Here is a 48,860-nt window from a genome sequence, read left to right on the forward strand (position 1 = left end):
GGTTAGTGGTTAGTGGTTAGTGGTTAGTGGTTAGTGGTTAGTGGTTAGTGGTTAGTGGTTAGTGGTTAGTGGTTGGTAGTTAATTACCAATAACTCTTGACTCTTGACTCTTGACTCTTGACTATTGACCCAACTGTGCCCGAACTCTTTTTAAAAGTTCGCTGAAACTAAAGGGCTTAGTAATGTAGTCATTTGCACCAGCTGCTAGAGCGGCTGCCTTATCTCGCTCATCATTGTTAGCAGTCACAATAATAATTGGTCGCTTTTCTCCTCGGCGTCGCAGTTCGCGCAATACTGTCCAACCATCTATTACTGGCAATCCTAAGTCAAGCAGTAATAAGTCAAAATCGCCACTTTGAGCCATAAAAATTGCCTGCTCGCCGTCTGCTGCCACTTCAGTAGTAAAACCATTTTTGCGGAGTCCTTTTTCGACAAAGGCAGCGACGCGAACTTCATCTTCTACAATTAAAATTTGGCTCATCTAAATTAAGATATCTCAGATGTGTCTCAAAATTTAGCCAAAGTCTCAGACGATTTGGCCACCACCAATATATAGCCTTATGACTAAAACTGGATCTGATTATCAAAATAGATGATAGATATATATATATATTATTTTTATGTTCGCAGTCGATAGCCCATGCCTCTAACAGTTTCAATGAGGTCATTACCTAACTTTTTACGCAGATAACCTACATATACATCCACAATGTTAGAACCAGGGTTGTAATCAAAACCCCAGACTCTGTCCAGTAGTTGCTCTCGACTCAAAACTTGTCCTGGATGACGGAAAAATGTTTCTGCGAGAGTAAATTCTCGTGCTGGTAGGTCAATCATGCGATCGCCTACTTTAATTTTACGAGTGCGTAAGTCCAGAGCGATGTTCCCAACTGTAAGGATCGTATCTTCTTTAGGCGAGCATAAATTCAGATTGCGTAACCTTACCCGCACTCTTGCTAAGAGTTCTTCAAAGCGAAAAGGTTTAGTGACATAGTCGTCAGCACCAGCTTCTAATCCTGTTACCTTATCTTTAATGTCATCACGGGCAGTCAAAATAATAATTGGCAATCGTTGACCCTGTCCGCGTAACTCTTCCAATACCTCTAAACCATCTTTTCCAGGTAATCCTAAATCCAAGATCAGCAGGTCAAATTCACCACTTTGAGTCATAAGTATCGTCTCATCCCCATCCGCAGTAATTGCAGTCGTATAGCCATGTGCGCGCAAGCCTTTTTCTAAAAAGGAGGCTATACGAGGTTCATCTTCAGCGATGAGAATGCGATGCATCAGACAATCCCTCTTGTGGTGGTTCCACAGGTAAGATAATAGTAAAGGTTGAGCCAACTTGGCGTCGGCTGTATAGCTCTACCGATCCATGATGAGCTTCAGCGATCGCCTTAACAATTGATAATCCCAAACCAGCACCTTCCGAACGACGACGGCTATTTGCTGCACGAGCAAAGCGTGCAAATATTCGTTGCTGGTCAGCTTCAACAATACCCTCTCCCGTATCTCGAACCCAGAAACGGATTTTATCTTTACGTATCACAGCTCCGATAGCTATGGTATCATTTTGTTCTGTGTACTGGGTAGCATTTTGTGCCAGATTCATCACTGCCTGAGTAAGCCGTTGGCGATCTACTACAATCTTTCCTTTAGGAATGGCATCTAAGCGCCAGTTACGATTTGCCAACGCTTGTGCCTTGGCAAATAACTCTTGTGTCAGCGAGCCTGCATCAATAGTTTCTAACAGTAAAAAGTCTGGACGTTCCGCTTTCGCCAGTAAAATCAAATCTTCCACAAATCGACTCATGCGGCCTAACTCGTCCATTACCAGTGCTACCGTTTCCCGCACTTCTTCTGGGTCATCATCACTCATTAATTCCAAGTGTCCCCGAATGATAGTGATTGGCGTACGCAGTTCGTGTCCAGCATCGTTGATAAAGTTACGTTGACTTGTAAATGCAGCTTGCAGGCGATCCATCATTTCGTTAAAGGTAGTCGCTAATTCTGCTATCTCGCCCTTTCCTCGAACTGGTAAGCGCTGATTCAAGTCGGATTCGCTAATGGAACGAGCGGTTACTGACAGCAAGCGCAAGGGAGCTAGAATCCGTCCTGAGGCTATCCAAACCAGTATCAGAGCTAGTAGCAGAAGAACACTACTTACCTGAATGCTGACGATAACCGCTTCTAGAGCTTCTCCACGCTCACCAGCCGTGGTATGGGCAACTACAAATACCCCCAGAATTTCTCCATCCCTTTTGACAGGTTGCGTTACATAAATTATGGTATCTATGGTGCTATCATTTGCAACACGTTTCTCATCTTGTTCGGGTTGAGTTTGTCTTGCCCAACGCCGCATTAACTTTGAATCTTTCGCCAGTGGATCTGGTCTAGCACTGGGACTTGATTTATAAAATTTTCCATCTACAAAGGCAATCAGGTGGGTATCATCTTCTGGTAACTGGCGAGATAGAAAAACATCAAAAAAGTCTTTCAGTTCTTCCTTAGAGGATGGTGGTTTGAGCTGCTCATCTATTTCGATATTTCCAAACTCTTCTGTCTGGTTCCTGAGTTTGGCGTTTTCTTCAGCATCAATTAATTGCTTAAATGTACCCATCTTTTCCGCCAGTTCCCGGCGGACTCGTTCATCCACCCGTGCATACAGAACGTGACGAAACGCTGGGATAGAGACTAAAAAGATGAAGGTCATAATCAGGACGTACCAGAAGAGGATGCGGGTACGAGCTTCCCAGAAGAATCCCCTACTATAAAGAGAAGACTTGCTTGTCTCTGTATTTGCCTCTTTACTTCTGTTCAAAGTCCTTTGCATTACCCGATAACAAAGCAATACTTATGATCCTGTTATGCCAAAATTGAAAAAAATACCTGAAACGCTTATTCAATTGAGCTTTGAGCCTATTTGCCAATTTTATAGAGTTATAGAATAGTTCAATACCTTCAACCTATGTAGGATTAGTTGCTCTTCATTCTGTCATAACAAAAGTGACAAAACAGGGTTAAAGTTGATTATTGTTTGATGGTTATTAGGTCACGCTAAAGGAAATTGTTAAAAAATACTTAGATAAGTTTCATACCTTAGATAGAGACAATTTTCAGAAGTTTTTGTAAAAACACAAACTAAATTTACAAATCTTGCCAATATCCTTAATATTATTAAATATAAGGTATAACACAAATTATCTTCACCAATCCAAGTCAACTTTGCAAACCCATACTAAATATTTGCTTATGAATATCTCGTCAGCGCGGCAATATTTTTACCAGGAAGTCCAGCAGCCTGATGAGCAGATAGATTTAGCAAGAACAGCTTTATATATAGCCCAAGAAGAATATCCCGACCTTGACCCAGAAGAATATCTCAATGCCTTTGATACAATGGCAGCGGAGTTAGAAGAACGCTTACCAGTAGAACGGTATCCGCTGCGGGTGATTCAGAATATTAATAAATATCTCTACACTGATTTGGGATTTACAGGAAATAAGCAAGAGTATTACGACCCCCGCAACAGCTTTTTAAACGATGTGATTGACCGCCGCCTTGGAATTCCCATTTCTTTGGCACTAGTATATATTGAGATCGCGCGACGAGTTGATTTTCCGATGGTGGGAATAGGAATGCCTGGACATTTCCTCATTCGTCCTGATGTTTCAGATATAGAGATTTTTGTTGATGCCTTCAATGACGGTGAGATATTGTTCCCCCAAGATTGTCAAGAAAAGCTGACTCAAATCTATCAGCACCCTGTGACACTACAACCAGAATTTTTAGCAGCAGTGACAAACAAGCAAATTTTGGCAAGGATGCTAACGAATCTCAAATACATTTACCTAAACCAAAAGGAATTGGAAAAAGCCCTAGCAGCAGTAGAAAGGATTTTACTGTTATTTCCTGGGTTTGCGTTAGAAGTGCGCGATCGCGGTCTTTTGTGCTATCAACTCGGTCGTTTTTCCCAAGCCGCCACCGACTTAGAAACTTATCTAACCCAGACTCCAGAAGCACAAGATGCCTACATAATTCGGCGGTTGCTAACTCAGTTGGGTAGGAACTAGGGAATTGTTGGTAGTTAGTGGTGAGTGGTTAGTAGTTAGTGGTGAGTGGTTAGTGGTTAGTAGTTAGTGGTTGTTAACTATGCCCTATGCCCTATGCCCTATGCCCACTCCCCCCTCATTCCTGCTGTATCTCCTCTGCTACGCGCTTAAGACGGCGCAGTTGGGCTTGCATATCTTCTTTTGTCCAGTTTTCGGCAAAGGTTTTGAAACCCCAGCTTACTAGAGGGTTGGGAATTTCAAATTCAAAGCGGTTGAGTAGGCGAGTTTTCTTTTCTATGGGTTGGCACTCCCAGCGATCGCGGCCTTTAAAAAAACCATCGAATTCCCAAACTACCAACCCCGGTTGTCTTTCTACAACGGTGCTATTCAATGTTGGTTTGATTATGGGTATTTGAATAACAAAGCGACTTTTACTGCCTTTGTCGGTACTCCATTCGCCTACAGGTTCACACCGCAATGCAGGGTTGAGCCAACGGTGCATTAAAATGCGATCGGTAATACAGCGCTCAACTACCGCAGCCGAGGCATTAATATCAATTGACTGTTCAAAAAATTGCATCGCAGAAATTTCGCGTTTTTGATGTCATATCTGCACTCAGACTAACTCAAAATTGACATTCCCCGCGCATGATGTAAAACCTAGCAATTATTATATAGAACTTGTGTGTGTGACTAGATGGCTTTTATGCTTCCGCGATTCTTTGCAAAATTACAGTCAATCTTACAAAATTACATGTATATGTAAATACTAGTCAAGACCTAATAGATAGATATTTTAATTTGTTTTTTCCAACAATAAAAAATAAAAATTTTAAAAATAATTATTGATATCAATTCCCTGTAAAATTTACTGGTAAATTCCAATGCAAAACACTGCGAAGTTATCGGGGTGTAGCATTGTTTAGGGCAATCTACTCCGGAAGCATCTACAGTGTTTTCTGCGATAGAACTCAACTTTTAATACCGGAAAACCATGAATACAACTTGGCAAAACATAACCCAAGTGATGGGAGCTGGTTTGTGGGTTAGGATGGAGAAGTTTGTAGCACAATCACCTACATTACCACCGCAGCAAGGTGCCAATTTTGATACTTACGTGCAGAACACTTTCCAACAGGTGATTGCTTTTATGCCCCGCTTGCTGGGAGCAGTATTGATTTTGTTGGTTGGTTGGATTATTGCTGCGATCGCTGCGGCTGTGACGCGAGGAATTCTCAATCGCACCCAGATAGATAATCGCATTGCCACCGGAGTGATGGGGCGTGAAGATAGTAGGGAACTTCCCCAAGTAGAGAATGTCATCGCCAATTTGGTGTTTTGGGGTATTCTACTGCTGACGATAGTCGCCGTGTTGGATACGCTTCAGTTGCGGGTAGCTTCTCAGCCACTCAATGCTTTTCTCAATCAAATTGGTGACTTCTTACCAAGATTAGTAGGTGCAGCAATTTTTTTGGCAGTGGCTTGGTTAGTGGCTACTATTGTCAAACTTCTGACAATACGGGGATTGCAAGCGTTAAGAATAGATGAGCGTTTAAATCAACCGCGAGACAATACCACTACTCAAAATCAGTTGCCTCTGAGCGATACAATTGGCAATGCTCTGTATTGGTTTATATTTTTACTGTTTCTGATTCCGATCCTAGATACTCTGGGGCTACAACAAGCATTACAACCAGTAGAAGCGCTGGTAACAGAGATTATTGCGATTCTACCGAATATTATCGGTGCGATCGTCATTGCCGTTGTTGGCTGGTTTTTAGCGAATATTGTGCGGCGAATTGTGACGAACTTACTAACCAGCACAGGAATTGACAATTTAGGAACTCGGCTAGGACTCTCACGCGCAACAGGAGCGCAATCTCTTTCGGCAATTATCGGTACAATTGTCTACGTCTTGATTCTGATTCCTGTGGCGATCGCAGCACTCAATACCCTACAAATTGCTGCGATTTCAGTGCCGGCGATCGCCATGCTACAGCAGATTCTCAATGCACTCCCTGCCATCTTTACAGCGATCGCGATTTTAATTGTTGCTTACTTTGTGGGACGGTTCGTTGCGGATCTTGTTACCAGCATTCTTACAAGCATCGGTTTTAACAATATTTTCTCTGTTTTGGGTTTGACACCACCCCCTAGACGCATTGTTATTCCCCCAGAAGAACCAGCAGCACCGACTCCACCAAGCCGTACTCCCTCGGAGATTGTCGGTATAATTGTATTAGTTGGCATTATGCTGTTTGCGACTGTGGCGGCAGTGAATATCCTCAATATTCCAGCGCTAACAGTACTAGTGAGTGGTATTGTCATCGTACTGGGGCGGATTTTGGCTGGATTGATCGTATTTGCGATTGGTCTATATCTGGCAAATCTAGCTTTTAGCATTATTAGCAGTTCCGGCAATCCTCAAGCCAGGATTTTAGGTCAGTTAGCGCGAATAGCGATTATTACATTAGTCGCGGCAATGGCGCTGCAACAAATCGGCGTTGCCCCTGATATTGTGAATTTGGCCTTTGGATTGCTACTGGGTGCGATCGCAGTTGCTATTGCCCTTTCCTTTGGTTTGGGAACCCGCGATATTGCCCGAGAACAAGTCCAACAATGGCTGGAATCTTTCAAAAATAGAGGCTAAGCTAAAGCACATTTAAATTGCATATTAGATTTTCTCAATTTCTTGTGGGGTGGGCATCCTGCCCGCCCAAGTTATGCAAATTAGATGTGGAACAGCTTAGTAAAGCCGCCTTGAAAGTCAAAAGTCAAAAACACTTTGGTGTTGCACAATCAAGAGATGATTTCTTGTGGGGTGGACATCTTGTCCGTCCCGAAAATCCAACAGACAGCTTGTGTCGCCCATTCCACAAAACTATCAAATCATCCCGCAAATATGCAACGCCACACTTTTGTTCTTGGCTTTTGACTTCCTTTCATGTTATCGGTTTATTTTCGTCTCTTCACAAGTTGTTACAGTATACAAGTACGTATGCAACTTTGAATAAAGAATTGTATTTGTTTAAGGACTGACACCTGTCTGTCTTCATATACTGGATACATTAACACCATCATCGTTTGCACGTTGCACGAGGAGGTCCCAAAATGGTTCACACCTATGAGGTATTGGTTGATATCAAAGAATTTGCCGACCAAATGAACAATACCTGTCAAAACGGGACAACACGATACGAAATCGACGCAGAATCAAAAGAAAAAGCGGATGGCATGGCTCTTGTCCAGGCTAGAAATGACCATCCAAAAGGTACTGAGTATGATGTCAGGGTAACAAGGCTACTCAGATAAAGCCAACACGAATTTAACGATAGATGTCTTAATTATTCATCTTGAGCTGCTCTGTTGTGTCGGAAAAGAGTAATTTTTGATTGTGCAGTGCTCCAAGAAATGAATAAAAAACATTTGTTGTTCAGATAAATAGACAGTACGAATGCAGAGATGGCTGTTAGCAAAGTTTAAGCCATCACCAAAAATGGCAACAAGCTGTTCATCTTGGGACAGCTTGTTGTTTATCAAAGCGAGGGTCTCAATTTCGCCCGCAATTCATCCTTAATCCGATTGAGAATCGACGTTTCATCTAGCGTGGCCAAAATCTTATTAACCACTGCTTTTGGGCCTTCGGGCCCCCAGGTAGCCCCGTTGGCTAAATAAGCTTTGGTGACTTGTCCGATACCATAGGAAGAAACACCAGCTACTCCTGCTTGTGTCAGCGCTACTGATAGATAGGGTGCAAGGGATGCACCGCCAGTAGCTGGTGCAGAGATGCCAAGTAAGGTTTTCAATGAACTTAAGCCTAAGTTTGCCAGCAGTTCGCTAGCACTGATGCCGCCCATACTTAAGGCGATTCTTTGCAGTAATTTTACAGCTCCAGGTTCCGTCATGGGAATGCCATAGACTTTAGATAAACCGAGAATGAGGACAACATCAATCACCGCGCCGCTGAGAATATCAACTACCGTCAGAGGATTAAGAGCGATCGCCGCTGCTTTGGTCATCACTACCTTCCAAATCAACTGATTAGCTGCATTCTCCCGAATCATCAGTTTGCGCTGCACTAAATGCTCATTCACGTTGTCAGCATAAAGCATCGTATTCAGGGCAACCAAGGCTTTACCTTCACGGTGCAAGATTTCCAAAATTTTCAGCTTCAATTCCTCGACTTGGGCATTACCTTGACGCATCTGCACGCCTCTTGTACCATCGGGGCGTTGAACCAGCGTCCTCACTAGTGGTGATGCTGCTGCCATGACAATTTCATCCGGTGAGAGCAACTCTCGCACCCGTTCATCGCGGATTTTGTGGTAAATTGCCATCCGATCTGCTTGTGGATACTGATCTACTTTGTTAAACACCAGCAAGATGGGTTTACCCGCTTCTCGCAACTGAGAAAGGGCTTCGTGTTCAACTTTCGTCATATCACCAGAAATCACAAACAGAATTAAATCTGCCTGTTTTGCTACTTGTTCTGCTAAAGCAGCACGGGTTTCACCGTCTACTTCGTCCAAACCCGGTGTGTCAATCAATTCCACTTGCGATTGACCAATTCCGGGTAGGGTGACTCGCAAAGCATGATCCGTCTCCCCAACAGCTTCCTCTGTGATACTCCAATTTACTCGTTGTGCAGTGCGGGTAACACCGTGCAAAGGCCCTGTTTCAAACACCGCTTGCCCAACTAAAGCATTCAGCAACGAAGACTTGCCTCGTCCTACCATGCCAAAAGCAGCAATATGCACTACCATGCTCTCTAATTTACTCAGCATGGCTTCTAAATCGGCAATTTTTGTCTCCAATCCAGCTTTTTCCTCAACAGTGAGGTCAAGATTAGCTACTAAATTTCGCAGTGCTGTTTGTGCCTGTTTATAGTTGAGTTCCGCCTGAATATCCTCAAAGCTGAAAATGGCGTTATCCAGTTCTTTCTCCCAGTTAAGGGCATTATCATCAGTGCGGCTCGCATTGTTGTAAGGAGGTTCAGGAGAGGGTAATTTGGAATCCATATTTATAAACATTTGTTAGGAATGCGAGATTACCGATTTGCAAGGGATGCTATGTTTCGATTCTAGTCCAGGTTGGCAACAGTCACCGTCACTCCTCGGAGAAGGTTTCCACATGCCAATGAAATTTTAGTTTAATGATTTTAATATGCAAAAATTTTAATCAATTTAATTGATAAAAAATAGTAAATATGGTGGCTATTGCTCAGAGCTACAGTCAAGAAAGTCGATAACTAACCTAGTTGAAGATGAAGTAAATTCAATTGTATTATATTGTTAACATCAGAGGCTTACTCACAATTTCTTCACATTTAATTTTTACTATATTAATAGCTCTAAAACATAAGACTTTTTAGGCGAATAAATAACGCATAAAACCTAAAAATTAATCATGTTTTAGACAGAAGGGAGTTGAACTCTCTGGAGGTAAGTATGAAAAATATAGTTTTATACAAAGTTGCTGCTGTGGCGATGGGATCTCTCCTTACTTTCTCAGGTACAGCATTTGCAAGTACATATAAGATTGTAGAAATAACCCGTACAAATAGATTGGGTAATGCCGAGATCCTTGTTGCTCAAGTTCCTCGTCACCTTGCTCTCAGAGACATAAAAGCGTACGCAAAATCGGTTGCTGTCGCAGAAACTACATTGGGAGACGCTTTATCTGTTGCTCAATCACAAGCGATCGGTGGGCCTAAGAAAGGTGCTTTAGCTGAGTCGATTGCTCGGGCTAAAACTTTGATTGGAAATGCTACTGCTATTTCTGGTTCAACCGCAATCAGCGACAAAAGAGCAGTTGCCAAATCGCTATCTGAAGCAACGACAGTCCTTGGTGATGCGTTGGCTATAGCACAATCGGATGCTATTAGCGGGCCTGGCAAACCAGCTCTTGCTAAATCATTAGCCAGTGCCCAAACATCTGTGGGTAACGCGGCTGCTATTGCTCAAAGCAGTGCTCAATAAGGTTCATAAGTGACCTAGTTGCAGATGTAGAAAGCTTGATCTTCACGGAAGGCTTTGAGAGGGCGCGCAGAATCCCTGATTTCAGCGAGGATGGGTGCACCCTCTCGTTTTTTGAATCAGGAGATGAGCGGGATGAAAAACAATCACTTTAGTCAAGTAACTGCTTTAGTGATGGGCTTGCTGATAATTTTCTCAGGTCAGGCATTATCATTCTCATCTAATCACAAAGACTTAAGTAATGGTAATGCATTGGCTAACTCCGAGTTCGTTGTTGCTCAAGAGAACGTATCGGTAGGGGTTGCTGTTGCCGTTGCAGTGAAGGTATTGAATCAGGCAGTAAGTGTAGTTCAAACTGTGGCACGGACTGTACCAGTCAACGTCCCATCAAAGCACAGAGATATTATCTTACCGAAGCTTATACAGGCACAAAAATCGATGGCTAAAGCTCAAAGTTCAGCTCAGAAGGGGGATAACTTTCAAGTTGCTACGGCGGTATCTCAAGCAGTAGCCTTTATGGGTGAGGCACAAGCTGAAGCTAAAGGGGATGCTGGCTCTGTACAGGCAATAACTAAAGCTATTGTTAAAGCCAATGAAGCTCTAGCGGCGGCCCAAGCTCAAACTCGGAATTAACCTCTATAGCTCAATGTCAACTACCGCGCTGGCTGGGGAATGAGGCTCAAACAGAGGTGATGAGTATGAAAAAATTGGCTGATTCTTTGAGTGTCTCATTCATCTTACTTGCAGGAATTTTAGGTCTAGTTCAACCTGCTATTTCATATCAATTTTTTGGAGACTACAATCTTCGTTCTCCTCTAGGAAAAATTGATGTACGTCTGAATAATGACAATATTGTTCAAGACCTAATAGTTGTACGCAAAGATACAAGCAGACAGCACTTTAGTAGTTCATCGGATTACCAAGAAAGTGCTATCACTCTCCGCGCAGTTAATCTGAGAAAACCACACATCCTCAGAATTAATACTTCAGGATCTCAATTACAAGGTAAAATCACCTTCAATGGCAAAGTTATTAAACAGATTCGCAACAAAAGAGTCTATATTGATCTATCACGCTATCTCTCAGTGGGAAAACACGTAGTGGAAATTTCTGCCCGTTATTCTCCCGCATCATCTTCAGTAAATGTGGAATTTAGCGGTCCCGGTGTCAAAACAACTCAGCAAACTAGTGGTAGTGGAGTATTAAACTACACTCTCAATGTGAGTGTTTACTAGTTGAATTGATCGGGCAGAAACCCACCCTTCTGACTTGCTAACTAGGCTTTAACCTAATTGAATTTAAGAGTAACTTTCAGAAAATCCCGCACAAGGATGTCATATCTACGAAGGCAATAACCACGGATGCTTGTGCGATCGCTCGTTCGCTAGCCCAAGCAGAATCGGTTTTGGGTAACGCAACAGCTGTAGCTGAATCTAAAACCCGTTGTTGAATCTAGCTTTCCTTCCTTTTACCAACTAGTTAGGGTTTTTGGTTCTCAAAATGTACTAGAGTGAAAAATGCATCTAGTAGCGTTAAGAACTTGACTGAATTACCTGTGCGGAAAATAGTAATTGCCGGAAACTGGAAAATGTATAAAACCCAGGCAGAATCCCAAGAGTTTTTAAAAGGATTTCTGCCCAGCTTGGAGGAAACTCCCCAAGATAGAGAAGTGGTATTGTGTGTCCCCTTCACTGATTTAAACCTTTTGTCCAAGAGTTTGCATGGTAGCCGCGTACAACTGGGGGCGCAAAATGTCCACTGGGAAGATTGTGGAGCCTATACAGGTGAAATTTCCGGGCTGATGTTAACAGAAATTGGGGTGCGCTATGTAGTTATCGGTCATAGCGAACGACGACAATACTTTGGGGAAACGGATGAAACCGTAAATTTGCGCCTCAAAGCTGCTCAAAAAAATGGTTTAACCCCAATTTTGTGTGTAGGCGAAACTAAATTCCAACGAGATGCGGGAGAAACAGAATCACTGATTATCAGTCAGTTGGAAAAAGACTTAGTGGATGTCGATCAGGAGAATTTGGTAATTGCTTACGAACCGATTTGGGCGATTGGTACTGGTGATACCTGTGAAGCCACCGAAGCCAATCGAGTCATCGGCTTAATTCGCAGTCAACTCAACAACCCTGGTGTGACGATTCAATACGGTGGTTCAGTGAAACCGAACAATATTGATGAAATCATGGCTCAACCTGAAATTGATGGTGTTCTGGTGGGAGGAGCAAGTTTAGAACCTGCGAGTTTTGCCCGGATTGTGAATTACAAGTAGAATTGGAACCACGAAGACACGAAGACATGAAGAGTAAACACAAAGATAGTGCTTGCAGGTGTTTGTTGCTTTGAGTCTTAGTGTCTTTGTGTTTTTCTATGACTTAGAATTTTCAACTCATGTCAAGGTCAAGCAACTTAATTATTCGCGATCGCACCTTTGAATGGGGACAGCGGACTTATTTAATGGGCGTTTTGAATGTTACACCCGATAGTTTTAGTGATGGTGGTGAATTCAATGCGATCGCTCCTGCTTTGGCACAAGCGCAAGCAATGCAAGCTGCTGGAGCAGATATTATTGATATCGGTGGTCAATCGACACGACCGGGAGCAGAGCCAATCTCACCTGCTGAAGAACTTGACCGCGTTTTGCCAGTCTTGCACGTGTTACGCAAAGAAATTTCCGTACCAATTTCTGTAGATACAACACGCGCAGAAGTAGCAACAGCGGCAGTGACAGCAGGTGCAGATATAATTAATGATATTTCTGGAGGCACATTTGACCCGGAAATGTTGTCATCTGTAGCGAAACTAAATGTGCCAATTATTTTAATGCATATCCGTGGTACTCCACAGAACATGCAACAAATGACTAATTATCAAGATTTGCTGGAAGAGATTTCTAATTTTTTGTTTAAGCAAATTGCGGCAGCAACAGCTGCGGGTATCAATCAGGATAAAATTATCATTGACCCTGGAATTGGCTTTGCCAAAAATTACGAGCAAAATATAGAAATTTTTCGCCGCTTGCCAGAATTGCGAAAACTCAACTGCCCTATTTTGGTGGGGCCATCCCGTAAAAGCTTCATTGGTCGGATTCTAAATCAACCAGACCCAAAAGCACGAGTCTGGGGAACGGCAGCGGCTTGTTGTGCTGCTATTTTTACAGGTGCTGATATCCTCCGGATTCACGATGTCAAAGAAATGCGGGATGTTTGTTTGGTTGCAGATGCAATTTTCCGCAAGTCTTCATCAGTTTTGCCTGTGGACTAGGCAGAACCATTTTCCGGTGTCTTGCTATTTTCTTGGGCTGCTGACTCAGCTATTACTTGTCTCACCATCTCACTTGTTTTACCTGGATCTACAAATATTACCTTGGCATTTTTGCTCTCACCCAATCTGTAGCTGGCATTGATATAATCTTGTGCCACTAGATATCGTAGGATTTCCTTGGTGTCAGAATCGGCACGTAAGGCGTCAGAAATTAACTGCATTGAAGTCTTAGTTGCCTCTGCTTTTTTAATTGCAGCTTCCCGTTCTCCCTCCGCTTCTAGAATAACAGCGCGGCTTTTAATTTCAGCAGCCCGCTGTTCTTCCATTGATTTCCGCACGCTTTCCGGCGGTGTAATACTTTGAATATCTACCCGAAGAATCTCTACTCCCCATTTTTCTGTAGTTTCATTCAAACTATCTAGTATGGCTTTATCCATTTCAGCGCGGGAGAGATTAGTCTCTTCTACAGTGTTTTGGGCAATTTCTTCCCGAATAGTCGTTGTAGTCAATTGTGTCAGTGCACCTTCGAGGTCATCTATTTCGTAATAGCTTTTCTTTATATCTCGGATACGCCAGAACACGACTGCATCAACTTCTAAGTAGATATTATCTTTGGTGATGATGTTCTGAGGCTTGATATCTAAAAACCGTTCTCTAGTTGTATCCTCCATGACGATCTGATCTAACAAGGGAATAATAAAGTTCAGCCCTGGGTCAAGTTTGCGATGATACCGACCTAAACGTTCTACAAGGGCTTCATTCCCTTGATTAATAAGTTTTGCAGATCCTATGGCATAGCCTATAAGCACTAAAACTATGGCAATGATTGGCTCCATACATGCTCCTAATTAAGCTGTTGGGGATTTACTTTAAGGACTTAATTCTACCTTGTCTTACCTTTTAGTCTAATATTATTGAATGTGTTAAGTTGTTATCACAAGTAGCGCGTTTGGGCAAGATACTTTAGTAGTAGGCAAAGCTATTAAAACATCTGGGCAGTTGTACTCGCAAGGGTGGGTTTGGTAATAAACTTTATTGCTGTTGACAATTGGAGTTTTGCCAGTAGTTAAATGATTGTGCGTTACGGACTGTCGTCCTAACGCACGCTACTGGCGTGACCGTATTCAAATAGTGCAATAAAATTTTGTGGTGTGGGTCGCTCTGCACAGGACGGGCGAGACGCCCATCCCACAAGACATCATATTGCATTAAATTAGTCTTGCCATGCCACGACAATATGGATTTGATTATTTTTCTACTAAGTCCAGCCAAGATTTGAGGTTTGCTGGTAACTCCCAAACAAGACTCAAGGGCAGTTGGGATGTCGAGAAAGTTTGAGCGTAAGCTGGGGTGAGAAACTGTCGGTAAATATTTGCTTCTGGTGTCTGTTGTTTAATAAACGCTAAGCTGACACCTTGAAGCAGTTGGCGCAAGGCTTGTGTTTGTTCACCCCGCCGTTCTTTGACAATCGTAGTAGCAGCACTTATTTGATAAGTCGGATCGCTAATACTCAAGTGAGTACCACCGATCGCACTTAACAAGTACTTTTGACCTCTGAGTTGACTAAAAGGTACTATTTGATGCTTAACTGCTGGAGTGAGGGCATCTTCGGTACTAGTTAAGATTAAGACTGGTTTATTAACTTGAGCTAAGCCGTTTTTGCCAAAGAGGTCGCCAATTAGGGGGTTAAGAGCGATCGCACTTTTGACTCTTTCATCTTTTAGCTGTAATTTTTGCTCTGGTAAGGAAGTTGCTGTACATTGCAACCAGTCACCGGGGGCTTGACCAATATTTAAGGAGTCTTTACAGAATTGCCGCAATTGTTTTAAATTAACCTCTGCTCCTACCAAAGCTAGGGCGTCATAACCTCCCAATGAGTGACCAATAACAGTTACTTGCCTCGTATTTAATTTTCCTTGCAGCCGTCCTGGTTCAGCATTCAGTTTTGCTAACTCATTGAGCAAAACGCTGATATCTTTCGGTCGGTCTATGAATTCAGAAGCTGGTAGCAATTTTGCGAGGTTGGCCGTATTTGAGGCTCTTGTCACAGCAATACTGTTGCTACCTGGATGTTCAATGGCGGCGACACTCAAGCCGTGGGAAGCAAGATGACGCGCTAAATAACTAAAAAATTTGCGGTTGGCTCCAAATCCATGAGAAATCACAACCAGTGGTTCTTGAGCATTACCGCTACTCCAATATATGTCTACAGGAAAAGTACGATTTCGCTGTAGATCTCGCACTATGAATGTCTGCTGCTGCACTGTTTGTTTACCAATAGCAGCTGGATCGAAGCTAGCTGGAAAATTTGTGTTAATTTTGGCAGGTGGAGATAACTCTCGTGCTAGCAAGGTTCCGAAAATTTGGCTTTGCCAATAGCTAGGGTTAAATTCAACTGCCAGAGAAACTGCTTGAGAAGCGTCTACTGTAATATTCTCCTGTGGGTATGCCCGCAAAAAACCCAGTGGACTTAAGCCGTTGAATTGCCGCAGCGCTAGATTGAGGGTTGCTTGCAGGCTTTCGGCGGTGCTACCTGGTATTATTGCTGCTAAAGATGATATAAATTGTTTGCCTGCTGGATTTCGCTTCAACTCGTCAATGAATTTGTCAGCAACAGCCGGGTCTACTTCCAGACGCTTTGTTAATAATTCTCGGATTTGGGGCGTCAGTATTGATGAAAATATTTGCAGATTTTCTGGTAGCTTTCCGGTTTTGGCAAATTTTTCTAAGTCGGCGATCGCTACTGACTGCTGAAAGGGGCCCAAGCGGATAGTAACTGTTTCTGCTGCTAAAGTTGCAGGCATTGCCGCACCCCAACTTAATGCCAGAGTCAGACTGCACAGTAATGACTGCTTCCAGGATATCTTATGCTTCCGTCTGCCAAGCTGAAGTTGCATATTAGTCATTTAGTTATTAGTAACCGATATGACTTATGACACTAACAGTTGAGAAGCAGTTTCGTATCAGGCAACATTTGGGGAGCCTTGACAGACGCCCCAATTTCTGCACATCCTAAAATCCGGTGAATATAGTTCTTAAAATACCAAAGACAGCACCGATAGGATTAAAGATAGCGCCTAAAGAATCACCAGTTTTAGCTACGCCAGAGCGGTAAACTACCACCACATCATTGTTGCGGAGTATGGGATTGGTTTTTTCGTTAATTCCTGCGGAAAAGTCCATTTTTACTTTACGCTTGGTAACAGAACCATTGGGATTGAGACGAATCAAATCTACAGTTGAACTGCTGGCTCTAGCATTATTGAATCCACCAGCCGCAAGTATAGCCTGGTTCAAACTACTATTAGGCTGAACTTCTACTCTTCCTGGATTTTTCACTTCCCCTACCACACCCACTTGAATACGTGAAGGAGATAAAGTAGTGTTAGCTAATTGTGTAGCTTCTGCTGGACTCAACTCGGTAGCAGTGGGAATAACAATAGTATCTCCGTCTTGTACAATCACGTCTTGATTGACATCACCGCTTTGCAGTAGCTGCCAGAGATTGACTCTGATAGTTTGTTCTGTGCCTGTTCGAGTTGGGCGACGAACGATGATATCGCGAATATTAGCTTGTGGTGTAATTCCACCTGCAAGTTGAACTGCTCGTGTCAGAGTTGGCTGAGCGGAGATAGCTGGTGCACCAGTACCAGTCTCTCCAGCAGTACTTCCACCGCCTGCTGCTTCTCCTTGGGTGACAAGATAGGAGCCTGGACGGTTAACTTCGCCGACTACTGCTACTGTACGAGGTCTGGTAATGTCGGCACCAAAGCTGGCTGCGGCCAAGTTACGTGCATTTGCCAAGTCTAAGGTTGTAGCTGTTGGCACAAAGATGGTGTCACCATCACGTAAGGTTACATCCTGCCCAATATTACCTGTTTGTAGGTATTGCTTCAAATCGATATTGACTATTTGCTCTGGGCCGCGTCCTAGCTTACGCCGTAATTGTACTTTAGTGACATCTGCTGCCTGAGTCACACCTTGAGCTGTTGTCAGTGCCGACATTACCGTTGGGTATTGCACACCAGGATCTTGACCTGCACCTCCCGTCAAGCTGAGACTGTAGGCTCCAGGACGTGTCACTTCCCCAGCAACGGTAACATTGATCGGACGAGGAGCTAAAAGATTCACTGAGATGAGGGGACGCTTAAGAAAGCGAGAATATCTTTGAGCAATTTCGTCAGCAGCCTGTTCCGTTGTTAGCCCTTGTACTGTGACGCTACCAATCAACGGTAAGTTAATTGCTCCACCAGGAGGAACTGTATACTCACCTGTATACTCAGGTACTTCAAACACATTTACACGGACGCGATCGCCTCCTCCCAATGTGTATCCAGTGTCTATTTGTTGCGTGGCTTGGGGTACAGGTTGTCCCTGGCCAGGCGGCACTGTTTGAGGTACAGGTTGTCCCTGACCAAACGGCGCTGTTTGGGGTGCGGGTTGTACGGGACTAAATTGTGAGTTTTGGGGTACGGGTTGTCCCTGACCAAATTGCGAGGTTCGGGGTACGGATTGTCCCTGAGCAAAACTGGAGTTTGGAAAAGCTACAAGGAAATTAGTTAAAAATACTATACCCACAACAGGGTGGCTACTAAGCCTAAGCATTTTCCACAAATTTGTATTAAGCATATTGACCTGATAATACCATGAGTAAAGGCAGCGTCTTATCAATTTATTGTTGACTATACTTAAGTATGCGAGTTCCCCGACATTAATTATTTTCCGAAAAAACCTTGTTTTTCAGAAGAGAAAATATATACGTAATTTGAATTTTTGGTGAAGTTAATTTAAAGTTCTACCATAAAGTTACACGAAAGTCACAAAAATAATTGTGGCAAAAATTACATTATTTATTATAAACAACTTAGTAAAGATAACGATGCATTAATTCGATTTTTATCATCAAAAAGTAAATTGATTGATTTTCAAAAGCAATGTGGTGATTCTAAACTTGAAATTTGACTTTTACCTAATATTGGCAGCTTTACGACTTTTTGATTAGCTCTCAAAAAATATATAAAATGATATCTATTTCCTTAAATAATTGAGCTTTTTTGTTTTTGAATTTCTTGCATAAAAAACTCTTCTAGGGAAAGACGAAAAAGTTTCATTGTAATAATCTTTCCACCCATAAGATGAAGACTGGCAAAAAAATCATAGGCATCGCCTTGCAATTCACCTTGCCAAGAACCGTCAGACTGAAATTCTAAATGAAGAAGCCATTTTTTGAGGATTTCGCAATCGCCACCTTGACCTTGAACATGATATGTGTTACTTGTTCCGAGGAGATCGTTAAGGGAGCCAGAACAAATTAATTCGCCTTGAGCAAGGATAGCTACGCGATCGCAAATTTGCTCAACTTCACTAAGAATATGGCTGTTGAAAAAAATTGTTTTGCCAGCGGCTTTGAGCGACAGGATAATTTCTCGCATTTGGCAGCGTCCTATCGGATCTAAACCGGACATAGGTTCATCTAAAAACACCACTTCTGGATCGTTAATCAGCGCTTGTGCCATACCCACACGCTGAAGCATACCTTTAGAGTAACGGCGCATTTGCTTTTTGCGAGCATCAGCTTGAGATAAACCAACCAATTCCAACAGTTCGGGAATGCGTTGGCGTTGCACCCTTTTGGGAATTTGGAATAATCCTGCTGCTAGCTGTAAAAATTCCCAACCAGTCAGATAGTCGTAAAAATAGGGATTTTCTGGCAAGTAACCAATCCGTTGCTTGATCGTGCGATCGCCAAGTGGTTTGCCTAACAACAATCCTCGCCCAGAAGTAGAACGGATAATTCCCAGTAAAAGTTTTAACAGTGTAGTTTTACCCGCACCATTTGGCCCAAGCAATCCAAAGGTTTCTCCCTTGTAAACAGTTAAAGAACAGCTTTTGAGGGATACGACTTTTTGATTCAAGAAGAAGCCAGTGCGATAAACTTTTCGCAACTCGGAAGTGAGAATCACTGGCGGTCGTTCTTGCGTATTCGGTTGAAAATCGGCAGCGTCTGTAACAGACTTCATTTTATTTTAAATTGTGCTAAATGCTACACTAAAAACTCTTATTCTATTACAAGTTACCCAATTATGTGACAAGACTATCAAAGTAAAGGGCAGGGGGAGAGGGGGAGAGTGGGAGAAATAACTATTGACTAATGACCAATGACTAATGACTAATGACTAATGACTAAAAAAATCGCCCCCTGAATTCAGGAGGCGCGTCGCCAAGAGCGATAAGTAAGCATTAGCTAGCTATATACTCTTTGACGTTGGCGCGGCGGCGACGCAGGTGCGCCAGGGCTTGATGCTCCAACTGGCGGACGCGCTCACGACTGAGGTTCAAGCGTTCACCTACTTTAGCCAAAGACATTTCGTTTCCATCTTCTAGGCCAAAGCGTAGGGCTAACACTTCTCGCTGTTGAGGGGTAAGTTCTGCAAGCAGGTTATTCAAGTCTTGGCGCAAGAATTCCTGAGTCATGTAAGATTCTGGCGAAGGGCCTTCATCTTCTAGCATTTCTTGCAGTTCGGTATCTTGGTTGTCACCAACTTTCACATCCAAAGAAACTGGCTGACGTGCCATGTTTAGATATTCGCGAATCTGGGCGGGTTCTAATTCCAGTTCTTTGCCAATTTCCGCTGGAGATGGCGATCGCCCTAATTGTTGAGCCAGTTCTCGCTGCACTTTTTTGATTTTGTTCAGCTTTTCGGTGATGTGAATAGGTAAGCGAATCGTACGGCCTTGTTGGGCGATCGCGCGAGTAATTGCTTGGCGAATCCACCAGTAAGCGTATGTCGAGAATTTATAACCCCGTGTCGGGTCGAATTTCTCTACACCCCGCTCTAATCCAAGTGTTCCTTCTTGGATCAGATCCAGAAACTCCATGTTCCGCTTCTGGTACTTTTTAGCAATAGCAACAACTAAGCGCAAGTTCGCTTCAATCATCTTTTGCTTTGCCCGCTTCCCTTGCTGGACAGTCTGCTTCACGTCAGACTCCGATTTTTTCACGTGAGCAGCCCATTCTTGCATGCTCGGTTCGCGGCGCAGTTTCTTTGCCAAAGCCTCTTTGGCATCCAGCAGCGTCATCATTTGCTGTACCTGCTTCCCATAGACAATCTCTTGTTCGCGGGTTAGCAAGGGTACACGACCAATCTCGCGCAGATAGGTTCGCACCATATCAGCCGTGAATTTGGCGTTAGTATTTTCAAGTTCGGTGTTAACAGTGGGCATTGGTGCGTTTTCCTCTACTCCAATCACAAAAGAATACTTAATAGTTATGGCGGATTAGGAAAGGTGGTGCATATATCACTAGACATTAGGGAACTACCACAAAAGAACGAGTTTTCAGTTTTTTTAGAACCTGTCAAGACGGTTAGTTCCTCAGATAGGTTCCCCTACCTTCCCTAGATTTTGAAACCTCTACAAGCACACACTCTTTGTCTTCAAGAATTCTTCTCTTTCTTAAGTCGCTGACGGCGACAGTTTTAATATGAAGTCAGTATGAGTTCTACTTAATTCAATATTACGATAAATTTATTCAAGAGTAAAGTGGTTCGGACAAATCTTTCTATTATAGTCTAAGATGCACTGTTTGCCAAAAAAAATAGCAAAAATTCTTTTACACCCCAGTCACTACATATATAGTGACGTTAAAAAGCCCCAATCAGGTTGCCAAAAGTAGCGAGATAACCGAACTAATCGGATGTATTCATGGACGGATGTCACGAAGTGTAAAATTTTGGCTAGTACCGCTGCCGAGTAAGTCAACAGTCCAAAGTCAAGAGTCAAAAAGCTTGTATTTCGAGCTTTTGAACTATTTTTTATTTACGCCGCGCTGTGCTGGTGACTAAAGCGTGTTTTCAAACTACAACCGTGTTGTGGTCATCCCAAAAGCTTAAGAGTTCGCGTTTTTAAGGATATAACGAGTTTGAAAATCCGCCTTAGCGCTCGTTTGGGTTCAATTAGTAACCGTAGCTCTATAAGGAATGCGGTGAGAACATTGAGCATGGCATCTTCTCTAATTTTACCCCAACTAACAACCTCTAAGCATCTTGAGGATTGAGGCGTTCCATTACTTTAGTAGTATAAGTACCGATTGGGCTCCACAATAAATAAGGTACAAGTAACAGTGTTGCCCAACCAGAAATTGGTAAAACTGCGATCGCCAATATCACCGCTATGACAAAACCCGTCCCACCAAGAATTGTACCTACCCTCAATCTGCGAGTCCTGAACATCACAGGAGTATAGGCAACAGTAACAATTTCTAAAAGTAGATATAATCCCATTAATAACCAGGTTGTTGTACTTCCTGGGTTATTTTCCCAAACAATATAAGCTGACCAAGCACCGCAAATAAATACTGTAGTCCAAATAATCGGAATTGCAGCCTCAAACGTGAGCCACCTGGGTCTTTGTAAGCGGTTAAACCATTTGCGATCGCCAGGAGTGATGAAGTTAGCGCCTAAGGCAACTAATAAAGTTACGCCTCCAATCACCATCCAAGATTTAATCTGCATTTCCTCACCCTTTACGATCTAGTCAGATTTTGTCAGTTTACGGTCTGATTGCTCATCGGTCATTGGTTTGAACAGTTCAAAAATCCGATCTAGCGGCAGATATAAGACTTTAGTGGGTAGTAGTTAGTGGTTAGTGGTTAGTAGTTAGTGGTAAACGACTAACTACTATCTACTAACTACTAACAATTGTGTCTTTTCACCCAATCAGGTGATATCAGCCAGGTGAGGTGCGATCGCTGCTGCCAGTTCTACATTAGAGATTCTGCGGAATTTAGGGCAAACTAGCATGTTCTTGTTAATTTTCAACACTGGCAGCAAAGACTGGATTCCACGAAATTCTCATCCGGAATCAGAATCTCATCTCAACACTATTACAAAACGTCGCCGCACTGCTTGCCAAATAGCAGAAGATTTGCGGCGCATTCGAGACAACTACTACTTGGAACGGCGCAATATCTTCTAAACTAATCCAGAACGTAAGGCAGTAACTGCTGCTTGTACGCGATCGTCAACAGATAATTTATTCATAATTCCTCGGACGTGAGTTTTCACTGTGTTGGGGCTGAGATAAAGTTTTTCAGCAATTTGTGGATTGCTATAGCCTTCTACCATCAGTTTCAACACTTCTAACTCGCGTTCGGAGAGATTAGCAACATTTGCTTTGGGGGAAGGTGGCTTGAGATTTTCAATTACTCGTCTAGCAATTTGGGGATCTAGATAGGTTGCACCTTCAACAGCAGCAGCGATCGCACTCAAAAGTCGGTCTACATTCGCTCCTTTAATACAGTATGCATCTGCACCACTAGATAGGGCAGCAATAATTTCTGTCTCTGTTTTGTGGGATGTCAGCATCACCACATGAGTTTCTGGCAATGCTGCTTTTATTTGCTGTGTCGCTGCAATACCGTCCAGTCGCGGTAAGCCGATATCCATGACTACTACATCTGGTTTTAATTGCAGTGCTGCTTGTACACCCAAATAGCCATCTTCAGCTTGTCCGACAATTTCTAATTGAGGGTGTGCCATCAGTGACTGTTCTAAACCCAGCTGCATCATAGGGTCATCTTCAATAATTAGCACCCGCAACGGTAGAGCATCTGGAGGCAGATTTATGGAAGTATTGAGAGACATTTTTTCTCAGTTCTTGGCTGTGAGTTCAAAATTATGAATGATGAACGACAAGTAATTGTATAATTCATAATTCATAATTCTTTTCTATTCTTCCACGTGATAACCAAACTCTGCTAAACGGACGCGAGACTGACGCCATTTTGGTTGCACTTTCACAAACAATTCTAGATAGACTTTGCCTGCTATTAACTTTTGAATTTGTTCACGAGCTGCACTACCAATGGCTTTGAGCATCGATCCGCCTTTGCCAATGAGAATTCCTTTTTGAGAATCACGTTCGACGTGGATCGTAGCCAATACGCGAGTAACGGTTGGTGTTTCTTCTACTTGATCGATAGATATTGCTACAGAATGGGGGATTTCTTCACGTGTCAACAGTAAAATCTGTTCTCGAATCAATTCGCCCATAATAAAGCGTTCTGGCTGATCTGTTACCAAGTCGGGAGGATAGTAGTATGGCCCCGGTTCTAAATGTTGAATCAATACTTGTTGCAGTTCAGATAATCCCGCACCGGTTTTGGCAGAAAATTTCACTGTTTGCCATTGATGCGGCTGTGCTAACTGGGCGTAACTTTCATCTATTTCCTGAGAATCTAGGGGCTGTTGGTCGATTTTGTTCAAACCCAAGATTACTGGCGTGCTACTGCGATTCAGCAATTCGGCAATATAGCGATCGCCTGCACCACAAAAGGTCGTCGCATCCACCACAAAAAGCACTACATCTACCGACTCAATTGCGATTTTGGCATTTTGCACCAGCACTTCCCCTAATTGATGATGGGGTTTATGAATTCCTGGGGTGTCTACAAAAATTAGTTGTGCTGCTTTTGTAGTTAAAATGCCCCGCAAGCGATTGCGTGTAGTTTGTGCTACTGGTGAGGTTATGGCAATTTTTTGTCCTACTAATTGATTCATTAACGTAGATTTACCGACATTAGGGCGACCGATAATGCCAATAAAACCTGACTTAAACTCAGGAGGAGCCTGGGGAATCATCACTTCTCCTGATACAGAGAAGATGTCGTTATTAATACTACTCACCTATGACTCCATTTACTCTACGTTTGCGATTAGTAATTTGATTTGTAGAGACAAAAGCAACATAGAATCACCCTGGAATTTTTAACAATTGTCTTTGTTTTAGTTTAATCTACTACTAAATATCTTTAATTACTTAATAGTTAAATATATTTCACATAACCTGTCAAAAAATCTATACGCCCATTTACTTACATTGTATTGTTTGATTTGAGATAGCTGGATAACTTTCAACAGCGATCGGCATAATGTTACAAATTACTAACAACAGCGATCGCTTTTGCTTGGTAATGGTAGATGGTGGGTAAAAGGAACTGGTGACTAGGGCATGGGGCATCGCGCATAAAAATTATGAATTATGAATTATGAATTATGAATTATGAAATTTTCAGCCCAATCGCATTCACCATTCATAGTTCTCACCGATTCCCAATGCCCAATGCCCAATCCCCAATTCCCAATCCCCAATCCCCCTTAAATTACGCCTAGTACAAACTCCCCCTCATTCACGGCTTGATTGGTTGAAACATCGTAAACTAATCCATCCTGTTCAGCAAAAACATCAATCACCTTTGGTAACTTACCTTCTTTATTAAAATTTAGAATTTGATAAAGTCTTTTTCCAGCTTTAACTTCTCTACCCAATTCGACTCTTAATTGAATCATCCCGCCTACAGGAGCGTAATATTTCTTAACTTTACTCCTTGCACTAAAAGTCATTTCATGCTTATCGCTATTTCCCAAAGGGAAATTAGCAATTTGCAAAACTCCTTTGTGGGCTAAATAATTTTTCATCCCTAGGAGACCTTTAGCAATAGAATCAGGATTCATCTGCATACCCGTACCTAATTCTAGTGTCCAAGCTTCTACATCAAATTTTATTTCTCTGCCTAAATTTTTAAAACATTCTTCCAGTGCTAACCAAGGTTTGATAAACGCTTCATCAAAAGCATCACCATCATATTCATCCAACACAATTCCTAAATTGAGTAAAAAATATTTGGCACTTTCTTCTCGATTTCGGAAGTAATAAAGGTAATTTAAACCCTGATTAGTGGAACTATGTAAGTCAATCAAGTAGTCAGCATCTAAACTCAGAGATTGTAGCTTGTAGCGAAACCGTTCAGTGTAGGGTACACCACTGGGAGAATTAATTTTTTCTAAAAGTTGGGTAAATTTTTGCTGAATTGAGGCATGATAATTTTGTTTGACGGCCTCCAAATCAAGATGAAGTTGAGATTTAGCAAAGGCTGCTAAATCTTCAGCTTCTTTTTCATAATCCCAAAAGATACGGTTCCAGTCTTTGGCTTCGTAAATACAGTATCTGCCAGGGGAAAAATTTTGGGCGCGTGCATTAGTCCCAATTGGATTACAAACAGGAACTAACCAAATTTCTCCAGTTAAATCGGTATCATTGACTGTCAGTAAGAACTCGATAAATTGGTGAATAACTGCATTACCAGCTATTTCTGCACCATGCAGATTAGATTGAATGTAAACCTTTTTTCCTGGATAAGCGCCGATAAATTTATATACTTGCAGTGATAAAACATCACCGGAAGCCATCTGGCGAAGGGGAATAGTAGAAATAGTGGGAAGCATTTTAATTAAGAGGTAATCGGGAGTGGAGAGGAAAGGGAAGGGAAAGAGGACAAGGCAGAAAACAAACCACTAACAACTAACAACAAACAACTAACAACCTTTCATCACCTGATATTTTCTTTGTGATAACTTTGTGCTTTATTGTGTTTGTGGTTTTTTATCTCCTCACAGTTGATGACTGCTTCTCCCAAATCATTAAAATTACTTTTTGTCTCCACTTCCGTTGGGCCTCTCGGCACTGGACTGGGTGGTGGTGTGGAGTTAACCTTGTACAATGTCGCTCAACAAATGATACAGCGGGGTCATCAACTGCAAATAGTCGCCCCAGCAGCTTCCACATGGGATTTTTTTCCTTTGGTACAAATTCCTGGCAATTTACAAATCATAGCCCAAAGCCTAGAACGTACAGCCCCGATTACCATGCCAGAGAATTCTGTATTGGCAAATATGTGGGACTATGCGCGTCAAGTTCAGGCTGACTACGACTTAATTGTAAATTTTGCTTACGATTGGTTGCCTTTCTACTTGACACCTTTTTTCAGGTGTCCCATTGCTCATTTGGTGAGTATGGGTTCTTTGAATAATGCTCAAGACCAAATTATTACTCAAGTAGCAAAGCAGTTTCGTGGTACCCTTGGCTTTCATAGTCTTACACAAGCAGCTACTTTCCCTGAACTAACACCACCAATTGTTTGTTTAAGCAATGGTATTGATTTATCACTCTATCAGTTTTGTAGTGAACCAAAGCAACAATTAGCTTGGATAGGTCGCATTTCCCCAGAAAAAGGCTTGGAAGATGCGGTAGCTGTAGCAGAAATTACTAATATTCCCTTAAAGATTATGGGTAAAATCCAAGATGAATCATATTGGCAGCAGATTTGCCAGGATTTTCCCAATGCACCTTTTGAATATCTGGGATTTTTATCAACTACAGAATTGCAGCAGGTAGTCCGTGAGTGTCAAGCGTTATTAATGACACAGCGTTGGGTAGAAGCATTTGGAAATGTGGCAATAGAAGCACTTGCCTGTGGAGTACCCGTGATTTCCTATCGTCGCGGCGGGCCAGCAGAAATTGTTCAACATGGTAAAACAGGATTTTTGGTAGAACCTGATAGTGTTGATGGGTTGGTAGATGCAACGCAGCGTATAAATGAAATCAACCGTCACTCCTGTCGCCAACAAGCCGAAGCAGAATTTTCTCTGGAAGCGTTAGGCGATCGCTTTGAAAAATGGTTTAAGGAGATTATTTGATTGATGCAATCCAAAATCATTATCCCGCCACCGCTGAAACCAGGAGACTTACTGAGAGTCATTGCCCCTAGCGGTGCTTTGCGAGAATTTGGGGCTTTTGAGCGTGGAGTAGAAATTTGGCGATCGCGTGGCTATCGAGTAGAAATCATTCCAGAGATAGATGACCAATGGGGATATTTAGCTGGTAAAGACGAATACCGCCGCCACAGCCTGGCAGCAGCATGGCAAGATCCAGAATGTCGTGGCATTCTCTGTGCCAGAGGCGGTTTCGGCAGCACCCGCATTTTGGAGAATTGGGATTGGGAAGAGATAGGAGAGGGAGAGAGGGACAGAGATGTAGAGACGCGCCATGGCGCGTCTGGGAGAGGGGAGAAAATTCCCATTCCCCATTCCCCATTCCCAAAGTGGCTAATTGGCTTTTCTGATATCACCGCCTTATTGTGGAGTCTTTACCAAGCAGGGATTTCTGGCGTTCACGCGCCCGTACTGACGACTATAGCCGATGAACCAGATTGGGCAATTCAACGCTTATTCGATTGGGTGGAAGGCCGTACCCTTGCTCCCTTAAAAGGTTGCGGTTGGGGAGGTGGTGTAGTTACTGGTATCCTGCTACCAGCTAATCTCACCGTAGCTACCCATCTTCTTGGTACACCCATCCAGCCAAATATGGATGGTGTAATACTTGCTTTTGAAGATGTGACAGAAGCTCCCTACCGCATCGACAGAATGCTAACACAGTGGCGGATGAGCGGTCTTGTCTCTAAAGTTCGTGGTATTGCCTTGGGCAGTTTTAGTAAGTGTGAAGCACCACCAAATGTTCCTAGCTTTAACGTTGAGGAAGTTTTGCGCGATCGCTTAGGCGATTTGGGTATTCCTGTTGTCTCTGGTTTACCCTTTGGTCACGAAGCACCTAATGCAGCGTTACCAGTAGGTGTAAAAGTAACTTTAGACGGAGAACAGGGAATATTAGACGTTACGGAATGAGGTGCAACGGATTGATGTTTTTCTGATGCTTGACATATCGTTGTCATTAAGCTTAGTGACACTTCTTGTTGATCTGGTTCAAAGCCAATGAAGCTAAAATTTGGTAAGTTTAATAATTTTTTCTACCCGTTTATCACTTCTAGATGGCAGATTTCACTTCTGGGAATTTTTCTAAGTATTTGTTTACTCTTATCTAGTTGTCAGAGTACAACCAATAAAGACAACGGAGTTATTCATCTAACACTTTGGCAGGGAATTAATCCCCCTGTAAATCGAGATGTATTTCAAAAATTGGTAGATAAATTTAATCAAACTCATCCTAACATTCAAGTAGAATCTATCTACGCAGGTCAACTTGACCAACAATTGCCCAAAATTCTAACAGCATTTGTGGGTAATGTACCTCCAGATATCCTGGCATTTTACCCTCAAGTTACAGGTCAGTTCGTCGAACTAGGGGCAGTTAAACCATTAGAAGACTGGCTGGAAAAATTGCCAATTAAGTCAGAAATCATCCCTAACCTATTTGATGAATTAAAGTTAGACGGTCACATTTGGTCAGTCCCATTTTACACTGGAAATCTTGGTATTTTTTACAGGCCAAAACTTTTCCAAGCAGCGGGCATTACACAAACGCCCAAGACTTGGGAAGAATTGCGGCAAGCTGCCAAAAAACTAACTATAGACCGCAATGGCGATCATCGCCCCGAACAATATGGTATGTTACTGCCTTTGGGTAAGGGAGAATGGACTGTTTTTTGTTGGTTCCCTTTTTTATTTAGTGCTGGGGGAGAGGTCATAACAAATAACCAACCGAATTTGGTGGATAAAGGGGCGCTCGCTGCTTTGCAATTTTGGCAAGACCTTTTAAAAGATGGTTCAGCCAAGCTTTCTGCTCCAGAACGGGGCTATGAGGAGGATGATTTTGTTAAGGGTCGAGTTGCCATGCAGATTACCGGGCCCTGGACTTATATCATGAAATCTGACGTTGATTTTGATGTATTCCCCATACCTGCGGATATTGAGCAAGCTACGGTGACAGGCGGTGGAAATATGTATGTGATGAAGACTACCCCAGAAAGAGAACTAGCTGCACTCAAGTTTTTAGAGTATATGTTGAGTGCAGAATTTCAAACAGAGTGGAGTGTCGGGACTGGTTTTTTGCCAGTAAACATCAAAGCCGCCCAAAGTGATGCTTTTGGGGAATTTATCAACCAAAAACCAGTGTTAAAAGTGTTTTTGGAGCAAATGTCTCATGCACGCGCTAGACCAGTTATTGCTGGATATAGCCGTTTGTCTGACAGTCTTGGTCGAGCGATCGAGGCAACATTATTGGGAGAATCTGCTGAAAAAGCTCTCAAAAAAGCTCAAGAGCGTGTAGATCTAATTTGGGACAGTAAATGAATCCTAAATTTTGCTGATTTAGTGTAACGATAAATTTAAACATTTGGGATGCTCCCTTGCTTGCTACTTGCTTGCTACTTTAGATATTTATTGATGAGGTGGGCAATACCCACCCATTAAATTAAGTATTTACAACCTCAGCAAAGCGAATCTTCAGATAGTCTTCATCCATCTTGGCTCCTACTGGTTGCAGTGCTGCCAATGCTTGTGGCAAAACTAAGTTGCGGCGATGATTACCAATAGTAATGTTTAATTCATCGCCTGATTTACTCAGTTGAATTTGGTTTTTCGGAATGCCAGGTAAGTACAATTCCAAGCTGTATTGATTTTTATCTTGCACAACTCTGATTGTGGTTTCTTTATAATAAACCTGAGTCGGATCTTCATCTTTGTAGAGCGTTTCTTTAAGGTGTTCTAAGGCTGTTAAACCGCACATTTCTTCAGAAAAAAGAGGTACTTCCTTCACAGGTAAAGGGTGAAAGTTCTCATGAATTTCCTGACGATATTGCTGCTGGTTATCTTTCCAGCGCTGAAAGAAAGGGTCTTGAACTTCCTCAGGAATGATGCGATTTGCTACAACTAAATCTGTCGCAACATTATACAAACTCAGATAAGCATGGGCACGCAAAGATTCTTTAATGACCATCTTTTCTGGATTAGTAATGAGACGCACTGAAGTTTGACTGTTGTCAGTCAATACTTTTTCTAGTGCTTCAATTTGTTGATAAAACTCGTAAGGCGCATCCATCACTTCTTTATCTGGCAAAGAAAAACCAGCGATGGGTTTAAAAAGAGGCTCAACCAGGGGTCTAAGGGCAACTGAAATATTTTGAAACGGTTTGTAAAAACGCCGCATATACCAACCGCTGACTTCTGGTAAACTCAATAGTCGCAATGCTGTACCAGTAGGAGCAGAATCAATGATCAAAACATCAAAATCGCCTTCATCGTAGTGGCGTTTCATCCTTACCAAGCCAAAAATCTCATCCATGCCCGGTAATATTGCCAATTCTTCCGCTTGTACTCCGTCCAAACCCCGTGCCTGCAAAACTTGGGTAATGTAGCGTTTGACAGCACCCCAGTTTCCCTCTAATTCTTGCAGCGCATCTAATTCTGCACCCCACAAATTTGAGCGAATTTTTCGGGGTGTGTGTTCCAATTCTAGGTCGAAACTGTCTGCCAAAGAGTGAGCAGGATCTGTACTCAACACTAATGTCCGATAGCCAAGTTCCGCACAACGAAGTCCCGTGGCGGCTGCTACGGAAGTTTTACCTACACCGCCTTTCCCTGTCGTCAAAATTACGCGCATGTATGATTCTGTTTTGTCTGAGAAGAATTTACATTTATTTACATTATCGATTGTTTAGTCAGAAAATGCTGCTTTAACACGTCGAGGCGGGAACAGTTCCAGTAATCGATGTGAGATACAATCAAGCCATCGGAGTTCAGGCGTAATTCACTCCAGCCAGGGATAGAGATGCGCGGTTTCCAGGGAAGAGGGGTATTCCAGCTAAGTGTCCACTGAGTTTTAATGGTATCTCCCTCTTTTTGGATGTCGTGCAAGTTCATCTTGGGGTTTAAAAAGAAAGTCTCGATGAATTTAATCATTTGCTTGTATCGCCGAATACCCCAAAATTTGTTCAGCGGATCTTGAAAATAAACGTCTTTAGCGTAGATGCTGTAAGTTTGATTGACTGGAAATCTTTGATAATCTTCTTTGAGGATTTGAATAATATCCATAGTTAGTATGGAACTGTATTTTATTATCTCTTTATTTTGAGATTATCGCAAAATATACAGTTTGGGGTTTTGATTTTTGGTTGCAATTTAAATTAGCCTATTTACATTTTGCACTATATATTTTGTTTTTACTAGTTAACGTTAACTTTTATCCTTTTTGATAGCATCTTTGATTTTACGCTTTTGCTAGAAACTAGACATGAACGGACGTTCAAAGACTAAGTAGAATAGATAGGCGACTAGCAAGGACAGTGGCATTGGTTAACCCTTTAATATTGAAGTAGATAAAAAACAACACATACCTTGAATCTTTATACAAACATCTATTTTCTATGACTATTGAACGATTACCCCCACCACAATATCCTAGAGTTGAATTTGTGCGACGAGGTTTGGCATTTGGAATTGATTTCTTGATTGTCTGGTTGCTGAGTTCTCTATTAGGAACCAGTGCGCTTGGTATCCAAATTCTCCAGATCCTAGTTTTTGCGATCGCTTGGCTAGTGTTGCGAGTAGTGGTTGTATATAATAATCAAGGACAGAGTTTAGGGCGTTATGCTCTAGACATGAGAGTGCTGGAAGTCGAACGGGGCAGAGTTCCAGATTTGCAGAGTTTATTGAAGCGAGAGGCAATAGTTGGTGTCGGTGCGCTTTTACTTTCTATTGCCTTGAACAACATCATCCGCAATCCCACTGCTATACTGCTAATACTTCCCCTAGCAATTGACTGTGGTGCTGCCGTATCTGATACTCAGCTACGGCAAACTTGGCATGACCGTTATGCTAGGACTATGATCGTTTCGTCGCGTCGAGGTTATTCGCTAGATATAAAAGTCAAGCGAATGCTTGAAAGTGTGCGGCGAAATGTGAGAAAATAGAAATTTGTGTTAATTATTTTCAGGCTCAACTGTTTGTAAGATTATGGCTAAGGCTAAAGGTGTCCGGATAATAGTGACACTGGAATGTACAGAGTGTCGTACAAATCCAGACAAGCGTTCTCCAGGTGTTTCGCGTTATACCTCGACTAAGAATCGTCGCAACACCACCAATCGCTTAGAACTGAAAAAGTTCTGCACCCACTGCAACAAGCATACTGTTCACAAGGAAATAAAGTAAGTCAACAACCATGAGTTATTACCGTCGCCGCCTGTCTCCAATTAAACCAGGAGAACCAATCGATTACAAAGACGTAGATTTGTTGCGTAAGTTTGTCACCGAACGCGGTAAGATATTGCCGCGTCGGATTACTGGACTTACGTCTCAGCAACAACGGGCATTAACATTAGCGATTAAACGTGCTCGAATTTTGGCTTTGTTGCCGTTTATCAACGCAGAAGGTTAAATTGATTTTGGATTTTGCGAAAAGTTTGAGCGGAGGTTTCCTCCGATCAAAGCTTTTCAAGACGGATTTTTTGGATTTAAGACAATCCAAAAACGCATCAGGTAGATAGTGACTTGGTGTTTGTGAGTCCAAAATCTAAAATCTTTAAAATAAGGGAGTGTAAAATAGACTCCTAAATTCAAAAACTTTAGATTTCGGATTAAATACCAGTTATTTAAATCTAAAATCTAAAATCTAAAACCTAAAATTTGAATTAATTGCGAGGCTTGTGGAGAAGGGGACGCTAGTTGAATTTAGACTTCAAGGCGATCGCCGTCTGGGTGTAGTAGATAAACCAGACGGCAAAACCCGTTGGTTCGTGATCGATGAACGGGGTCAATCTCATAGTCTCGCGCCTCGACAAATTACTTATACAGTCAACGGGCAGACCTACAAGCCTTCCCAAGTTTCCAATTTTCTGGAACAAATCAAGTCCTACCTAGATCCATCGAGTTTAGAAGTTGCTTGGGAATTACTGGTAGAGGGCGGGGAAACAGTGACGCCAGCAGAAATGGCGACTTTGTTATTTTCCGAATCAGAACCACCTCAATGCTATGCAGCCCATTGCTTGTTGTCAGAAGACAAAATCTATTTCAAGCAAAAGGGAGACTCTTACGAACCGCGAACGGCAGCTCAAGTAGCGGAACGCAAACACCAACTAGAAGTAGAAGCGCTCAAAGCGAAAGGACAGCAGGAATTTTTGGCTCGTGTAGAACAAGCACTCAAGGGTGAAGCGGTTGAGTGGCAAAGACATGATCGCCACCGTTTGGAAGCCCTGGAAAAATATGCAGCGCTGCTTGCTGACACTGTGCGTGTGGGGCTAAATTATGACTCTCTAGCTCGCGCTTACCCACCGCCAGCACCAGTCCAAGAAACGATGAGCATGCTGGGACGTTCTGCTACTCCCCAAGGGGCCTTTCAACTATTAGTGGATTTGGGCTGGTGGAGTCCTCATGAAAACTTATTTTTGCGTCGTTCGTCAATTCCAGTTCAATTCCCAACAAAGGTATTAGAAGTGGCCCAACAGCGATTGGAATCACCACCCACTGACCCAGATACAAACCGCCTGGATCTCACCCATCTCAAGGTTTACACAATTGATGATGAAAGTACCACCGAAATAGACGATGGTTTGAGTTGGGAGTTGCTTGGTGATGGGCGAGAAAGGCTATGGGTACATATCGCTGACCCCACACGTTTTCTCATGCCTGAAGATGAGTTAGACTTAGAAGCCAGAAAGCGGGGTAGTACAGTTTATTTACCCACGGGAATGGTTCCCATGTTCCCGGAATTGTTGGCTACTGGGCCAATGAGTTTGGTACAGGGGAAAGTTTGTTGTGCCCTCAGCTTTGGGATAATTTTAGATGCATCCGGGGCAGTAGAAGATTACAGTATTTATGCCAGTTTCATAAAACCCACTTATCGCCTCACCTATGAAGATGTAGACGAAATGCTGGATTTAGGCGTGGAGGCAGAACCAGAAATTGCTGCGATCGCCAAATGGGCAACTAAGCGTAAAACTTGGCGATATGCCCAAGGAGCCATTAGTATTAACATGCCAGAGGCGATGATTAAAGTCAAAAATGACGATATCAGCATTAATGTTTTAGATGACTCCACCTCCAGGCAACTAGTAGCCGAGATGATGATCTTAGCCGGTGAAGTTGCTGCCCGTTACGGTCAAATTCATAACATTCCCCTACCCTTTCGCGGTCAGCCACAACCTGAGTTACCCCCTGAACAGGAGTTAATTCAGCTACCAGCAGGCTTTGTGCGTGCTTGTGCGATGCGCCGTTGTATGCCTAAAAGCGAAATGAGCATTACACCTGTGCGTCATGCTGGTTTGGGTTTGGATACCTACACTCAAGCCACTTCTCCCATTCGCCGCTACAGTGACTTGCTAACTCACTTTCAACTGAAAGCGCACTTACGGGGCGATGTTTTACCGTTCTCAGCCGAACAACTCAAAGAAGTGATGATGAGTGTCAGCACCGTTACCCAAGAAGTGACAATGGTAGAACGGCAAACTAATAGATATTGGGCGTTAGAATATCTGCGCCGCAGCCCAGAGAAAATTTGGCATGCAACAGTCCTGATGTGGTTGAGAGAAGATAGCGGCTTAGCACTAATTCTTTTAGAAGATTTGGGCTTGCAGTTACCGATGTCTTTCCGGCGTTCCGTGAATCTAGGGGAACAGGTTTTGGTGAAAGTTTCCCACGCCGATCCGCAAAAGGATGTGATTCAGTTTCAGGAAGTAATTTATCAAGAAGCGCAGGCAGCAGCGAATTAAAATAGAATCAAGAGTCCAGGGTCAATAGTCAAGAGTAATTAAAAAGAGGACTCACCATGCAACTAGAAGATTACTTCAATTTTCTTGCACCTGATGATATTCGCCTAAAAGGTTCGAGGATCGGTATAGAGACTATCCTTTACGAATACATTTATCGTGCTCGTACTCCAGAAGAAATCGCGCAAATTTATACATCTCTGACTTTAGAGCAAGTTTACGCAACGATTTTGTATTATCTACACAACAAAGAAGTCGTAAGTAAGTATATTGCTGATTGGTTAGAGTGGGGACACCAACAACGTAAAGCCCAAGCGTTGAACCCTCCCCCAAATGTAGCCCGCTTACGGAAAATCAAACAAGAACGAGAAGCTATAAAACAAGCGAATGACGCTCAAATATCTCATGGATGAAAACATCGATCCGGTGTATATTAATCAACTACGGCGACGTAAACCAGATTTAGTTATTTGGGCAGTAGGAGAACCTGATACTCCAATCAAAGGTACTTTAGATCCAGAGATTCTTTGTTGGTGTGAAGAATATGACTTTGTACTTGTGACAAATAATCGTAAATCAATGCCTGTACACTTAGCTGACCACATCGCTGAAGGTCGCCATATGCCAGGTATTTTTATTCTTAATCCCAATTTAAGCATAGGTCAGAACATACAGGAATTGATTCTGCTGGCTGAATATTCTTTTGAGAACGAACATCAAGACCAGATTGTTCATTTACCCATCAGCTAATCTAGATATTAAAATCACAACCTTAAAAAGACATCTTCACCCTGAGAGCGAATTTAGAATAAATAAGAAAGTTAAATTCACTCAAGGACATGAAACGCATCGTCTTGATTGCAGGGTTTGAATCTTTCAACGCTGACTTGTACCGAAAAGCGGCTGATTTGGCGATCGCAAATTGTCCGGAGTTGGATATTCGGGTATTTAGCGATCGCGACATTACCAGCAAGCGTGCGGAGGTAGAAGCAGCACTTGCTGGCGCTGACGTGTTTTTTGGCAGTTTGATATTTGATTATGACCAAGTTTTGTGGTTGCGCGATCGCATCGGCCAAATCCCTATCCGCCTGATCTTTGAGTCCGCCTTAGAATTGTTGAGTCTTACCAAGCTGGGTGCTTTTGCCATAGGCGACAAACCCAAAGGTATGCCCAAACCAGTCAAATTCATTCTCGATAAATTTAGCCAAGGACGAGAAGAAGATAGATTAGCAGGTTATATTAGCTTTTTAAAAATAGGGCCAAAACTATTGAAGTTTGTGCCAGTGCAAAAAGTCCAAGACTTACGCAACTGGTTAATTATCTATGGTTACTGGAACGCTGGCGGGCCAGAAAACGTTGCAGCCTTATTTTGGACACTGGCAGAAAAATACTTCGGGTTAAAAGTCGGTGATATTCCCCCACCCGTGGAAACCCCCAATATGGGGTTACTCCATCCCGATTATCAAGGGTTTTTTGAATCTCCCAAAGCATATCTGGAGTGGTATCAAAAATCTTGTAGAGACGCGCCATGGCGCGTCTCTACAAACCCAGTTGTGGGAATTCTCCTCTACCGCAAGCATGTCATCACCAAACAACCTTACATTAATCAACTAATTCGTCGTTTTGATGAAGCTGGTTTAATCCCCCTACCCATTTTTATCAACGGTGTGGAGGGACACGTGGCTGTCCGTGACTGGATGACAAGCGACTACGAAACCCAGCAACGCCAGCAGGGTAATGTTGAAATAACCTCCCTTTCCAGTGATGCAGTGAAAGTGGATGCGATTGTCTCAACTATTGGTTTCCCCTTGGTAGGTGGGCCTGCTGGTTCGATGGAAGCAGGGCGACAAGTGGAGGTAGCAAAACGTATTCTCACCGCTAAAAATGTTCCGTATATCGTTGCTGCACCTCTATTAATTCAAGATATTTACTCGTGGACGCGCCAAGGTATTGGTGGCTTGCAAAGTGTAGTTTTATACGCTCTACCAGAACTAGACGGGGCGATTGATGCCGTTCCCCTTGGTGGTTTGGTAGGAGAAAATATTTATCTGGTTCCCGAACGGGTACAACGTTTAATTGGCAGAGTGAAAAGCTGGGTTAATCTGCGGCAAAAACCTGTATCTGAAAGAAAAATCGCTATTATTCTCTATGGGTTTCCACCTGGTTACGGTGCAGTCGGAACAGCAGCATTGTTAAACGTACCGCGCAGTCTCCTGAAATTCCTCCAGGCACTTAAAGACCAAGGTTACAGTATTGGTGATTTACCCGAAGACGGGGAAGAGTTGATTCAGCAGGTGAAAGAAGCGGATGAAGCTAGTCCTCTTGTGGGGCAGGCGTCTCGCCTGCCATTGGAGGATGACGGGCAAGATGCCCGTCCTACAACTGTTAATGCTAAAACCCTAGAAAAATGGTTGGGATATCTCCGCACCTCCCGTATTGAAAAGCAATGGAAATCTCTCACGGGTACTGGCATTAAAACCTATGACGATGAATTCCATATTGGCGGCGTGCAGCTAGGGAATATCTGGATTGGCGTACAACCACCCTTGGGGATACAAGGCGATCCGATGCGGTTAATGTTTGAACGAGATTTAACGCCCCATCCCCAGTATGCTGCTTTCTACAAATGGTTGCAAAATGAGTTTCAAGCTGATGCTGTAGTTCACTTTGGCATGCATGGCACAGTGGAATGGCTACCTGGTTCGCCTTTGGGAAACACAGGTTATTCTTGGTCTGATATTTTATTAGGAGATTTGCCCAATCTATATATATATGCGGCGAATAATCCCTCCGAATCGATTTTGGCAAAACGTCGCGGTTACGGTGTGTTAATTTCCCACAATGTACCACCCTATGGTCGTGCAGGTTTGTATAAAGAATTGGTGGCGCTGCGGGATTTAATCTCGGAGTATCGCGAAGATCCAGAAAAAAATTATGCTCTCAAAGAAGCAATTTCTAAAAAGATTGTTGATACTGGTTTAGATGCGGATTGTCCCTTTGAGGATGCAAAACGTTTGGGGATTCCTTTTACTCCAGAAAATATCCGCATGTTTAGCGCTCATGCTTTTAATGATTATCTGGTGAAGTTGTACGAGTATTTGCAAGTTTTGGAGAATCGGTTGTTTTCTTCTGGGTTGCATACGTTGGGTGAAGCGCCAAATGAGGAGGAAATGGCGGCGTATTTGGAGGCTTATTTTGGGGAAGAAGGTGCAGGCAAGATACCTACCCCACAAGAGGAAAAATCAGATTTGTGGGACGGGCATCTTACCCGTCCAGAAGCGCAACAAATCCACGATTTACTTATGCAAACCACTGAAGAATTAACTAATTTGTTACGCGGTTTGAATGGAGAATATATTCCGCCTGCACCTGGTGGCGATTTATTACGAGATGGCCCTGGTGTGTTGCCTACAGGTAGGAATATTCATGCTTTAGATCCTTATAGAATGCCTTCGCCCGCAGCGTATGAACGAGGGAGGGAAATTGGTCAACAAATTATCGCCCAGCATCTACAAGAACATGGGAAATATCCAGAAACTGTGGCGGTGATGCTATGGGGTTTGGATGCGATTAAAACTAAGGGTGAATCTCTGGGTATTCTCTTGGAGTTGGTTGGGGCAGAACCTGTCAAAGAAGGTACGGGGCGAATTGTTCGTTATGAGTTAAAACCGTTGGCGGAGGTAGGACATCCTCGTATAGATGTGTTGGGAAATTTGTCTGGTATTTTCCGCGATAGTTTTGTCAATATCATCGAGTTGTTGGATGATTTGTTTTTACGGGCAGCTGAGGCGGATGAACCAGAAGACCAGAATTTTATTAGAAAACACGCTTTGGCGTTGAAGACGCAAGGGGTGGAGAATGCATCTGCAAGGTTGTTTTCTAACCCGGCAGGTGATTTTGGTTCGCTGGTAAATGATCGGGTGACTGATGGTAATTGGGAATCTGGCGATGAGTTGGGGAATACTTGGCAAAGTCGCAATGCCTTTAGTTATGGCAGGCAAGATAAAGGCCAAGCAAGACCAGAAGTGCTGAATCAGTTGTTAAAAACGAGCGATCGCATTGTTCAAGAAATCGATTCGGTAGAGTACGGTTTAACCGATATTCAAGAATATTACGCCAATACGGGCGGTTTGAAGAAAGCGGCAGAAAAAATCCGCGGTAAGAAAGTTACAGCTAGCTTTGTCGAAAGTTTCTCGAAAGATACCACACCACGCAAGCTAGATGATTTGCTGCGGATGGAATATCGCACCAAACTGCTGAATCCCAAATGGACAGAAGCAATGGCAACTCAAGGTTCTGGTGGTGCGTTTGAAATCTCGCAGCGTATGACAGCATTGATCGGTTGGGGCGGTACTGCGGATTTTACTGACAATTGGGTATACGACCAAGCAGCAGATACGTATGCTCTAGATCCTGAGATGGCAGAGAAATTGCGAAAAGCAAACCCGGAAGCTTTTCGGAATATAGTCGGGAGGATGTTAGAGGCGCATGGACGAGGCTTTTGGCAAGCCAGTGAGGAGAAGTTGCAAAAGCTACGCGATTTGTATGAGTTGACAGATGAGGAGTTAGAAGGTGTGACGGTAAGTACTAATTAGGAAGTAAAGCAAATTAACTATGTCATCTTCGTCATCTACCATATCATACCGTTAGGGGAAACTTTTCCCTAACGGTTCCAAATACCTCAAATCCTTATTCGGAATTGAAACCCGAAAAATGAAGACGGAAGGTAGGCTAAAAAGCAAAAATATTTGATTTTATTATTATCTTGTAAATGCTATGACCCTTACAATTACAACCGAACCCTTGCCCTTGCAACTAAATCCTGATGGTGTGGTGCGAGTGGGCGGAACGCGAGTCACGCTAGATACAGTTGTCGCTGCTTTCAATCAAGGAGCGACTGCCGAAGAAATCGTGTTTCAGTACCCATCTTTGCAGCTAGCAGATGTTTATGCTGTAATAGCCTACTATTTACGTCACCAACAGGAAGTTGAAGAATACTTGCAGCAACGGCAAAAACGCGCCAATGAAATCCGTAAAATAAATGAGGCTAGATGTGACCCACAAGGTTTACGCCAGCGTTTAATGGCACGCCGAACTCAATTTCAATAATAAATTATGCTGCGATTTGTTGCCGACGAAAATTTCAACAACAACATTGTGCGGGGAGTGTTGCGTCGGCAACCAAGATTAGATATTGTCCGAATTCAAGACATAGGACTATCTGGAGCAGACGATCCAACAGTGCTAGAATGGGCAGCCAAAGAAGGGCGAGTATTGCTCACCCACGATGTCGCGACGATTACACACTATGCTTATGAACGGGTGGAGGCAGGACTGTTTATGCCTGGAGTTTTTGAAGTTAGCTTTGACATTCCAATTGGTCGTGCTATTGAAGATATTTTATTGTTGGCAGAATGCAGCCTTGATAGTGAATGGGAAGGACAAATACATTACCTTCCACTCAGGTGATTTGCTATGAATGGAGTATCGTACCAGTGTCTCTCCACATTAGTAGCGAAGTCGGTCACAATCCCAAATCTACCGCGATGCGATGAGCACAGGCAAATCCAGAAAACGCTACCGCATTCAATCCCTGGCCGGGAAAGGTGCTATCCCCTACACAATAAAGTCTTGGAATTGCAGTTCTATTAAACGGCATTGCTAGCAAACCCCGCAACTTGCGTCGAGGAATGGGCCCGTAAGTGCCATCCTCCCGACCTAAAAAGCGGCGATGGGTGCGTGGCGTCCCTACTTCCAGATAATCTAACCCCGCGTCTAAACTCGGAAAAATTTTCTCCAGTCGGTTTATGATTCGCCCAGCTGCCTCTTCCTTCTTCGCTTCATAATCCTTTGCAGAAAGTCTCTGCCAATCATCTATCCAGTGCGGCGTGAATACATGCATGATATGATAACCAGCTGGTGCTAAATCTGGGTCGAGCAACGTGGGAATTGACACAAAAATCGTACCTTCCGGTGCTGCCATGTTTTCCCAGTCTTCTAACAAAATATGATGACATTCTGTCTTCGCTGGTAAAATTGACGCCTTCACACCCATATGCAAACTCAAAAAGCTGGGTGATTTCTGATAGTTTTGCTGCCACTTTTTCTCATTAGGTGGAATTTTATCTGGTAAAATTAATTTTGTGAAAGTATCCCAACGTGTAGCATTAGAAACAATGCGTTTGGCGCGATAAATTTGGCCGTCAGCTAACTTTATACCTACAGCTCGTCCTTTTTCTATGAGAATTTGCGTCACCTTAGCTTGGTATTTAATTTTACCTCCAGCCTGAATAAGACCCTCTACAAGCTTTTGGGGGATTTGTCCTACGCCGCCTTTGGGATAGTTAACCCCACCATAATGCCTGTCAGAAAACACCATGCCCGCGTTAATCATGGGTGTCATCTCTGCTGGTACTACCGACCAGCAATAACATTCCATATCAATAAATTTCAACAATAGGGGGTCTTTAATATAGCGTCGTGCCACATCTCCAGCATTTTGCGGTAAATACTTTAGCAACCTCAGACAAGCCAAAGGATGCTGAAAAAACATCCGCAGCAAATAGCGGGGTTCTTCCAGCGATAATAAGTCCATGCAATTTAAGCTGTTAAAGACTTGCCAACATTCATCATAAAAACGGCGAATTCCCTTGGCTTCGTCGGGAAAATACGTTATAAGGTTTTGCAAAAACTTTTCATAAGTTCGCTCTACCTTGAAGTCTATATTGTCGGGCAGGTGATAGTGAATCTGTACAAAATCGGGAATAACTTCTAAACTGACGTTAACGGCGTTTAAGGCACGGGTGAGTAAGTTAGTTGTACCGCGCTGTCCAAACCCGAAAATCATCGACGCACCAACATCGAAGCGATAGCCTTGTCGTTCAAAATAACCAGCACTGCCACCTGGAATGAGATAGCGTTCCAATACAAGTACTTTGGCACCTTTGGCTGCCAGTTGAGTTGCTGTCACCAAACCGCCAATTCCAGAGCCAATGACGATCGCATCATAATAGGGAGTGGGAAGAGGCATGGAGTCAGCCATTTCTAAAAAATTTAACTATTTTTTGTAACATATATAACAATCTATCTTACCAAAGAATACGCATCTTAACCTCTTCATCTCCCCTTCAAAAAAAGAGGGACGAGCCTGCAACCGCTGGCTAATCCCGTCTGCCGATCCTTAAAGAGAGGAGAACACTGATTATCAATATAACTTTGACTGAGAAATAATGTCAACTATTAATGCGAAAATTTTTCAATAATTTTTAGATCGGCATTTATTTTAGCTGATAGCCGGATATCAGAAAGAGTATTATGATGTTTCAGTTGTTATCCGATCGCAAAACGCCTTTTTTTGGCCATGACGCTACAATTGCGTGTTTATGTTCCACCCCACCCCCTAATCAAGCATTGGCTAGCAGTTGCCCGCGACGCTGCCACGCCTTCAGTATTATTTCGCACTGCCATGACTGAATTGGGACGTTGGCTTACTTATGAAGCAGCCCGAGAGTGGTTGCCGACTCAAGAGACAACGGTGCAGAGTCCTTTAAGTTCCTGTCCTGCAACTTTAATTGACCCGGAAGTACCGATGGCGGTTGTACCAATTCTGCGGGCAGGACTGGGATTGCTAGAAGGAGCACAAACATTGCTGCCTTTAGCATCGATTTATCATCTTGGCTTGGAGCGAAATGAAACAACGCTACAACCTTCTTGTTATTTAAATAAACTTCCAGAAAAATTTCATCCCCAGACGCGGGTACTGATTACCGATCCGATGCTAGCAACCGGGGGGTCAATCGTTAAAGCAATGGAAGAATTGACACAGCGGGGTGTTGACCCGTCCTTAACACGAATTGTATGTGTAGTAGCAGCTCCTCCAGCTTTACAAAAATTGGGAACAGCATATCCGGGTTTAATAATTTATACTGCCACTATAGATGAGGCAGTTAACAACCAAGGATTTATTGTACCGGGTTTGGGGGATGCAGGCGATCGCATCTTTGGGACTTAAGCTAGTATGCAGCTAGAACTAAGAAAGTAACCAAACAACCCAAAAGTGCAGCGTTCTTAATTGGCGGTAAAGATATGAGTCAGCGTGATGGTTTTGCAAGTGGTTTTTTCTTCGGAGCAGTAGTTGGCGGTGTAGTCGGTGGAGTATTGGGTACTATTGTTGCTTCTCGTAACAATGGCGAGCTAGCAGCCCAAGAAGAAGGTCAAATCCCTACCAGCCCAACAGAAGCTAAAAAAGCATCTTTCAAACGGCGTCAGATGAAAGCTTCAGAAACCGACAGCATAGAAATGGAAACGGCGCGGCGATCGCTAGAAGATAAAATTGCTCAGTTGAATGCCACAATTGATGAAGTGCGACAGCAGTTGGGCAGCGTGAACAGTAATTCTAATCAGATAGCTAATGAAAGGTCGCTCACCAAAGACGCCTAAAGGAGTTTCCAAAAGCAGATGAAGCGCGATCGTGGTAAATGCCCCTACAGCTGCATACACCATGACCAGAGCTACCTTAAAATCAAAATATAAGATCGCAGTGGACACTTACCCAGAAAAGGAAACCGATCCATCCATGTATTTACTGATTGCCACACTGGCTACTTTCATCCAAATTTACAGCACCCTACTGATTATTAGGGTTCTGCTGTCATGGTTCCCAAATATCAACTGGTACAATCAACCATTTGCTGCTTTGAGCCAGATCACCGACCCTTATCTGAATATTTTCCGTAACATTATTCCCCCTCTGGGAGGTATGGATTTCTCTCCGATATTGGCGTTTGTGGTACTTAACATCGTTAGCAATTTGCTCTATTCTCTCAGAGGTCTGCCATTACTAGGTTGAATTCCGAGCAAAAAAATACATCACTTTCTGTTGTAGAGACGCCTGATCGCAAACGTCTCTACAATTTGTTTTTTTGCAAAGTTTGTAGCTTTAGCTCGACATTAAAGTTGTTTGGATTAGAGTAGTAAGTAGGTCAACATAATTAAACGTAAAATATCTTGTATTCTATACGGGCGGGCAGGATACCCACCCCACAAGAGCTTTAATAATATTGTGGGGTGGGCTTCTAGCCCGCACTGTTTTTAGTTTATTTATGCCTTTCTACTTTAGGATTAACTGTCTGGATTTTCGATTGGGCTTGCATGGTTGTTTAATTAGGTGAATTCCTATCTCAACCATATATATGTCCACAGGTAATAACGACTTTCCCAAGTAAGAATGTTCTTAGCTTTAGCTAATACTTATGCAAGATTGTTATCAAGCATGATAAATTTTACCATCAGGCATGATTGCACCCTGGAAATTCGCCTCGTGCAAACTTTCTCTATGCAAGTTGGCTCCTGTCAAATCAGCTTCGCTCAAATCGGCTTCTCTTAAGCTTGCTCCGCTCAAATTGGCTTCTGCTAGGTTAGCTTTCCTGAGATTAGTCTTGGAAAGGTTAGTCCCAGCTAAGTTGGCTCCACTTAAGTTTGCCCGCTGTAGATCAGCCTCAATTAGACTGGCACGGCAAAAATTGGTTCCGCTTAAATTAGCATCTATTAAGGTGGCACTCAAAACAGTTTCAGTCAAATTTGCGCCACTTAGAGATGCTTCACTCAAATTTGCCCTCCTCAAGTTAGCGCCGTTGAGATTGGCTCCATTTAAATTTGCTTTCACGCAGTAGGCATTTTCCAGCTTGGCTCCAACCAAGTTCGCCCCAATCAAGTCAGTCCCATTCAGGTTAACTCCAATCAGGTTTGCCCCACTTAGATTGGCTCCAATCAAGTTCGCACCACTCAAATCTGCCGCTTCCAAATCAGCCCCACTTAGGTTCGCTCCAATCAAATTGCTGCCCTGCAAAGTTATTCCCTTCAAAAAGGCTCGGTGAAAGTCCGCCCCATTCAAGTCAAATCCTTGGAAATCTCGTTTTCCAGTTGCGTACTGTTTCAGTAACTCACTCGCGTTAATATTCACCTGTTTGTACCTGCTCCATAAAACTTATACAAAACGCTCAAATTTGAGCAAATCGATGTTTATTTCCCGTTTCAAGCAAGGCAGGAGGTTTTTGGCTATCTAGTATCACCTCCCAACTGCTGCTTGCAAGTAGCTAATTTCAATTGTGAATGGAACCATCGGGCATGATGGCTCCTTGCAAATTTGCCCCCCGCAGGTTAGTGCGGGTGAGATCGGCGTGGCTGAGATCGGCTCCTCGTAAGTCTGCGCCATAGAGATTAGCCCCCTGTAAGTTCGCGCCTTGGAGATTTGAATCCATCAGGTTTGCTCCCGCCAAAATCGCACCCCGCAGGCTAGCACCTGATAAATTTGCTTTCTGTACAATCGCACCTGTCAGTACAGCTTCACTGAGATTAGCTTCACTTAAGTTAGCTTTACTCAAATCTGCTCCACTGAGGTTAGCAACAATCAGGGTAGCTCGATTCAGGTTTGCCTCACCTAGATTCGCCACCACCAAGAATGCACCACTTAAGTTAGCTCCACTTAGCACCGCTTGCAACAGATTTGTGCGAATTAAATTAACTCCACTTAATTTGGCCTGAGCCAGATTAATTCCACACAAATCAACTCTGCTGAAATCACGTTCGCCAGCAGCATAGCGTTGCAATAAATCATCCGCATTCATAAATATTCCCTACCTGATTGTTTTGCCTGGGGTGAGGTAACAACTAATACTTTTAGGTTCAACTTTCAAGCTCAAGCCTGGAACTGCACTGACAAAGGCAGACTTTATCAGTCTTTTAGCTTGGATGTTGAAGATACTGTTTTAGTGAAAAATAAGGGACTGCGAACTGGAGTATAAGTTGTTCGAGTTTCCTCACAAGTTCCTCATCTTGTTTCCCTAAAAATGTAGATGCAGGATAGGCAAATTTGTTAACAGATCAAGCAGTTCAGGTTTGGATAAAATTTTGTCTCTCTTCTCTATTATCACCCAACTGATTCACCCAAATTGAGGATGTTAGCAAACATAGATAATAGCGAATATATTCTTAGCAGAAATTCAAAATTTATTATCAAATGACTGTCAGAAATAATCATTTTTATTCACTATACCGCCCTTGATTAACGATGGTTATCACTAAAGACAAAAAGTTAACAAAACCACCATCTCCAGAGGTGACTACGACTCAAAAACTAAGGGTTTTGAAACCGCTTAGTCCTTGGATTGCTGGCATAGCTGCGATTGGTTTTCTCAGTTTGGGTGCAGTTTATGTAATTTCTCAAACTCAAAAACAAAGCCCGACTACGCCAGTTCCTGCTGTGAGTGTGACTCCAGCAACTAAAGTTACAGCCTTGGGACGCCTAGAGCCACAAGGAAAAGTCATTAAATTATCTGTTGCCAATGCCCAAGATAGTCGGGTGAATAAATTGCTGGTAGAAGAAGGCGATCGCATTCCAGCCGGAAAAATAATTGCCATTCTCCAAGGCATTGATAAAAAGCAAGCTGAACTAGCCGAGGCAAAACAAAATCTAGCTGTGCAGCAGGCGAAACTTACCCAAATCAAAGCAGGGGAAGCAAAACAGGCAGAAATTGCTGCTCAACAAGCCAATATTGCCCGACTAGAAGCCCAGCTACGGACGGAAACTGCCGAAAGAAAAGCAGCAGTAGCTCGTGCCGAAGCTGAGTTGCGGAATGCACAAATCAACTATCAGCGCTATCAAACTTTGCAACAAGAAGGAGCAGAAAGTATTTCGGCTTTAGACGACAGGCGAGAGGCTTTTGAAACCGCTCGATCTCGGCTAAATGAGGCGAAAGCGCAACTAGGAAACACCACATCCACCTTGCAAAAGCAGATCCAAACAGAAAAGGCGATGTTGCAAAAACTTAGAGAAGTGCGTCCTGTGGATGTGCAAGTAGTGCAAGCTGAAGTAGAACGAGCGATTGCCCAAATCAAGAGAATTGAGGCTGAGTTAGAAGACTTTTACGTACGCTCTCCCATCGCCGGGCAAGTTTTGAAGATTAATACCCGTGTTGGCGAACAGGTTAACACTAGTGAAGGAATCGTAGAACTGGGACGAACTAACCAGATGTACGCCATTGCCGAAGTTTATGAAACCGATGTGGGCAAACTGCAAGTCGGTCAAAGGGCAACAATTGTAAGTGAGCATGGTGGGTTTGCAGGTGAGGTACATGGTACAGTCGAACATGTTGGCTTGCAAATTAAAAAGCAAGATGTCTTGGAATCTGACCCAACAGCTGACAAAGATGCCCGTGTTGTAGAAGTCAAAGTCCGCATCGATCCCAAAGACAGTGCCAAAGTTGCAGGACTGACTTACCTACAAGTCCGCATCAGCTTCGACCTGAATTCGACCAAGACACAGTAGAGCATTGAACAGATGAAACTACCTGTATTCAAAACCTTACTGGGCAAGCAATCTCAGGAACCTCCTTTGGGCTGGGCGCAACTTAGCCATCAAAAAATTCGCCTTTTGGTAGCTCTTTCTGGAATTGCTTTTGCTGACATTCTGATTTTCATGCAGTTGGGTTTCAGAGCCATGCTGTTTGACGGTGCAACCCTTATCCATAATCATATTCAAGGAGACATAGTCTTAATCAGCAACCGTACTAAGACTCTGCTGGAGGGTCAGACTTTTTCTCGACGTCATTTGTACCAAGCTGCGGCGGTAGAAGGAGTAGCATCTGCTAGTCCTTTGTATTATTCTTTGTCACGGTGGGTCAATCCTTGGAAGAAGGAAGTCACTGAGATTGCAGCCATAGCTTTCGACCCAGCCCAGCCTGTCTTGGATTTACCCACAGTAAATCAACAGCTTGAGCAAATCAAACTCCCTAACGTAGTCCTGTTTGACAGTCAATCTCAACCAGCTACCGGGCCTGTAGTTGAATCCTTTAACCAAGGAAAAACCATTTTTACGGAGATATCGGGACGCAGAATTAGGGTTGGCGGTATCTTTACTTTGGGCAGCAGTATGTTTGTCAAAGGGCATGTTGTCACAAGTGATTGGAATTATCTGCGGATTTTTGGTGCAGACAGCTTCGATAATATTCATGCAGGAATTCTCACCCTCAAACCAGGTACAGATCCCCCAACTGTAATTAAGAATATTCAAGCAAGATTACCCAATGATGTCAGAGTATTGACTCGCAAGGGTTTTAAAGAACACGAGTTAGCATTCTGGTCTTCTGAACATCCTGCTGGTACTATATTTAATTTTGGTGCCACAATGGGCTTTATTGTCGGAGTTGTGATTGTCTATCAAGTGTTGTACTCGGATGTGAACGATCACTTACCGGAGTATGCCACCCTGAAAGCGATGGGCTATTCAGATATCAGCCTGTTGGCTGTTGTTTTCCAAGAAGCAATTATTCTTGCCGTGTTGGGATTTATTCCTGGGGCTGCAAGTTCAATTGGGATGTATGCACTATTGGGAAATCTGACAAGGATTCCGCTAGCCATGCGATTTGATGTGGCATTGCAGGTGTTTATTATGACTGTGGTTATGTGTTTAATCTCTGCTGCTGTGGCGATGCGAAAACTTCATTCTGCCGATCCGGCGGATGTGTTTTAGTTAGTGGTTAGTGGTTAGTGGTTAGTGGTTAGTGGTTAAAAAATTGTATTGTAATACAATGTTTTGTGATCGTGGGTATGATATAAATGAGTATGCATAACTTGCAAACATTTGAGGTTTATCAAAACGCTCTAAAACTAAAAAGAAATTGTTTCAAACTAGTCCTACCACTAGACTATAAGCAAAGTATATTAACGTATGACATTGTAAAAACTGTAAAGTCAGTTTCTGCAAATTTAGCAGAAGGACATGGTAGATACTCTTACCAAGAATTTATCAGGTTTTGTAGGATATCTCGTGGATCAGCGTATGAGCTTATTGATCATTTAGACTCTCTGTTAGTAGCTGAAATAATAGATAAGCAGACATTTCAAAGTTTAGAGAATGAAATAATTTCACTTATCAAAAGAATTAATGGTTATATCAGATATTTGAAATCACAAAAGTAAACCAACTTCTTCACCACTTCACTCCATCACCTCTTCACCTCTTCACCACTTCACTTCTAACCTAATCCTAATTAACAAACTTCAAAATCTTAAATTCGATTTCTTTATCTGGCAATTTAGCAACCACTGTATCTCCAACTTTTGCGTTGTTAATAGCTTCACCAATTGGCGAGTCGATTGAAATTTTACCTTCACCTGGTTCTGCTGATCTAGTTTCTTCTGACCCCACAAGTGTAACAACTCTTGTTGAA

At 42.9% G+C, this 48,860-nt stretch carries 48 protein-coding genes; 27 read left to right on the plus strand and 21 right to left on the minus strand.

The genetic code is table 11. The annotated features are described in order from the left end of the window. Positions 1-121 precede the first annotated feature (121 nt). The 3 genes from HXY43_RS23685 to HXY43_RS23695 form a co-directional block, all read right to left on the minus strand. On the minus strand, positions 122-481 hold the full coding sequence (locus HXY43_RS23685) for a response regulator (RefSeq protein ID WP_290888679.1): 360 nt from the start codon (positions 479-481) through the stop codon (positions 122-124). Positions 482-618: 137 nt separating this feature from the next. Continuing rightward, positions 619-1,287 carry a response regulator transcription factor gene (locus tag HXY43_RS23690; RefSeq protein ID WP_290888682.1) on the minus strand — a complete coding sequence of 223 codons (669 nt, stop codon included), beginning with the start codon at positions 1,285-1,287 and terminating at the stop codon, positions 619-621. Further along, positions 1,265-2,833: a HAMP domain-containing sensor histidine kinase gene (locus HXY43_RS23695; RefSeq protein WP_290888684.1), complete on the minus strand. Its 1,569-nt coding sequence runs from the start codon at positions 2,831-2,833 to the stop codon at positions 1,265-1,267. The genes HXY43_RS23690 and HXY43_RS23695 overlap by 23 nt, the downstream gene beginning before the upstream one ends. A gap of 419 nt (positions 2,834-3,252) precedes the next feature. On the opposite strand from HXY43_RS23695, the gene HXY43_RS23700 reads away from it, so the two are divergent. After that, the gene (locus HXY43_RS23700) at positions 3,253-4,074 is read left to right on the plus strand and encodes a SirB1 family protein (protein ID WP_290888687.1); all 822 of its coding nucleotides are present in this window, start codon (positions 3,253-3,255) and stop codon (positions 4,072-4,074) included. Positions 4,075-4,189: 115 nt separating this feature from the next. Here HXY43_RS23700 and HXY43_RS23705 read toward each other — a convergent pair whose 3' ends face one another. Continuing rightward, on the minus strand, positions 4,190-4,633 hold the full coding sequence (locus HXY43_RS23705) for an SRPBCC family protein (protein WP_290888690.1): 444 nt from the start codon (positions 4,631-4,633) through the stop codon (positions 4,190-4,192). 414 nt (positions 4,634-5,047) lie between these two features. Between HXY43_RS23705 and HXY43_RS23710 the strand changes: the two genes are divergently transcribed. Both HXY43_RS23710 and HXY43_RS23715 read left to right on the plus strand, forming a co-directional pair. Continuing rightward, positions 5,048-6,703 (plus strand): mechanosensitive ion channel, encoded by a 1,656-nt coding sequence (locus HXY43_RS23710; protein ID WP_290888693.1) that lies wholly within the window; start codon positions 5,048-5,050, stop codon positions 6,701-6,703. A gap of 461 nt (positions 6,704-7,164) precedes the next feature. Further along, positions 7,165-7,365 (plus strand): hypothetical protein, encoded by a 201-nt coding sequence (locus HXY43_RS23715; protein WP_290888695.1) that lies wholly within the window; start codon positions 7,165-7,167, stop codon positions 7,363-7,365. Positions 7,366-7,589: 224 nt separating this feature from the next. On the opposite strand, the gene HXY43_RS23720 is transcribed toward HXY43_RS23715, so the two are convergent. Beyond that, positions 7,590-9,071 (minus strand): GTP-binding protein, encoded by a 1,482-nt coding sequence (locus tag HXY43_RS23720; protein WP_290888698.1) that lies wholly within the window; start codon positions 9,069-9,071, stop codon positions 7,590-7,592. 429 nt (positions 9,072-9,500) lie between these two features. Here HXY43_RS23720 and HXY43_RS23725 point away from each other — a divergent pair, with 429 nt between their 5' ends. The 5 genes from HXY43_RS23725 (at position 9,501) to folP (ending at position 13,301) form a co-directional block, all read left to right on the plus strand. Continuing rightward, positions 9,501-10,031 (plus strand): hypothetical protein, encoded by a 531-nt coding sequence (locus tag HXY43_RS23725; protein ID WP_290888701.1) that lies wholly within the window; start codon positions 9,501-9,503, stop codon positions 10,029-10,031. Positions 10,032-10,163: 132 nt separating this feature from the next. Continuing rightward, positions 10,164-10,661: a hypothetical protein gene (locus HXY43_RS23730; protein WP_290888704.1), complete on the plus strand. Its 498-nt coding sequence runs from the start codon at positions 10,164-10,166 to the stop codon at positions 10,659-10,661. 59 nt (positions 10,662-10,720) lie between these two features. Next, positions 10,721-11,263 carry a hypothetical protein gene (locus tag HXY43_RS23735; RefSeq protein ID WP_290888707.1) on the plus strand — a complete coding sequence of 181 codons (543 nt, stop codon included), beginning with the start codon at positions 10,721-10,723 and terminating at the stop codon, positions 11,261-11,263. Positions 11,264-11,583: 320 nt separating this feature from the next. Further along, positions 11,584-12,309 carry a triose-phosphate isomerase gene (tpiA, locus tag HXY43_RS23740; RefSeq protein WP_290888800.1) on the plus strand — a complete coding sequence of 242 codons (726 nt, stop codon included), beginning with the start codon at positions 11,584-11,586 and terminating at the stop codon, positions 12,307-12,309. 119 nt (positions 12,310-12,428) lie between these two features. Continuing rightward, positions 12,429-13,301, plus strand: a complete 873-nt coding sequence (gene folP, locus HXY43_RS23745) for a dihydropteroate synthase (protein ID WP_290888710.1) — start codon at positions 12,429-12,431, stop codon at positions 13,299-13,301. Here folP and HXY43_RS23750 read toward each other — a convergent pair. The 6 genes from HXY43_RS23750 to HXY43_RS23775 form a co-directional block, all read right to left on the minus strand. Continuing rightward, a complete protein-coding gene (locus tag HXY43_RS23750; protein ID WP_290888714.1) occupies positions 13,298-14,137 on the minus strand; it encodes an SPFH domain-containing protein in 840 nt (279 codons plus the stop codon). The two genes, folP and HXY43_RS23750, sit on opposite strands and share 4 nt — an antisense overlap. A gap of 411 nt (positions 14,138-14,548) precedes the next feature. Beyond that, positions 14,549-16,198: an alpha/beta hydrolase gene (locus HXY43_RS23755; RefSeq protein WP_290888803.1), complete on the minus strand. Its 1,650-nt coding sequence runs from the start codon at positions 16,196-16,198 to the stop codon at positions 14,549-14,551. A 115-nt stretch (positions 16,199-16,313) separates the two neighbouring features. Beyond that, complete coding sequence (locus HXY43_RS23760) at positions 16,314-17,930, minus strand: SLBB domain-containing protein (RefSeq protein ID WP_290888717.1); 1,617 nt, start codon at positions 17,928-17,930, stop codon at positions 16,314-16,316. 407 nt (positions 17,931-18,337) lie between these two features. Next, positions 18,338-19,321 carry an ABC transporter ATP-binding protein gene (locus HXY43_RS23765; RefSeq protein WP_290888721.1) on the minus strand — a complete coding sequence of 328 codons (984 nt, stop codon included), beginning with the start codon at positions 19,319-19,321 and terminating at the stop codon, positions 18,338-18,340. A gap of 220 nt (positions 19,322-19,541) precedes the next feature. Further along, a complete protein-coding gene (locus HXY43_RS23770; protein ID WP_290888723.1) occupies positions 19,542-20,525 on the minus strand; it encodes an RNA polymerase sigma factor, RpoD/SigA family in 984 nt (327 codons plus the stop codon). Positions 20,526-21,337: 812 nt separating this feature from the next. Beyond that, positions 21,338-21,814 carry a TspO/MBR family protein gene (locus HXY43_RS23775; protein ID WP_290888727.1) on the minus strand — a complete coding sequence of 159 codons (477 nt, stop codon included), beginning with the start codon at positions 21,812-21,814 and terminating at the stop codon, positions 21,338-21,340. A 286-nt stretch (positions 21,815-22,100) separates the two neighbouring features. Between HXY43_RS23775 and HXY43_RS23780 the strand changes: the two genes are divergently transcribed. Next, positions 22,101-22,277 carry a hypothetical protein gene (locus tag HXY43_RS23780; protein ID WP_290888731.1) on the plus strand — a complete coding sequence of 59 codons (177 nt, stop codon included), beginning with the start codon at positions 22,101-22,103 and terminating at the stop codon, positions 22,275-22,277. Here HXY43_RS23780 and HXY43_RS23785 read toward each other — a convergent pair. The 4 genes from HXY43_RS23785 to HXY43_RS23800 all read right to left on the minus strand — a co-directional run bounded on the left by HXY43_RS23785 (position 22,274) and on the right by HXY43_RS23800 (position 25,585). Continuing rightward, positions 22,274-22,945, minus strand: coding sequence for a response regulator transcription factor (locus tag HXY43_RS23785; protein ID WP_290888734.1), 672 nt, complete (start codon positions 22,943-22,945; stop codon positions 22,274-22,276). The two genes, HXY43_RS23780 and HXY43_RS23785, sit on opposite strands and share 4 nt — an antisense overlap. Before the next feature lie 84 nt (positions 22,946-23,029). Continuing rightward, positions 23,030-23,941 carry a GTPase Era gene (gene era, locus HXY43_RS23790; RefSeq protein WP_026733023.1) on the minus strand — a complete coding sequence of 304 codons (912 nt, stop codon included), beginning with the start codon at positions 23,939-23,941 and terminating at the stop codon, positions 23,030-23,032. A gap of 229 nt (positions 23,942-24,170) precedes the next feature. Next, positions 24,171-24,320 (minus strand): hypothetical protein, encoded by a 150-nt coding sequence (locus HXY43_RS23795; RefSeq protein ID WP_290888737.1) that lies wholly within the window; start codon positions 24,318-24,320, stop codon positions 24,171-24,173. 137 nt (positions 24,321-24,457) lie between these two features. Further along, on the minus strand, positions 24,458-25,585 hold the full coding sequence (locus HXY43_RS23800) for a succinylglutamate desuccinylase/aspartoacylase family protein (protein ID WP_290888740.1): 1,128 nt from the start codon (positions 25,583-25,585) through the stop codon (positions 24,458-24,460). A 174-nt stretch (positions 25,586-25,759) separates the two neighbouring features. Between HXY43_RS23800 and HXY43_RS23805 the strand changes: the two genes are divergently transcribed. The 3 genes from HXY43_RS23805 to HXY43_RS23815 all read left to right on the plus strand — a co-directional run bounded on the left by HXY43_RS23805 (position 25,760) and on the right by HXY43_RS23815 (position 29,224). Continuing rightward, a complete protein-coding gene (locus HXY43_RS23805) occupies positions 25,760-26,836 on the plus strand; it encodes a glycosyltransferase family 4 protein (RefSeq protein WP_290888743.1) in 1,077 nt (358 codons plus the stop codon). 3 nt (positions 26,837-26,839) lie between these two features. Then, positions 26,840-27,820 (plus strand): LD-carboxypeptidase, encoded by a 981-nt coding sequence (locus HXY43_RS23810; protein ID WP_290888746.1) that lies wholly within the window; start codon positions 26,840-26,842, stop codon positions 27,818-27,820. 87 nt (positions 27,821-27,907) lie between these two features. Further along, positions 27,908-29,224, plus strand: coding sequence for an ABC transporter substrate-binding protein (locus HXY43_RS23815; RefSeq protein ID WP_290888749.1), 1,317 nt, complete (start codon positions 27,908-27,910; stop codon positions 29,222-29,224). A 121-nt stretch (positions 29,225-29,345) separates the two neighbouring features. On the opposite strand, the gene HXY43_RS23820 is transcribed toward HXY43_RS23815, so the two are convergent. Continuing rightward, on the minus strand, positions 29,346-30,533 hold the full coding sequence (locus HXY43_RS23820; protein ID WP_290888752.1) for a TRC40/GET3/ArsA family transport-energizing ATPase: 1,188 nt from the start codon (positions 30,531-30,533) through the stop codon (positions 29,346-29,348). A gap of 38 nt (positions 30,534-30,571) precedes the next feature. Continuing rightward, entirely contained in the window at positions 30,572-30,964 is a 393-nt protein-coding gene (locus tag HXY43_RS23825; protein WP_026733220.1) for a DUF2358 domain-containing protein, read from the minus strand. A gap of 332 nt (positions 30,965-31,296) precedes the next feature. On the opposite strand from HXY43_RS23825, the gene HXY43_RS23830 reads away from it, so the two are divergent. From HXY43_RS23830 to HXY43_RS23870, 9 genes are all read left to right on the plus strand, one after another. Then, complete coding sequence (locus HXY43_RS23830) at positions 31,297-31,842, plus strand: RDD family protein (protein WP_290888755.1); 546 nt, start codon at positions 31,297-31,299, stop codon at positions 31,840-31,842. A gap of 43 nt (positions 31,843-31,885) precedes the next feature. Then, positions 31,886-32,080, plus strand: a complete 195-nt coding sequence (rpmG, locus tag HXY43_RS23835; protein WP_071589147.1) for a 50S ribosomal protein L33 — start codon at positions 31,886-31,888, stop codon at positions 32,078-32,080. Between the two features lie 10 nt (positions 32,081-32,090). Further along, positions 32,091-32,306 carry a 30S ribosomal protein S18 gene (gene rpsR, locus HXY43_RS23840; RefSeq protein ID WP_026733218.1) on the plus strand — a complete coding sequence of 72 codons (216 nt, stop codon included), beginning with the start codon at positions 32,091-32,093 and terminating at the stop codon, positions 32,304-32,306. Positions 32,307-32,574: 268 nt separating this feature from the next. After that, a complete protein-coding gene (locus HXY43_RS23845) occupies positions 32,575-34,635 on the plus strand; it encodes a ribonuclease catalytic domain-containing protein (protein WP_290888762.1) in 2,061 nt (686 codons plus the stop codon). A gap of 56 nt (positions 34,636-34,691) precedes the next feature. Next, the gene (locus HXY43_RS23850) at positions 34,692-35,045 is read left to right on the plus strand and encodes a DUF433 domain-containing protein (RefSeq protein ID WP_290888765.1); all 354 of its coding nucleotides are present in this window, start codon (positions 34,692-34,694) and stop codon (positions 35,043-35,045) included. Continuing rightward, positions 35,020-35,382, plus strand: a complete 363-nt coding sequence (locus HXY43_RS23855) for a DUF5615 family PIN-like protein (protein WP_290888768.1) — start codon at positions 35,020-35,022, stop codon at positions 35,380-35,382. Before HXY43_RS23850 ends, HXY43_RS23855 begins: the two co-directional genes overlap by 26 nt. An 89-nt stretch (positions 35,383-35,471) precedes the next feature. Then, positions 35,472-39,227: a magnesium chelatase subunit H gene (gene bchH / locus HXY43_RS23860; protein ID WP_290888773.1), complete on the plus strand. Its 3,756-nt coding sequence runs from the start codon at positions 35,472-35,474 to the stop codon at positions 39,225-39,227. Positions 39,228-39,408: 181 nt separating this feature from the next. Continuing rightward, complete coding sequence (locus tag HXY43_RS23865; RefSeq protein ID WP_026733215.1) at positions 39,409-39,741, plus strand: DUF433 domain-containing protein; 333 nt, start codon at positions 39,409-39,411, stop codon at positions 39,739-39,741. A 6-nt stretch (positions 39,742-39,747) separates the two neighbouring features. Then, positions 39,748-40,101, plus strand: a complete 354-nt coding sequence (locus HXY43_RS23870; protein ID WP_290888777.1) for a DUF5615 family PIN-like protein — start codon at positions 39,748-39,750, stop codon at positions 40,099-40,101. 55 nt (positions 40,102-40,156) lie between these two features. On the opposite strand, the gene crtH is transcribed toward HXY43_RS23870, so the two are convergent. Continuing rightward, the gene (crtH, locus tag HXY43_RS23875) at positions 40,157-41,674 is read right to left on the minus strand and encodes a carotenoid isomerase (RefSeq protein WP_290888780.1); all 1,518 of its coding nucleotides are present in this window, start codon (positions 41,672-41,674) and stop codon (positions 40,157-40,159) included. Between the two features lie 318 nt (positions 41,675-41,992). Here crtH and upp point away from each other — a divergent pair, with 318 nt between their 5' ends. From upp to HXY43_RS23890, 3 genes are all read left to right on the plus strand, one after another. After that, entirely contained in the window at positions 41,993-42,643 is a 651-nt protein-coding gene (upp, locus tag HXY43_RS23880; protein ID WP_026733212.1) for a uracil phosphoribosyltransferase, read from the plus strand. Positions 42,644-42,717: 74 nt separating this feature from the next. Beyond that, complete coding sequence (locus tag HXY43_RS23885) at positions 42,718-43,071, plus strand: hypothetical protein (protein ID WP_026733211.1); 354 nt, start codon at positions 42,718-42,720, stop codon at positions 43,069-43,071. 136 nt (positions 43,072-43,207) lie between these two features. Then, positions 43,208-43,480, plus strand: a complete 273-nt coding sequence (locus HXY43_RS23890; protein WP_026733210.1) for a YggT family protein — start codon at positions 43,208-43,210, stop codon at positions 43,478-43,480. Between the two features lie 417 nt (positions 43,481-43,897). Here HXY43_RS23890 and HXY43_RS23895 read toward each other — a convergent pair whose 3' ends face one another. Beyond that, positions 43,898-44,593: a pentapeptide repeat-containing protein gene (locus tag HXY43_RS23895; protein WP_290888786.1), complete on the minus strand. Its 696-nt coding sequence runs from the start codon at positions 44,591-44,593 to the stop codon at positions 43,898-43,900. 139 nt (positions 44,594-44,732) lie between these two features. After that, a complete protein-coding gene (locus HXY43_RS23900; RefSeq protein WP_290888789.1) occupies positions 44,733-45,257 on the minus strand; it encodes a pentapeptide repeat-containing protein in 525 nt (174 codons plus the stop codon). 443 nt (positions 45,258-45,700) lie between these two features. Between HXY43_RS23900 and HXY43_RS23905 the strand changes: the two genes are divergently transcribed. The 3 genes from HXY43_RS23905 to HXY43_RS27000 all read left to right on the plus strand — a co-directional run bounded on the left by HXY43_RS23905 (position 45,701) and on the right by HXY43_RS27000 (position 48,609). After that, on the plus strand, positions 45,701-46,957 hold the full coding sequence (locus HXY43_RS23905) for an ABC exporter membrane fusion protein (protein WP_290888792.1): 1,257 nt from the start codon (positions 45,701-45,703) through the stop codon (positions 46,955-46,957). A 12-nt stretch (positions 46,958-46,969) separates the two neighbouring features. Continuing rightward, complete coding sequence (gene devC, locus HXY43_RS23910; RefSeq protein ID WP_290888795.1) at positions 46,970-48,160, plus strand: ABC transporter permease DevC; 1,191 nt, start codon at positions 46,970-46,972, stop codon at positions 48,158-48,160. Between the two features lie 92 nt (positions 48,161-48,252). Then, positions 48,253-48,609: a four helix bundle protein gene (locus HXY43_RS27000; protein WP_367161502.1), complete on the plus strand. Its 357-nt coding sequence runs from the start codon at positions 48,253-48,255 to the stop codon at positions 48,607-48,609. Between the two features lie 67 nt (positions 48,610-48,676). Here the strand turns inward: HXY43_RS27000 and HXY43_RS23915 are convergent. Further along, positions 48,677-48,860 (minus strand): GreA/GreB family elongation factor (locus HXY43_RS23915; protein ID WP_290888797.1); only part of this gene is annotated, 184 nt, incomplete at its 5' end.

Source organism: Fischerella sp., assembly GCF_013388695.1.
Classification (GTDB): domain Bacteria; phylum Cyanobacteriota; class Cyanobacteriia; order Cyanobacteriales; family Nostocaceae; genus PCC9605.

Excerpts from the sequence above, each read along its gene's own strand:
- HXY43_RS23685 (WP_290888679.1), bottom strand. The coding sequence starts at position 481 with ATGAGCCAAATTTTAATTGTAGAAGATGAAGTTCGCGTCGCTGCCTTT.
- HXY43_RS23690 (WP_290888682.1), bottom strand. The coding sequence starts at position 1,287 with ATGCATCGCATTCTCATCGCTGAAGATGAACCTCGTATAGCCTCCTTT.
- HXY43_RS23695 (WP_290888684.1), bottom strand. The coding sequence starts at position 2,833 with ATGCAAAGGACTTTGAACAGAAGTAAAGAGGCAAATACAGAGACAAGC.
- HXY43_RS23700 (WP_290888687.1), top strand. The coding sequence starts at position 3,253 with ATGAATATCTCGTCAGCGCGGCAATATTTTTACCAGGAAGTCCAGCAG.
- HXY43_RS23705 (WP_290888690.1), bottom strand. The coding sequence starts at position 4,633 with ATGCAATTTTTTGAACAGTCAATTGATATTAATGCCTCGGCTGCGGTA.
- HXY43_RS23710 (WP_290888693.1), top strand. The coding sequence starts at position 5,048 with ATGAATACAACTTGGCAAAACATAACCCAAGTGATGGGAGCTGGTTTG.
- HXY43_RS23715 (WP_290888695.1), top strand. The coding sequence starts at position 7,165 with ATGGTTCACACCTATGAGGTATTGGTTGATATCAAAGAATTTGCCGAC.
- HXY43_RS23720 (WP_290888698.1), bottom strand. The coding sequence starts at position 9,071 with ATGGATTCCAAATTACCCTCTCCTGAACCTCCTTACAACAATGCGAGC.
- HXY43_RS23725 (WP_290888701.1), top strand. The coding sequence starts at position 9,501 with ATGAAAAATATAGTTTTATACAAAGTTGCTGCTGTGGCGATGGGATCT.
- HXY43_RS23730 (WP_290888704.1), top strand. The coding sequence starts at position 10,164 with ATGAAAAACAATCACTTTAGTCAAGTAACTGCTTTAGTGATGGGCTTG.
- HXY43_RS23735 (WP_290888707.1), top strand. The coding sequence starts at position 10,721 with ATGAGTATGAAAAAATTGGCTGATTCTTTGAGTGTCTCATTCATCTTA.
- folP (WP_290888710.1), top strand. The coding sequence starts at position 12,429 with ATGTCAAGGTCAAGCAACTTAATTATTCGCGATCGCACCTTTGAATGG.
- HXY43_RS23750 (WP_290888714.1), bottom strand. The coding sequence starts at position 14,137 with ATGGAGCCAATCATTGCCATAGTTTTAGTGCTTATAGGCTATGCCATA.
- HXY43_RS23755 (WP_290888803.1), bottom strand. The coding sequence starts at position 16,198 with ATGCAACTTCAGCTTGGCAGACGGAAGCATAAGATATCCTGGAAGCAG.
- HXY43_RS23760 (WP_290888717.1), bottom strand. The coding sequence starts at position 17,930 with ATGCTTAATACAAATTTGTGGAAAATGCTTAGGCTTAGTAGCCACCCT.
- HXY43_RS23765 (WP_290888721.1), bottom strand. The coding sequence starts at position 19,321 with ATGAAGTCTGTTACAGACGCTGCCGATTTTCAACCGAATACGCAAGAA.
- HXY43_RS23770 (WP_290888723.1), bottom strand. The coding sequence starts at position 20,525 with ATGCCCACTGTTAACACCGAACTTGAAAATACTAACGCCAAATTCACG.
- HXY43_RS23775 (WP_290888727.1), bottom strand. The coding sequence starts at position 21,814 with ATGCAGATTAAATCTTGGATGGTGATTGGAGGCGTAACTTTATTAGTT.
- HXY43_RS23780 (WP_290888731.1), top strand. The coding sequence starts at position 22,101 with ATGTTCTTGTTAATTTTCAACACTGGCAGCAAAGACTGGATTCCACGA.
- HXY43_RS23785 (WP_290888734.1), bottom strand. The coding sequence starts at position 22,945 with ATGTCTCTCAATACTTCCATAAATCTGCCTCCAGATGCTCTACCGTTG.
- era (WP_026733023.1), bottom strand. The coding sequence starts at position 23,941 with ATGATTCCCCAGGCTCCTCCTGAGTTTAAGTCAGGTTTTATTGGCATT.
- HXY43_RS23795 (WP_290888737.1), bottom strand. The coding sequence starts at position 24,320 with ATGCCCCATGCCCTAGTCACCAGTTCCTTTTACCCACCATCTACCATT.
- HXY43_RS23800 (WP_290888740.1), bottom strand. The coding sequence starts at position 25,585 with ATGCTTCCCACTATTTCTACTATTCCCCTTCGCCAGATGGCTTCCGGT.
- HXY43_RS23805 (WP_290888743.1), top strand. The coding sequence starts at position 25,760 with ATGACTGCTTCTCCCAAATCATTAAAATTACTTTTTGTCTCCACTTCC.
- HXY43_RS23810 (WP_290888746.1), top strand. The coding sequence starts at position 26,840 with ATGCAATCCAAAATCATTATCCCGCCACCGCTGAAACCAGGAGACTTA.
- HXY43_RS23815 (WP_290888749.1), top strand. The coding sequence starts at position 27,908 with ATGAAGCTAAAATTTGGTAAGTTTAATAATTTTTTCTACCCGTTTATC.
- HXY43_RS23820 (WP_290888752.1), bottom strand. The coding sequence starts at position 30,533 with ATGCGCGTAATTTTGACGACAGGGAAAGGCGGTGTAGGTAAAACTTCC.
- HXY43_RS23825 (WP_026733220.1), bottom strand. The coding sequence starts at position 30,964 with ATGGATATTATTCAAATCCTCAAAGAAGATTATCAAAGATTTCCAGTC.
- HXY43_RS23830 (WP_290888755.1), top strand. The coding sequence starts at position 31,297 with ATGACTATTGAACGATTACCCCCACCACAATATCCTAGAGTTGAATTT.
- rpmG (WP_071589147.1), top strand. The coding sequence starts at position 31,886 with ATGGCTAAGGCTAAAGGTGTCCGGATAATAGTGACACTGGAATGTACA.
- rpsR (WP_026733218.1), top strand. The coding sequence starts at position 32,091 with ATGAGTTATTACCGTCGCCGCCTGTCTCCAATTAAACCAGGAGAACCA.
- HXY43_RS23850 (WP_290888765.1), top strand. The coding sequence starts at position 34,692 with ATGCAACTAGAAGATTACTTCAATTTTCTTGCACCTGATGATATTCGC.
- HXY43_RS23855 (WP_290888768.1), top strand. The coding sequence starts at position 35,020 with ATGACGCTCAAATATCTCATGGATGAAAACATCGATCCGGTGTATATT.
- bchH (WP_290888773.1), top strand. The coding sequence starts at position 35,472 with ATGAAACGCATCGTCTTGATTGCAGGGTTTGAATCTTTCAACGCTGAC.
- HXY43_RS23865 (WP_026733215.1), top strand. The coding sequence starts at position 39,409 with ATGACCCTTACAATTACAACCGAACCCTTGCCCTTGCAACTAAATCCT.
- HXY43_RS23870 (WP_290888777.1), top strand. The coding sequence starts at position 39,748 with ATGCTGCGATTTGTTGCCGACGAAAATTTCAACAACAACATTGTGCGG.
- crtH (WP_290888780.1), bottom strand. The coding sequence starts at position 41,674 with ATGGCTGACTCCATGCCTCTTCCCACTCCCTATTATGATGCGATCGTC.
- upp (WP_026733212.1), top strand. The coding sequence starts at position 41,993 with ATGACGCTACAATTGCGTGTTTATGTTCCACCCCACCCCCTAATCAAG.
- HXY43_RS23885 (WP_026733211.1), top strand. The coding sequence starts at position 42,718 with ATGAGTCAGCGTGATGGTTTTGCAAGTGGTTTTTTCTTCGGAGCAGTA.
- HXY43_RS23890 (WP_026733210.1), top strand. The coding sequence starts at position 43,208 with ATGTATTTACTGATTGCCACACTGGCTACTTTCATCCAAATTTACAGC.
- HXY43_RS23900 (WP_290888789.1), bottom strand. The coding sequence starts at position 45,257 with ATGAATGCGGATGATTTATTGCAACGCTATGCTGCTGGCGAACGTGAT.
- HXY43_RS23905 (WP_290888792.1), top strand. The coding sequence starts at position 45,701 with ATGGTTATCACTAAAGACAAAAAGTTAACAAAACCACCATCTCCAGAG.
- devC (WP_290888795.1), top strand. The coding sequence starts at position 46,970 with ATGAAACTACCTGTATTCAAAACCTTACTGGGCAAGCAATCTCAGGAA.
- HXY43_RS27000 (WP_367161502.1), top strand. The coding sequence starts at position 48,253 with ATGCATAACTTGCAAACATTTGAGGTTTATCAAAACGCTCTAAAACTA.